58 protein-coding genes (1 of these 58 running past the window's edge) are annotated in these 57671 nt (G+C 34.4%); 32 read left to right on the forward strand and 26 right to left on the reverse strand.

What is annotated here, in order from left to right; translation table 11 throughout:
• From ACN0QX_RS10135 to ACN0QX_RS10175, 9 genes are all read left to right on the forward strand, one after another.
• Positions 1-330: aldehyde dehydrogenase family protein (locus ACN0QX_RS10135; RefSeq protein WP_417196790.1), on the forward strand; the 330-nt coding region annotated here is incomplete at its 5' end.
• A 2-nt stretch (positions 331-332) separates the two neighbouring features.
• Positions 333-995: a hypothetical protein gene (locus tag ACN0QX_RS10140; protein WP_376861811.1), complete on the forward strand. Its 663-nt coding sequence runs from the start codon at positions 333-335 to the stop codon at positions 993-995.
• Positions 992-1774, forward strand: a complete 783-nt coding sequence (locus ACN0QX_RS10145; RefSeq protein ID WP_376861813.1) for an SDR family oxidoreductase — start codon at positions 992-994, stop codon at positions 1772-1774. The genes ACN0QX_RS10140 and ACN0QX_RS10145 overlap by 4 nt, the downstream gene beginning before the upstream one ends.
• A gap of 3 nt (positions 1775-1777) precedes the next feature.
• Complete coding sequence (locus tag ACN0QX_RS10150; protein WP_417196793.1) at positions 1778-2233, forward strand: hypothetical protein; 456 nt, start codon at positions 1778-1780, stop codon at positions 2231-2233.
• A gap of 48 nt (positions 2234-2281) precedes the next feature.
• A complete protein-coding gene (locus ACN0QX_RS10155) occupies positions 2282-2818 on the forward strand; it encodes a 3-hydroxyanthranilate 3,4-dioxygenase (RefSeq protein ID WP_248395552.1) in 537 nt (178 codons plus the stop codon).
• Between the two features lie 3 nt (positions 2819-2821).
• Positions 2822-3904 carry an amidohydrolase family protein gene (locus tag ACN0QX_RS10160; RefSeq protein ID WP_248395553.1) on the forward strand — a complete coding sequence of 361 codons (1083 nt, stop codon included), beginning with the start codon at positions 2822-2824 and terminating at the stop codon, positions 3902-3904.
• Positions 3905-3967: 63 nt separating this feature from the next.
• Positions 3968-4612: an O-methyltransferase gene (locus ACN0QX_RS10165; protein ID WP_417196796.1), complete on the forward strand. Its 645-nt coding sequence runs from the start codon at positions 3968-3970 to the stop codon at positions 4610-4612.
• Positions 4613-4721: 109 nt separating this feature from the next.
• Positions 4722-5849, forward strand: a complete 1128-nt coding sequence (locus tag ACN0QX_RS10170) for an oxygenase MpaB family protein (protein ID WP_417196798.1) — start codon at positions 4722-4724, stop codon at positions 5847-5849.
• Positions 5850-6107: 258 nt separating this feature from the next.
• On the forward strand, positions 6108-6332 hold the full coding sequence (locus ACN0QX_RS10175; RefSeq protein ID WP_248395557.1) for a hypothetical protein: 225 nt from the start codon (positions 6108-6110) through the stop codon (positions 6330-6332).
• Between the two features lie 175 nt (positions 6333-6507).
• On the opposite strand, the gene ACN0QX_RS10180 is transcribed toward ACN0QX_RS10175, so the two are convergent.
• The 10 genes from ACN0QX_RS10180 to ACN0QX_RS10225 form a co-directional block, all read right to left on the reverse strand.
• On the reverse strand, positions 6508-6993 hold the full coding sequence (locus ACN0QX_RS10180; protein ID WP_417196800.1) for a hypothetical protein: 486 nt from the start codon (positions 6991-6993) through the stop codon (positions 6508-6510).
• Positions 6994-7004: 11 nt separating this feature from the next.
• A complete protein-coding gene (locus tag ACN0QX_RS10185; RefSeq protein WP_417196802.1) occupies positions 7005-7265 on the reverse strand; it encodes a hypothetical protein in 261 nt (86 codons plus the stop codon).
• Positions 7266-7361: 96 nt separating this feature from the next.
• Complete coding sequence (locus tag ACN0QX_RS10190; protein ID WP_417196804.1) at positions 7362-7838, reverse strand: Hsp20/alpha crystallin family protein; 477 nt, start codon at positions 7836-7838, stop codon at positions 7362-7364.
• A gap of 459 nt (positions 7839-8297) precedes the next feature.
• Positions 8298-8585: a Sec-independent protein translocase subunit TatA/TatB gene (locus ACN0QX_RS10195; protein ID WP_256476048.1), complete on the reverse strand. Its 288-nt coding sequence runs from the start codon at positions 8583-8585 to the stop codon at positions 8298-8300.
• A gap of 81 nt (positions 8586-8666) precedes the next feature.
• Positions 8667-10976 (reverse strand): M1 family metallopeptidase, encoded by a 2310-nt coding sequence (locus tag ACN0QX_RS10200; protein WP_417196807.1) that lies wholly within the window; start codon positions 10974-10976, stop codon positions 8667-8669.
• A 64-nt stretch (positions 10977-11040) separates the two neighbouring features.
• Positions 11041-11544: a DUF6702 family protein gene (locus tag ACN0QX_RS10205; RefSeq protein WP_248395563.1), complete on the reverse strand. Its 504-nt coding sequence runs from the start codon at positions 11542-11544 to the stop codon at positions 11041-11043.
• 66 nt (positions 11545-11610) lie between these two features.
• Entirely contained in the window at positions 11611-12414 is an 804-nt protein-coding gene (locus ACN0QX_RS10210) for a hypothetical protein (protein WP_417196809.1), read from the reverse strand.
• A gap of 7 nt (positions 12415-12421) precedes the next feature.
• Positions 12422-13165 (reverse strand): hypothetical protein, encoded by a 744-nt coding sequence (locus ACN0QX_RS10215; protein ID WP_417196811.1) that lies wholly within the window; start codon positions 13163-13165, stop codon positions 12422-12424.
• Entirely contained in the window at positions 13152-13931 is a 780-nt protein-coding gene (locus ACN0QX_RS10220) for a hypothetical protein (RefSeq protein ID WP_417196813.1), read from the reverse strand. The genes ACN0QX_RS10215 and ACN0QX_RS10220 overlap by 14 nt, the downstream gene beginning before the upstream one ends.
• On the reverse strand, positions 13918-14703 hold the full coding sequence (locus ACN0QX_RS10225; protein ID WP_417196815.1) for a hypothetical protein: 786 nt from the start codon (positions 14701-14703) through the stop codon (positions 13918-13920). The genes ACN0QX_RS10220 and ACN0QX_RS10225 overlap by 14 nt, the downstream gene beginning before the upstream one ends.
• Positions 14704-14816: 113 nt before the next feature.
• On the opposite strand from ACN0QX_RS10225, the gene pepE reads away from it, so the two are divergent.
• From pepE to ACN0QX_RS10245, 4 genes are all read left to right on the forward strand, one after another.
• Positions 14817-15524 carry a dipeptidase PepE gene (gene pepE, locus ACN0QX_RS10230; RefSeq protein WP_417196816.1) on the forward strand — a complete coding sequence of 236 codons (708 nt, stop codon included), beginning with the start codon at positions 14817-14819 and terminating at the stop codon, positions 15522-15524.
• 2 nt (positions 15525-15526) lie between these two features.
• Positions 15527-16006: a GNAT family N-acetyltransferase gene (locus ACN0QX_RS10235; protein ID WP_417196817.1), complete on the forward strand. Its 480-nt coding sequence runs from the start codon at positions 15527-15529 to the stop codon at positions 16004-16006.
• A gap of 130 nt (positions 16007-16136) precedes the next feature.
• A complete protein-coding gene (gene gpmI / locus ACN0QX_RS10240) occupies positions 16137-17654 on the forward strand; it encodes a 2,3-bisphosphoglycerate-independent phosphoglycerate mutase (protein ID WP_417196818.1) in 1518 nt (505 codons plus the stop codon).
• A 35-nt stretch (positions 17655-17689) separates the two neighbouring features.
• The gene (locus ACN0QX_RS10245) at positions 17690-18103 is read left to right on the forward strand and encodes a BT0820 family HAD-type phosphatase (RefSeq protein ID WP_417196819.1); all 414 of its coding nucleotides are present in this window, start codon (positions 17690-17692) and stop codon (positions 18101-18103) included.
• A 3-nt stretch (positions 18104-18106) separates the two neighbouring features.
• On the opposite strand, the gene ACN0QX_RS10250 is transcribed toward ACN0QX_RS10245, so the two are convergent.
• Positions 18107-19378: an acetyl-CoA hydrolase/transferase family protein gene (locus ACN0QX_RS10250; RefSeq protein ID WP_248395581.1), complete on the reverse strand. Its 1272-nt coding sequence runs from the start codon at positions 19376-19378 to the stop codon at positions 18107-18109.
• A 121-nt stretch (positions 19379-19499) separates the two neighbouring features.
• On the opposite strand from ACN0QX_RS10250, the gene map reads away from it, so the two are divergent.
• From map to ACN0QX_RS10265, 3 genes are all read left to right on the forward strand, one after another.
• Positions 19500-20318, forward strand: a complete 819-nt coding sequence (gene map / locus ACN0QX_RS10255) for a type I methionyl aminopeptidase (RefSeq protein WP_248395583.1) — start codon at positions 19500-19502, stop codon at positions 20316-20318.
• A 2-nt stretch (positions 20319-20320) separates the two neighbouring features.
• Positions 20321-21085, forward strand: coding sequence for a class I SAM-dependent methyltransferase (locus ACN0QX_RS10260; RefSeq protein ID WP_417196821.1), 765 nt, complete (start codon positions 20321-20323; stop codon positions 21083-21085).
• A 161-nt stretch (positions 21086-21246) separates the two neighbouring features.
• Positions 21247-21627 (forward strand): DUF423 domain-containing protein, encoded by a 381-nt coding sequence (locus tag ACN0QX_RS10265; protein WP_417196822.1) that lies wholly within the window; start codon positions 21247-21249, stop codon positions 21625-21627.
• 33 nt (positions 21628-21660) lie between these two features.
• Here ACN0QX_RS10265 and ACN0QX_RS10270 read toward each other — a convergent pair whose 3' ends face one another.
• The 9 genes from ACN0QX_RS10270 to ACN0QX_RS10310 all read right to left on the reverse strand — a co-directional run bounded on the left by ACN0QX_RS10270 (position 21661) and on the right by ACN0QX_RS10310 (position 30942).
• Positions 21661-22968, reverse strand: coding sequence for a hypothetical protein (locus ACN0QX_RS10270; RefSeq protein ID WP_417196823.1), 1308 nt, complete (start codon positions 22966-22968; stop codon positions 21661-21663).
• A gap of 199 nt (positions 22969-23167) precedes the next feature.
• Positions 23168-24145: an FAD:protein FMN transferase gene (locus ACN0QX_RS10275; protein ID WP_248395594.1), complete on the reverse strand. Its 978-nt coding sequence runs from the start codon at positions 24143-24145 to the stop codon at positions 23168-23170.
• An 80-nt stretch (positions 24146-24225) separates the two neighbouring features.
• A complete protein-coding gene (locus tag ACN0QX_RS10280; RefSeq protein WP_248395597.1) occupies positions 24226-24603 on the reverse strand; it encodes a Na(+)-translocating NADH-quinone reductase subunit F in 378 nt (125 codons plus the stop codon).
• A gap of 155 nt (positions 24604-24758) precedes the next feature.
• Positions 24759-26066, reverse strand: coding sequence for an NADH:ubiquinone reductase (Na(+)-transporting) subunit F (gene nqrF, locus ACN0QX_RS10285; protein ID WP_376861860.1), 1308 nt, complete (start codon positions 26064-26066; stop codon positions 24759-24761).
• A gap of 1 nt (position 26067) precedes the next feature.
• Positions 26068-26805, reverse strand: a complete 738-nt coding sequence (gene nqrE, locus ACN0QX_RS10290; protein WP_248395601.1) for an NADH:ubiquinone reductase (Na(+)-transporting) subunit E — start codon at positions 26803-26805, stop codon at positions 26068-26070.
• A 62-nt stretch (positions 26806-26867) separates the two neighbouring features.
• On the reverse strand, positions 26868-27527 hold the full coding sequence (locus tag ACN0QX_RS10295) for an NADH:ubiquinone reductase (Na(+)-transporting) subunit D (protein WP_248395603.1): 660 nt from the start codon (positions 27525-27527) through the stop codon (positions 26868-26870).
• Between the two features lie 2 nt (positions 27528-27529).
• Positions 27530-28339, reverse strand: coding sequence for a Na(+)-translocating NADH-quinone reductase subunit C (locus ACN0QX_RS10300; RefSeq protein WP_248395606.1), 810 nt, complete (start codon positions 28337-28339; stop codon positions 27530-27532).
• 2 nt (positions 28340-28341) lie between these two features.
• Complete coding sequence (locus tag ACN0QX_RS10305; RefSeq protein WP_417196824.1) at positions 28342-29547, reverse strand: NADH:ubiquinone reductase (Na(+)-transporting) subunit B; 1206 nt, start codon at positions 29545-29547, stop codon at positions 28342-28344.
• 39 nt (positions 29548-29586) lie between these two features.
• A complete protein-coding gene (locus tag ACN0QX_RS10310) occupies positions 29587-30942 on the reverse strand; it encodes a Na(+)-translocating NADH-quinone reductase subunit A (RefSeq protein ID WP_417196826.1) in 1356 nt (451 codons plus the stop codon).
• 195 nt (positions 30943-31137) lie between these two features.
• On the opposite strand from ACN0QX_RS10310, the gene ACN0QX_RS10315 reads away from it, so the two are divergent.
• Together ACN0QX_RS10315 and apaG are read left to right on the forward strand one after the other, a co-directional pair.
• Positions 31138-32391, forward strand: a complete 1254-nt coding sequence (locus ACN0QX_RS10315) for a DUF5103 domain-containing protein (RefSeq protein ID WP_417196828.1) — start codon at positions 31138-31140, stop codon at positions 32389-32391.
• Between the two features lie 96 nt (positions 32392-32487).
• Complete coding sequence (gene apaG / locus ACN0QX_RS10320) at positions 32488-32874, forward strand: Co2+/Mg2+ efflux protein ApaG (RefSeq protein WP_417196830.1); 387 nt, start codon at positions 32488-32490, stop codon at positions 32872-32874.
• A gap of 15 nt (positions 32875-32889) precedes the next feature.
• On the opposite strand, the gene ACN0QX_RS10325 is transcribed toward apaG, so the two are convergent.
• Positions 32890-33597, reverse strand: coding sequence for an NRDE family protein (locus ACN0QX_RS10325; RefSeq protein WP_417196832.1), 708 nt, complete (start codon positions 33595-33597; stop codon positions 32890-32892).
• Between the two features lie 148 nt (positions 33598-33745).
• Here ACN0QX_RS10325 and pruA point away from each other — a divergent pair, with 148 nt between their 5' ends.
• Together pruA and ACN0QX_RS10335 are read left to right on the forward strand one after the other, a co-directional pair.
• Positions 33746-35374, forward strand: coding sequence for an L-glutamate gamma-semialdehyde dehydrogenase (gene pruA / locus ACN0QX_RS10330; RefSeq protein WP_376861877.1), 1629 nt, complete (start codon positions 33746-33748; stop codon positions 35372-35374).
• Between the two features lie 221 nt (positions 35375-35595).
• Positions 35596-37878 carry a T9SS type A sorting domain-containing protein gene (locus ACN0QX_RS10335; RefSeq protein WP_417196834.1) on the forward strand — a complete coding sequence of 761 codons (2283 nt, stop codon included), beginning with the start codon at positions 35596-35598 and terminating at the stop codon, positions 37876-37878.
• Between the two features lie 199 nt (positions 37879-38077).
• Here the strand turns inward: ACN0QX_RS10335 and rsmG are convergent, their stop codons facing one another.
• Positions 38078-38707, reverse strand: a complete 630-nt coding sequence (gene rsmG, locus ACN0QX_RS10340; protein WP_417196836.1) for a 16S rRNA (guanine(527)-N(7))-methyltransferase RsmG — start codon at positions 38705-38707, stop codon at positions 38078-38080.
• A gap of 141 nt (positions 38708-38848) precedes the next feature.
• On the opposite strand from rsmG, the gene ACN0QX_RS10345 reads away from it, so the two are divergent.
• The 3 genes from ACN0QX_RS10345 to ACN0QX_RS10355 are packed head-to-tail and all read left to right on the forward strand — an operon-like array spanning position 38849 to position 42058.
• Positions 38849-39943: a fatty acid desaturase family protein gene (locus ACN0QX_RS10345; protein WP_417196838.1), complete on the forward strand. Its 1095-nt coding sequence runs from the start codon at positions 38849-38851 to the stop codon at positions 39941-39943.
• 30 nt (positions 39944-39973) lie between these two features.
• Positions 39974-41161: a pyridoxal phosphate-dependent aminotransferase gene (locus ACN0QX_RS10350; RefSeq protein ID WP_417196840.1), complete on the forward strand. Its 1188-nt coding sequence runs from the start codon at positions 39974-39976 to the stop codon at positions 41159-41161.
• Between the two features lie 12 nt (positions 41162-41173).
• Positions 41174-42058: a hypothetical protein gene (locus tag ACN0QX_RS10355; protein WP_417196842.1), complete on the forward strand. Its 885-nt coding sequence runs from the start codon at positions 41174-41176 to the stop codon at positions 42056-42058.
• Between the two features lie 129 nt (positions 42059-42187).
• On the opposite strand, the gene ACN0QX_RS10360 is transcribed toward ACN0QX_RS10355, so the two are convergent.
• Both ACN0QX_RS10360 and trkA read right to left on the reverse strand, forming a co-directional pair.
• Positions 42188-43681, reverse strand: a complete 1494-nt coding sequence (locus tag ACN0QX_RS10360) for a TrkH family potassium uptake protein (RefSeq protein WP_417196844.1) — start codon at positions 43679-43681, stop codon at positions 42188-42190.
• Positions 43682-43683: 2 nt separating this feature from the next.
• Entirely contained in the window at positions 43684-45033 is a 1350-nt protein-coding gene (gene trkA, locus ACN0QX_RS10365; RefSeq protein ID WP_248395632.1) for a Trk system potassium transporter TrkA, read from the reverse strand.
• Between the two features lie 240 nt (positions 45034-45273).
• On the opposite strand from trkA, the gene ubiE reads away from it, so the two are divergent.
• Both ubiE and ACN0QX_RS10375 read left to right on the forward strand, forming a co-directional pair.
• Positions 45274-45999 carry a bifunctional demethylmenaquinone methyltransferase/2-methoxy-6-polyprenyl-1,4-benzoquinol methylase UbiE gene (gene ubiE / locus ACN0QX_RS10370; RefSeq protein ID WP_376861898.1) on the forward strand — a complete coding sequence of 242 codons (726 nt, stop codon included), beginning with the start codon at positions 45274-45276 and terminating at the stop codon, positions 45997-45999.
• Positions 46000-46003: 4 nt separating this feature from the next.
• Positions 46004-46717, forward strand: a complete 714-nt coding sequence (locus tag ACN0QX_RS10375; RefSeq protein ID WP_417196847.1) for a porin family protein — start codon at positions 46004-46006, stop codon at positions 46715-46717.
• Between the two features lie 61 nt (positions 46718-46778).
• Here the strand turns inward: ACN0QX_RS10375 and ACN0QX_RS10380 are convergent, their stop codons facing one another.
• Positions 46779-47498, reverse strand: a complete 720-nt coding sequence (locus ACN0QX_RS10380; RefSeq protein ID WP_248395638.1) for a TrmH family RNA methyltransferase — start codon at positions 47496-47498, stop codon at positions 46779-46781.
• A gap of 182 nt (positions 47499-47680) precedes the next feature.
• On the opposite strand from ACN0QX_RS10380, the gene ACN0QX_RS10385 reads away from it, so the two are divergent.
• The 7 genes from ACN0QX_RS10385 to ACN0QX_RS10415 all read left to right on the forward strand — a co-directional run bounded on the left by ACN0QX_RS10385 (position 47681) and on the right by ACN0QX_RS10415 (position 56578).
• A complete protein-coding gene (locus tag ACN0QX_RS10385; RefSeq protein WP_417196849.1) occupies positions 47681-50206 on the forward strand; it encodes a BamA/TamA family outer membrane protein in 2526 nt (841 codons plus the stop codon).
• A gap of 42 nt (positions 50207-50248) precedes the next feature.
• Positions 50249-51316 (forward strand): class II fructose-bisphosphate aldolase, encoded by a 1068-nt coding sequence (fbaA, locus tag ACN0QX_RS10390; RefSeq protein ID WP_248395642.1) that lies wholly within the window; start codon positions 50249-50251, stop codon positions 51314-51316.
• Positions 51317-51441: 125 nt separating this feature from the next.
• Complete coding sequence (accD, locus tag ACN0QX_RS10395; RefSeq protein WP_376861910.1) at positions 51442-52299, forward strand: acetyl-CoA carboxylase, carboxyltransferase subunit beta; 858 nt, start codon at positions 51442-51444, stop codon at positions 52297-52299.
• Between the two features lie 147 nt (positions 52300-52446).
• Positions 52447-52716 carry a 30S ribosomal protein S15 gene (gene rpsO, locus ACN0QX_RS10400; RefSeq protein ID WP_248395647.1) on the forward strand — a complete coding sequence of 90 codons (270 nt, stop codon included), beginning with the start codon at positions 52447-52449 and terminating at the stop codon, positions 52714-52716.
• 183 nt (positions 52717-52899) lie between these two features.
• Positions 52900-55155 carry a polyribonucleotide nucleotidyltransferase gene (locus ACN0QX_RS10405; RefSeq protein WP_417196852.1) on the forward strand — a complete coding sequence of 752 codons (2256 nt, stop codon included), beginning with the start codon at positions 52900-52902 and terminating at the stop codon, positions 55153-55155.
• A gap of 249 nt (positions 55156-55404) precedes the next feature.
• Positions 55405-55809, forward strand: a complete 405-nt coding sequence (locus ACN0QX_RS10410) for a hypothetical protein (protein WP_248395653.1) — start codon at positions 55405-55407, stop codon at positions 55807-55809.
• Positions 55810-55981: 172 nt separating this feature from the next.
• The gene (locus tag ACN0QX_RS10415) at positions 55982-56578 is read left to right on the forward strand and encodes a hypothetical protein (RefSeq protein ID WP_417196854.1); all 597 of its coding nucleotides are present in this window, start codon (positions 55982-55984) and stop codon (positions 56576-56578) included.
• Between the two features lie 196 nt (positions 56579-56774).
• Here the strand turns inward: ACN0QX_RS10415 and ACN0QX_RS10420 are convergent, their stop codons facing one another.
• Positions 56775-57671, reverse strand: the 3' portion of a protein-coding gene (locus ACN0QX_RS10420; protein WP_417196856.1) for a response regulator. It continues 1293 nt past the right edge of the window; the window shows 897 of its 2190 coding nt (coding positions 1294-2190); its start codon lies beyond the right edge, outside the window; the stop codon is at positions 56775-56777.

A 57671-nucleotide genomic window follows, 5' to 3' on the forward strand; every position in this document is an offset into this window, starting at 1 on the left:
GAAGTACCAACCGACGAATGCCGCGTGAATCAAGAAGAAATTTTTGGGCCAGTTGTTACCATCATGCCTTTCCAAACGGAAGATGCCGTATTACAAATGGCTAACAAAGTTAAATACGGTTTATCTGCAACACTGTGGACAAATAATTTAAAACGTACCATGCGCATGAGCAATGAATTACAAGCTGGTATTGTTTGGGTGAATACGTGGATGATGCGTGATTTACGAACACCTTTTGGCGGTGTAAAAGCATCTGGTGTTGGTCGTGAAGGTGGTTTTGAAGCCCTACGCTTTTTTACAGAAGCCAAAAATGTTTGTATAAAATATTAAAGATGGGAATTGGCAGAAGAGAATTCACAAAATTAATTGGTTTAGCTCTGACAGGCGCAATAATCGATCCTCTTCAAGCAGTTGTGACTCATAATGAATATTATATAAATAAAAAATTAGGAATCATGTTTACCATTCCTAAATCATGGGGTTTTGTTAAAATTAAAGATTTTGGCAAAATAAAAGACAAACAAATTCTTGATGGTTTTTATGAATCGATAAAAAATGAAGTTTATGAAGATTTAGGAAGTCCTATTTGTATTGTTACAAAATATTACGAAGACCTTCCCGAACATGATGGCTTGTTTTCTCCTTCTATAATACTTAAAATAACACCTAAATCAGAGTTTGATAGTTATGGCCATAAGAATTTTGAAGAATTAATCCATATGTCAAGAAAAAATGACAACTCTGTTTTAAAAGATTATAAAATTGTTAATATTTATGTCCCTTACACATTAAATAATTGTCAATTTTTTGAAGATGACTCAGAATATTTATTTGAACATAAAGAACTCAAAAAACCAATAAAAGTAGAACAAAAGAGCATTAAATTTGAACATCAAAATTTTTATTATCAGTTTAGTTGTCATCAGTCTTTAGAAATGAACGAAAAAGCCGATATTGAATTTGAAGCCTTTAAAAAAAGTATAAAATTAATATGAATCTAAATCTAAACAACAAATACGCATTAGTTTGCGGTAGCACAGCAGGAATAGGAAAAGCAACAGCCATGGCACTTGCCAATGAAGGTGTTCAAGTTACCTTAATAGCTAGAAACGAAGACAAGCTAAAAGCTACTTTAGCAGACTTATCAGATCATAGAAACCACGATTATATTGTTGCCGATTTTTCAAACCCAGACGAATTGAAGTCAAAAGTTTCTGACTATATTTCAAAAAATCACGGATTCCATATATTGGTAAATAACACAGGTGGACCAGCCGGAGGCCCCGTTTTTATGGCAGATTTGGACGAATTTCAAAAAGCATTCACACAACATTTAAAATGTAATCATGTGCTAGCCCAAACGGTTGTTCCTTTTATGAAAGAAGCTGGTTATGGTAGAATTATAAATGTTATTTCTACATCCGTTAAGCAACCTCTTGATGGGTTAGGTGTTAGTAACACCATTCGTGGCGCTGTTGCCAATTGGAGTAAAACCCTTGCCAATGAGTTAGGACAATTTGGAATTACGGTGAATAACGTGCTTCCTGGTGCGACTGGAACGGAAAGATTGACAGAGATTATTAAAAACAAATCAGCTAAATCCGGAAATAGCGAAGAAGAAGCTGCCAACGCAATGAAACAAGCCGTTCCAGCTAAACGTTTTGCCAAACCTGAAGAGTTAGCTGATGCTATTACCTTCTTGGCCAGCGAGCGCGCTAGTTATATTAATGGCATTAATCTTCCTGTTGATGGCGGACGAACTAAAAGTCTTTAAAAAATGATTAAGACCTTTTATATCACAATAGTTTTCATGCTTTTTTCAGGAATAGGTCATGCCCAATATACGCTGAAAAACTATTCCAATGCAGAAATTGATAAACTGCCAATAGTTAAAGAAATTGCTAATTGGATTCAGTATAATCAAATTGATAATGTGATACCTTTATTAGCCAATAAAAATATTATTGATCAGACGTATTTAGATTCAGAAACCACATTTTTATCCCTCGAGTATACTAGAGATCGAATTGATTCCAATACACATACCACTGTAGACGATGATCGTAACATTGTTTGGTATGAACGCAACTTTTATAAAAACAGTAAATCGAAATTAAAACCACGCTATCAAATTTACTTTACCGTAGAATTTAGTAACGATTCTTATAGGATAATTGATCTTCGATTTGGCAAGAAGAAAAAAATAAACACGAGTGAATATGATACAAATTGATGCCAAAGTTTGTAACTTTATATCATTCATTTCTTAAAAAAACACAAAATGAGCACCATATTTCCACCTATTAATTTTAAAGCATGGATAGAAGAAAACAGACATCTTTTAAAACCACCAGTTGGCAATAAAGTTGTTTGGAAAGATGGCGACTTTATTGTGATGGTCGTGGGCGGCCCAAACAACCGAAAGGACTACCATTATAACGAAACACCTGAATTCTTTTACCAAATAGAAGGTGACATGGTTTTAAAGGTTATAGAAAATGGCAAACCAAAAGATATTCATATAAACGAAGGAGACATTTTCCTACTACCGCCAAAAGTGCCGCATTCTCCACAACGAGGTGCCAACACCGTGGGATTAGTAATTGAATATCCTCGAGAAAAAGGTGTCCAAGATGCCTTACTTTGGTTCTGTGAAAACTGCACCACTAAATTATACGAAGAGGATTTTACCGTTGAAAATATTGAAACGGATATGCCTGTAATTTTTGATAAATACTACGGCGATCAAGCCAAACGAACATGTCCTAATTGTGGCGAAACCATGGAGCCACCAAAAAAAGTACAGATAGAAGACTAAATTATGAAACGAAAACTTCGAATTAACGGCCACTCACACCTACTTCCCTATCCAGAGGAAATTCCCCAGTTTATGCAAGACAAGGGTATTTTCTGGGTAGATAAAGACCGGAAATTTATGCTTCAGAAGGATTGGAACAGACCCATTACGGATTCTAGTTTCTTTTTAGATGAAAAGTTAGCATGGATGGAGCGTTTTAAAATAGACCACGCCGTAGTTTTAAATTTATCGCAGTTATACGGAAATGGTTTACGTGTGGAAGAAATGCGAAAAGCCTTGCGTTTTCAAAATGATTTTAATGCGAAAGCACAACGCGAAAACCCAAGTAAATTTACCTGTGGTTTTGTTGTTCACCCTGGTTTTGTAGAAGGTGCCTGTTGGGAAATTGAACGTTGTGTGGAAGAACTAGGCATGCAATTGCTCTGCTTACCAACGCACTATATGGATACCATTGGTACGTGGCGTTGTATTTTTGATGAAGAAAATGAGCCCATTTTTGAATTGGCCAACAAATATAATTTAGCTGTAGAAATTCACCCTTATGATGGTGAAAAGTTCATTAAGTTAGAAAACACCTCTTGGCGTTTTCACTTAATTTGGATGTTGGCGCAATGCGCGGATGCCTATCATTTTTTAACCTTAAATGGGTACCAAGATAAGTTCCCAAATATGCGAACCTGTTTTGCACATGGTGGCCAACTAGCACAAATTAATTTAGGCCGCCGAATTCAAGGGTTTGATGGCAGACCAGATTTATTTGAAGGCAAAAGTCACCCGAGAAAAGCCGTTGGACATAAAAACATCTTTTTTGATACTTTGGTTCATGATACTGGTGGCCTGCAATTATTAATAAAAAATCAAGGCTCCAAACAAGTGTTAATGGGACTTGATGATCCCTATCCACTAGGCGAAATGGAAAGTGAAAAACAATCGTCCTATCCCGGAAAGATTTTAGATCTGGCAATGGAACAAAAAATAATTTCAGAAACCGAACGCGATGCCATTTGGGAAGACAACGTTATCCAGTGGTTGTGTGGTGATGATGAAATAGCGAAACAGAAATTAGTCAACCGGATTTTAGGATAAATTGCCACTATAATCAAGCAAGCAGCTCAACAACAAACAACTCGCAACAGTTAACAATAAAACATGCATTTCCTTTCAGAAGATTTAGATACCTATGTGGTAAACCATTCGGAAAACGAACCTGAATTACTACAACAGTTAACACGAGAAACCTACCAAAAAATTTTGCAACCACGCATGTTAAGTGGGCATTACCAAGGTCGCGTGTTAAGTATGATTTCTAAATTAATCAACCCAAAAACCATTTTGGAAATTGGCACTTATACCGGGTATTCCGCTTTGTGTTTAGCAGAAGGCATGCAAAAGGAAGGCGAACTTCATACCATTGATATTAACGAAGAGCTTGTTGATTTTCAGCGCAAATATTTTGATAAATCTGAATTTGGAAAGCAAATTCATCAGCATTTAGGAAACGCCTTGGATATTATTCCAACACTCAATAAAACCTACGATTTGGTTTTTATAGATGCCGATAAGGAAAACTATTCTGCGTATTTTGAACTGATTATAGAGCGTTTAAATCCTGGAGGCATCATCTTGTCAGATAATGTACTTTGGAGTGGTAAAATACTCGATACAAGCTTTAAAAAGGACGACACATCCACTCCTGCTTTAATTGCATATAACACATTGCTTAAAAACGATCTACGTGTAGAAACTGTTTTATTACCCATTCGTGATGGGTTAACGATTAGTAGAAAAAAATAATAATTCACGACATTTAAAAATGTAAAGCATTTCCCATAAAAGGAGCCTAAATTTTTTGATTAATGTCATTTCTACATACTAATATCTATTATAATCCAACAAAACAACCATGTTTGAGAATACGGAAAATAACAGCTTTTGGAAGACAGGCAACGGTAAAGATTTTCTAGTTTGGGCCAATATCCATGAAGAAAATTTAATATCTAATTATAGCACTCAATTATTTCTTCAGTACGATGATGAGCTAGAAACATTAACAAAAGTGTGGTTAGAAAATGGTGATTTTAAAACCATCATGAAATCTATACACCAGAATCATGAAAATAAGAACCTACCTTTAAACTATCTGAAATTTAAAAATAATTTGTACCATGTCCCAAATTGGGTTGATTTTGATTTAATTCAAGCAGGCTGTAAACTTTCAGAAAGAAGTGGTCTAAACGGACTCTTGGTTTTACGCAACTTTGCCCTTTTAGGTGGATATAATTTTGCAAACCTAACCAAGCCTTTAGTTGCTACTGGATCTTTAGAAAAGGGAGCCGCTAACCGCCTTTATAACACACTCAATTTTTGGGTTGAAGTTAGTAGAAGCGATAAAAATGCACATGGCAAGCGCTTAAATGCATGCATGCAAACGCGCTTAATTCATTCTGCCTCGCGCTTAATGATTCAAAAAAAACATCCAGAATGGAATAAAGATTGCTATGGCGAGCCCATTAATTATGCCGATATGATTGCTACGAACATTGCTTTCACGGTTTACTACTTATATGGATTACAAAAATTAAATTTCAACTATTCTGAAAAGGAAGAATTAGGCGTTTTCCACCTATGGAAATACGTAACCTATCTTTTAGGTGTTCCAAAGGAACTTATTCCGAACAATAAAATGGAAGCTTTAAGTTTCTTTCATTTTTGGACTAAATACCAAGGGCAACCAGACGAAGATGCTATTAAACTCTCCGAGTCGTTGTTAAATGAAAACACACCTATAGGTATGTTTAAGTTAGATATTATTAAACGAAATATGGGATATATTCATAAAAGTATTTCTAATTATTTAATTGATGGCGACATCCGGCAAAACTTAAATATACCAGAAGTCCGATTTAAGAATATCATTCCGAAAGCCGTGCAATTGAAGAATCAATTAATTATAAACACAGAACGGGAAATTCAGGAAGGAAGAGCAAATCAGAAAAGTATATTGAATGATTATAAAAATGCCATCACTTAACAGGTCATTTAAAATTCTAAATACAACATTTAGAAAATTATCCTCTCGTGGAATATTCTTAATGGCAATTCACGATGGAGTTATGAACTAGTAGCAAGGTCTATAAACCTATTTATCCTGCAAGCTATCGGAAATAAATTGCTTTATTTAATTTTACCTAACTTGGTTGCTATAATAAACAAACCAGCTCATCAATTTGCATGTAATGTGGACGTGTAGTCTGGATTCTAACTTAGCACCTTTATAAATTATTTTTTTATGAAATTAAACTTATTGTCCTGTGAAGCTCAAAAACCAGACAGACGAGCGATAGCCAAATGTATGGTTGAAATTTCAAATAACATATCTGAATCTCTAGCTAATGAACTCACCGATATCCTTTTAGAAGGCGATGCTGTTGCTATTGCCGTATCTGATAAAAACTCGGGTTCCGCTTTACGAGCGTTACGAAAATTGGATATTGATTATGAGATTATAGAGTAAGTTTATAATTCGTAATAGCTTATCATTTAACAGAATAGTTAAAGCTTGACTTTCTTAAAAAAATTAACGAACTTCGTTTTCAACTGATATAAAACATTCAAACGATTTCATATCATAACGTTGTGTGTAATGCGAGAAAAATCCAAACTAAAAAGAAAAAAAAGACGAAAACTATTTAATTTTCGTCTTCAGGTTTAATAAATTCAGACTGATATTTTTCTAAAAACTCCTTCTGTCTTGCCATCATTTGTTGCCTTAATTTATCAATGTCCATAAAATCATTACCAAAATTACTTCCAAAAAAATCATCATTAAAGAAACGTTTGCTAAAAAGTGAATCTTGAGAAAAAATAGCTTCAAAACCCTCGTTTACAAATCCTGAATAATTTGTAAAGAATCTTGATTTAAATGATTGCATCAAACTATCCTTATCAGACACTGAAAGATTGTCAAATTTGCCATTGGATGACCAAGAATAAATGCTGTCATACCGTATCAAATTACCATTTTCATCAAATTCCTTATCGACTTTCCAAGTGCCTTTAGGTTGTTCAACTAATTTACCATCACTTTCTTTTATTTCTGTTTTTTGTTCATTTTTTTGTCCGTTGCAACTAATGCTTAACAATCCAACCATAAATAACAAAATATACTTTTTCATCACTTTAGATTTTAAGTTAAAATTAATTTAGGCGTTGGCAAAAATGTTCTGAACAGTCCACCAGTTTCTATGGTTTTAATCAATTTGTTTTGGTGGAACACTTCACAATTTCTTTCACCACTATTATACCATATACATTCCAAATAAGTATCATTATCTACTAATCCAAGTATTGAATCTTTTTTTGGAACGTATTTGAGAACCTGCATTTTTGGAGCGGTAAGTTTTCCTTTAACTTTTACCCAATCCCCAGATTTAAACTTTCTTGGCATAACGATATAGTTTTAAAGAATTAAACTGATTATTAAGAGGATGCTGATTTATTCAGCATCCTTCTCAATATTTTACTTAAAAAATTAGTGAAACAATTATGAAATCTTAATACTTCTGGCAGGCTTTTGTTTAGCCTCCTCTTTTTTCGGTAAAAGAATACTCAAAATACCATTTTCATAGCTCGCATTAATCTTTTCATCATTTACACTTTCTGGTAAAGTGAAGGTTCTTTTGAACGAGGAATAACCAAACTCTCTACGAGTATAATTTTCTTCCTTGTGTTCACTTTCTTCCTTCGTTTCTGTAGAAATAGATAATACTTCATTATCGAGGTCAATATGGAAATCTGATTTCTTTAGACCTGGAACCGCCATTTCCACCATAAAGGCATCAGCAGTTTCCTTGATATTCACTTTCGGTAAAGTAATGCCAGTATTAAAATTTGAGGTAAATACTGATGGTAGGTCTCTATTAAAGATATCTTCTAACCAGTTTGACACAGTAGGGAAGTTTTGATTTGAATTTCTGTTCGCTAAACTTCCGTTTTTAGGAACAGTTGCTAAATTGCTCATAATTAAAAAATTTAATTAAACATTATTTCAAATTTGAAATCTATTGCGATTTCATTTCCATCTTAAACAAATAAAATACCAAAATCGAATAAAGGACTTTTGTTGGGAATTTTGTCCAATATTCTATGAAATTTTGTCATAATTCTGAATAATTGTCATATTTATACACAATAAAATGACATATTTACATTTGTACTTATATTAAAAAATGGAAATTAGGTATGAAAAATAAAACCTACCGAATCAAAGCTTGGGAATAAGTACTACACACAACAACGTATATAAAAAATTCCTGCAAAGTGCTTAATTCATTGGCTATTTTATATATTTATGGTCTGTGCTAATCCGAAAAATTTGTGCCTATTTACACGCAACTTTTCATATACAAGAACGTAAACGAAACTGAAAAATTAAAATAAAGAAATTGCTTATCTAACCAAGTAAAGACCCAATATTCCTTTAGAGCTTCCGCCTCACAGACCCCGTAAAATCCTCCAATTCGTCTTTTACTTTATTCAGTTCGTCTTGAACATCTTTGGTAACGCTGGTATCAATGCCATTTTTTTCGGCACTTTTGGTGATTTCAGATTTCAGGTCGTTGGACGCATCTTTAAGCATGCGCATACCTTTACCCATTCCGCGAGCTATTTCAGGAATTTTATCGGCACCAAAGACCATGACTACTATAAATAGTATAAACATGATTTCGGTAGTACCTATAAATAAGTATATGGCTTGTTGTATCACGATGCAAATATAGTAAGTAGTTTGATACGAATAAAAAAAGCCGACTGTTAAAAGTCGGCTTTTAATAAAATATTATAATAATTAATCTTTTTTCTTATCCTTGAACTGATCAAACTGGCTTTGTTTCACTTCTCGTGGCCACGAATTGTTTGATGTATCTACATCAGCTGTCTCTAAATTAGGATCGACAGTAATTTTAACAATCTCCTTATCAGACGCTACTGCTTTGCTTACTTCTTTATCATTTAAGCGCCAGATTTGTGCTGGATATTTTTCCATTTTGGTTGTACCATCGGCATAGGTATACTCCACTATAATTGGCATGACTAATCCGCCTGGCTTCTCAAACGTTACGCTGTAGAAATATTTAGGTTGTTTAATTTTAGCACGTTCTTCAGGTGTAAAATTATCCATTACATATTCCTTTAAAGTTGGTGAGTTTTCTAAAAGCGTCCTATTTTTCATGTCTTCAGTAAATTCCTCACTTCCTTCTTCAACCATATAAACTAAAGGTGGTAAATCGCTCATTTTCATGCCACGTTGTTTTACCATTTCTTTAATACGTGCATTAGGTTCCGATGAAACATAATATTTTTTCACCTCTTTAACACCCATATCTACATAATCTGTTGTATAAAACCAACCTCTCCAGAACCAATCTAAGTCGAATGCCGATGCATCTTCCATAGTTCTAAAGAAATCTTCTGGCGTTGGGTGCTTAAACATCCAACGGTTTGCATATTCCCTAAAGGCATAGTCAAACAACTCACGCCCCATAACGGTTTCTCTTAAAATGTTTAGAGCTGTAGCCGGTTTTCCATAAGCATTATTTCCAAACTGATAGGTGTTTAAACCTTTAGTCATAATAGGCGCAATATAATCTTGATCGCCACCCATATAAGGTACAATGTTAGCGGCTGGTCCACGACTTGATGGATATTTATCATGTCCTTCAGATAAAGCGGCTGGATACCACTCACCAAAATCTTGTTCAGCTACATATTGAGCAAAGGTATTTAAACCTTCATCCATCCAAGTCCACTGACGCTCATCACTATTTACAATCATTGGGAAATAGTTATGGCCTACTTCATGGATAATAACACTAATCATCCCGTATTTAGTACGATCGCTGTATTTTCCATCTTTATCTGGACGTCCGTAATTAAAACAAATCATTGGGTATTCCATTCCTTGTTGCTTGGCATGAACCGAAATAGCTTTATGGTATGGATAATCAAATGTCATACGTGAGTATGTTTTTAATGTACTTGCCACGGCATAGGTGGACCACTCTTCCCATAACGGGTTTCCTTCTTTCGGGTACATAGAAACAGCCATGACATCTCTGTCGCCAATTTTAACTGCCATCATATCCCAAATGTATTTTCTAGACGTTGCAAATGCAAAATCTCGAACATTTTCCGCCGAATATTTCCAGGTTTTACTCCCTGTTGCACGACCTTTTTCTGCCTTTTCAGCTTCTTCTTGTGTTACAATAAAAACAGGCTTATCATAGGATTTTTGCGCTTGTTCGTAACGTTTCATCATGTCTTTTGAAAACACCTCTTTACGGTTGGTTAAAACACCCGTTGCATCCATAATATGATCTGAAGGCACCGTAATATTCACTTCATAATTACCAAACGGTAAAGCAAATTCATCACGTCCCCAGAATTGGGAGTTTTGCCAACCTTCTACATCACTGTAAACAGCCATTCTTGGAAAGAACTGTGCAATAATATAGTTTCTATTACCATCTTCTGGGAAAAATTCATATCCAGAGCGTCCACCCATATTTACATAATCATTAATATTGTACCACCATTTGATAGAGAATACAAACTTATCACCTGTACCCATTGCTTTTGGCAATTCAACACGCATCATGGTACGATTTATCATGTGTGGCAATGCTTTTCCGCTAGCATCTGTAACGGCTTCTATTTTAAAACCACCATCAAAACCGTCTGTCATATATTCTGAAGCAAAGCTACCAGCTTGTTGTGCTCCACGTACACCACTACCTTCAATTAAAGGCGACTGTGAATCTTTAGCACGCATATTTTGATCTAGCTGCACCCATAAATACTTTAAAGGATCCGGTGAATTATTAGTGTATGTAATAGTTTCAAAACCGGATATTGTGGCTTTGTCATCATCCAACGTTAAATCCATTTTATAATCTGCTTGCTGCTGATAATAAGCTGGACCTGGTGCTCCCGATGCTGTACGGAACATATTTGGTGTTGAAAATTCATCATACAATTGTTTGAATTTATTATTGTTTGTATGACCTGGTTTGCGTTCTGGTTTCTGTTCCTCATCTTGAGCAAATGCTCCAAGGGAAACAAATAAAGCAGATAGAAAAAGATACTTTAGTTTTCTCATAGTTGGTTTGTATTACTATATAATTGATTGGAAAATTAACACTTTTTTAAGGTAATGAATTAATTTAATTAAAGTTTAACATTCCTTTATCATTTTGTTTTATCAGTATAAAGCTATTATTCTCATCATTAATATTGGTTCTTACAATATTTTTCTGGTCAGGAAACAAATCGAATAATACTTGATTACTAACTTCAAATGATTGGATTGAAGGCACATTTGTAATTTCTAAATAACAATACACAATGTCATTTTCATATTCTTTACCTAAAAACACCATATTAGCGTGCTTGCCATTGATGGTTATCGCCATTTTTTCAACAAGATATTTTCCAATATATTGGTTTACATTTTTAGACTCACTTTTGGCTGCTAATGTTACAGTTTCGTCATATCTTGTGCGAATTAAACGCTCGAAATCATCTACAAATATTCGGGTTATAATTTGAACGGATTGTTTTTCTTTTACATATTCAATTTGCGTAATACTCACATAATATTTGTGTGCTGACGAAAAAGCTAGAAGTGGAATAATGGCTAAAATGAATAGGTATTTAAGTAATTTCATTTATTTGTGATTTTTAAAATGCTAATGTAGTTATTCATTGGGTTCAAAAATTATTCCATCTTAAAATTACGGATACTTTATGTTTTTATTATCATAATAAATAAACAGCTTTTCCTTAAGATACTCATAGTGATTAACCGCTGATTTGTTTTTACAACGTTGTAGAAAGTCTGGTTGTTCTGAAACAAAAAAGAGAAATTCCATAATATATACATCCTCCAAAGGGTAATCGGCAAAAACAGTTTCCGAAATATGGGTTTTTAAATGATACATAAGCGCTTCTTTTTCTTCTAATTGCACATACGTTTTCATTTCTTTGGTTCTACCGGTGATAGCATTAATAACCGGAACCAACCTAATTGAAGCTCCTAAACCTCCTAAAGAGCCACCGAGTTTTGGGTCTAAATCGCCAGCATCTTTTAAATGTCGTTGTGTCTGTGTTAATGGTTTGCCTTGATAACTGAGAATACCCGCTTTTTTAGATGTCATGGGTTCGCCTCTCACATTAGCCACATCAGAATTCATATTTCCGGTTAAAACTTTTCCAACGGTTACCTCATCTAGTTTATTTACGTGTTCCAATAAGGTAATAACTACCGTTCCGTTTTTATAAGTTTCTTGATCCACCATAAGCATTTGCAATTCATGCTGAAGGGACGAAAAAATTAAGGTATCCTGTAACTTGACTTCAATTTCAAACAGTCCAAAACTATTAGTAATAGTGTTCTTTTTTGATGATTTATTAATAACATGAACATTCTCGGCATCTTGAGATGTTAGTACTTTTCCCCGAAGCATTTTAGTTTGCGCAACCACATGGTGCTGCGTAAAACCACAAACCAAAATCAGGATGCATAGGAATTTACCCATAACACGTTCACCTTTTTATATTTTGTTTATAGCGTTCCAATTTTTCAACTAAAAACTGCAAAACATCAATTCCATTTATACTTTTACAACGCTCTAAAAATTTCGTATCTTCAGAACAAAAGTAAAAATAATCCATACGCAAAGCTGGTTCTAATGGATAATTAGTAAACAAATCAGCTTCATGAGCCACGCGAATTTTGTGCAAAAGCTCATCTTTCTCTTCGAGTTCTGCTTGCCTTTTATAGCGTTTAATGTTGCCATTAATGGTGTTTACCAGCATGCCAATCATACCACTTTTAGCATAACTTAAACGCCTTTCGGTTTGGGTGGGCATTTTTCCTTGAAAACTAGGAATACCTGCTTTTTTAGCTGTCATGGGTTCGCTTGCTATGGATTGAACATCTTGCAATAAATTACCTGAAAGCACTTTTCCTACCACGACTTCATCCAGCATATTTACTAAAGGTTCCAAAAACACCTGAATTTGTTTCTCCTGAAGCATTTCAGCGTCTACAACCAAAGAAATTAATTGATGTTGAATAGATGAAATTATAATGACATCATTCAGCTTTCCCGGAATTTCAAACGCGCCAGAAGCATTGGTAATGGTGAATTTTTTTGATGTTTTATTAATGACATGAATATTTTCAGCATCTAAATTTGTGATAACCTGACCTTCCAAATCTATAGTTTGAGAAAACATATTTGCGGTGAAAATAAATAGTAAGAATCCAAATCTAATCGCTTTCATGAGTATGAGCGATTTTTAGATTTTGTTTGAAAACGCGTAATTTTTCAATTAGATAATTCAAAATTTCAATAGATGATTTGTTTTTGCAACGCGCTAAAAAATCTGGTTGTTCGGAAGCAAAGTAAAAATACTCCATAACATATTCTTCTGGTAACGGATTTTCAGTGAACAAATCGTTAGAAAGCTCGTTCTTTATTCTAAACATTAAATCGTCCTTCTCCTCTAATTTAACCTGTTTTTTCAACTTTTTGGTTCTACCCGAAATGGCATTTAAAATAGGATTGAGCGGAATGATCCCGCCTCCCGTAGTCGCTTCGTTTAATTTACGTTCGCTTTGGGTTTTAAGCGGTCCTTGATAACTGGGAATGCCTGCTTTCTGAGATGTCATCGGTTCCTCTTCAACACTAGAAACATCTAACACCATGTTCCCTGTTAATATTTTTCCAACGACTACTTGATCCAATTCATTTAATTGCTCTTCTAAAGTAACCACCAAGGTTTTATTTTGTATAATTTCAGCATCTATTAAAACAGATGTAATTTTATGTTGAATAGATGTAAAAATCAACGTATCATTTAAAGTTGCAGAAATCTGAAACGCCCCATCAACATTAGTAATCGTGAATTTTTGTGCCGTTTTATTAATAACGTGAATGTTCTCTACGTCTGTTGTACTTTGCACTTTCCCCGATAGCACTATAGTTTGCGCGTAACTTTGTTGAATGGTAACCAACAGCAATAAAAGAAATAATTTAATTCTGCCCATTAGTTTGTTTTAAAAACAATTCGCTTTGTTCCTGCAAGAACTCCATACGATTCAATTCGTTTTTCTCTCCTAACATGCTGACTTCAAATCCGTTTTCCAAACAAAATGCAAAAAATGGTTCAACCTGTTTTAAAGGAATATTGTACGTTTCATTAATGTATTGTGGTGAATAAATATCGGCTAAATCCAATGGTCTTTTATCACGAAGTAATTGAACAGATTCTTTTTTTAAAGATGCATTTAATAATTTATTGATTCCAAAAATATTTGCAAAATTCAACCCATTATAAAAAACACCAGGATCGGCAGCTATATTTTGTGGTTTTGTAAACTCATCTTCACCAAATTCCAAATTGCTCAAATCGCCAAAACTCATAAGAATTGCTTTTTGAGTTTCGGCATTTTTAATATCAACTAATAAATCGCCTGTTAACTTGGATGGCAACAAAATTACTTCGCTTAAGGTATTAATAGCTTCCACTAAAAATAAGCGCAGTTTTTTAGAATCAATAACATCTTGAGTTATCACAACTGTTCGTGCTTCATATTGTAAAGCCGAAACCTCCAACACATCTTTAATAGCCACTTCCATGATAAAATCACCATCAATATCCGCAATGGTTCCTTTGTTAGATGAAATATTAAAAATGGTAACACCTTCCACATCGCTATTCGCTATAATTTTCCCTTCCACTTCAACACGTGTTGTACTTTGAGAAAAAACAGTTCCAATTGTAAATAAGAAGAGAAATCCGAGTAATTGATGTTTCATAGTGGTAGGTTTAGTTGTGATAAAGAAACTATTTCAAATCTTAATTAAAATGCAAATAGTAGATAAACTTTTGTTAAATCCAATGTTTACTTAAATTTACAAAAATTTGGCTTATGAAACAATTACTTATTGCAAGCACATCAACTATTCATGGTAGTGGATATTTAGATTATTTATTGGAAGAATTGCAGGTGTTTTTTAAAAATTGCCAAACTATTTTATTTATTCCTTATGCACGACCAGGCGGTATGTCGCATGATGAGTACACCCAAAAAGCACGTGAGGCTTTTCAAAAAATTAATAAAAACGTGATTGGGATTCATGAGTTTGAATCGGCTACAGAAGCAATAAATCAAACTGAAGGTATTTTTACAGGTGGAGGTAATACCTTTGTTTTGCTTTCTCAATTGTATAAAAACAACTGTATGGAAGCTTTAAAAAATGCCATTCATGCCGGCACACCATATTTAGGAACTAGCGCTGGCAGTAATATTTGCGGTTTAACTATTAATACCACCAATGATATGCCTATTGTATATCCGCCAACGTTTAAGGCACTAGCCTTTGTACCATTTAATATTAATCCTCATTATCTAGATCCCATCCCGAATACCAAACACATGGGTGAAACCCGCGAAACACGAATTAAAGAATTTCATGCATACAACACATTTCCTGTTGTTGGATTACGTGAAGGTAGTTGGTTAGAAGTAAAAGGTAAATCCATCACCTTGAAAGGAACTTTAGATGCTCGAATATTTGAATATGAAAAGGAACCTTATGAAATTAAAACGGATACTAGCTTACAGCATTTAACATAAGTATGACAACTAATTCCCATAATATAGACCAATTTAACTATTGTGTTAAGCCTATTTCTGCTGAAGAAACCTATGCTGTTAGACAACCGGTTTTAAGAGCCGGTAGACCTATTGAAGATTGTGTTTTTGAAGGTGACAAGTTAGCATCAACATGCCATTTAGGATTATTTTATAAGGAAACTATTATTGGCGTTGCCACGTATATAAAAAATAAAAACGCAGTTTTTCCTGAAGAACTACAGTATCAATTACGAGGTATGGCTATTTTAAAAAATCATCAACAAAAAGGCTTGGGAGCACTTTTAATTCAGGCAGGTGAAGCGAAATTATTAAAAATGAAGGTTGACAGATTATGGTTTAATGCGCGCGAAGTGGCCACCAAATTCTATACAAATCATGGCTATCAAATTGAAGGAGAAAGCTTTAATATTGAAAGTATTGGTATTCATTTTTTGATGACTAAAAAACTATTTTACCTGTGAAAAACAATTTAAAGCAACCTGCTGTTTTTAAACCTCAATTATAAACTCACGAGCATTTTCAAGCTTAATTTTGAAACCAAAGAAATAATAAACGCCTATCTTTGTGCTTTAAATTATTAGCATTTTTACCATGGATAAAAAAGTGATATTAATGATTTTAGACGGTTGGGGGAAATCTCCCGACCCTAAAGTTTCCGCTATAGATCATGCCAACACACCATTTATAGATTCTCTATATTCTAAATATCCACATGCAAGTTTACGAACCGATGGCTTGCATGTTGGACTCCCTGAAGGTCAAATGGGAAATAGCGAAGTGGGTCACATGAATCTTGGCGCTGGACGCATTGTATATCAAGATTTGGTGAAAATTAATTTGGCCGTAAAGAATAATACCCTCAAAGACGAGCACACCTTAATGGATGCCTTTAACTACGCAAACATTCATAACAAACCTGTTCATTTTGTAGGTTTGGTAAGTGATGGTGGTGTGCATTCTCATATTAATCATTTATACGGATTAATTGATGCGGCCAATCAAGCCGGTGTTACCAATTCGTATGTTCATGCCTTTACAGATGGTCGTGATGTAGACCCAAAGTCAGGTTTTGATTTTATTTCAAAATTAGAAAATTTTATAATTAATTCACCAACCGAATTAGCCAGTATTACGGGTAGATATTATGCCATGGATCGGGATCAACGTTGGGAGCGTATTAAGTTAGCGTATGATGTTTTGGTGAATGGCATAGGAACTCCAGCAAAAAATGCCACGGACGCCATTCAACAAAGTTATGATGCCGGTATTACAGATGAGTTTATAAAACCTATAGTTATGGTTGATGGGCAAAATCAACCAAAAGCAACCATCAAGGATGGCGACGTAGTAATCTTTTTCAATTTTAGAACAGATAGAGGTCGTGAGTTAACGGAAGCACTTTCGCAAGTGGATTTTCATGAGCAAAATATGCATAAGCTTAATTTGTATTTTGTAACCATGACGAGTTATGATGACACTTATAATAACGTTCACGTCGTGTATCATAAAGACAATCTAAATAATACGCTTGGCGAAGTTTTAGAAAAGCACAATAAGAAACAGATTCGGATTGCCGAAACTGAAAAATATCCACACGTAACATTTTTCTTTTCTGGTGGTCGTGAAACACCGTTTACAGGTGAAACTCGAATTTTAAGAAACTCCCCAAAAGTAGCTACCTACGATTTAAAACCCGAAATGAGTGCTTACGAATTGCGTGATGCTTTAATTCCAGAATTGCAGAAAGGCGATGTAGATTTCGTCTGTTTAAATTTTGCAAATGGAGATATGGTTGGTCATACAGGTGTTATGGCTGCAGCAATAAAAGCTTGTGAAGTGGTGGATACGTGCGTTAGAGATGTTATAACAACAGCGCTTGAAAATAACTATACCACATTACTAATTGCCGACCATGGTAATTGCGAGACCATGATAAATCCAGATGGCTCACCAAATACAGCACATACCACAAATCCAGTTCCAATAATTTTAATTGACAAGGATTTAAAATCTATTAAAGATGGGGTTTTGGGCGATTTAGCACCAACAATTTTAAAACTCATGGGAGTTCCACAACCGGAAGCCATGACGCAACATCCTCTTATATAAGCTTAATTTTGTATTTTAGGAATTAGATGTAATCTATGAATTTCACCGATAAACTTATTATAGCCGTCGATTTTGATGGAACCATTGTAGAAGATGCCTATCCAAAAATTGGAAAGCCTAAACTATTTGCTTTTGAAACACTTGAACGCTTGCAAAAAGAAGGTCACAGAATAATTTTATGGACATATAGAAGCGATATTCGTTTAGCAGAAGCTGTTGCGTTTTGTAAAGAAAATGGCTTGGAATTTTATGCTGTAAATAAAAGTTTTCCGGAAGAGCAATTCGATTATACGAAAAGTCGAAAAATCCATGCGGACATTTTTGTAGATGACAGAAATATAGGTGGTCTTTTGGGTTGGGGTGAAATTTATCAATTGCTTGCCAACCCAAAGTACCACCCTCATAACCTTCCAAAAAAGAAAGGATTATTTTCCTTCTTTAGAAGATAAAATTTATCCTCTTATTAATTCAAAGTAACTTTTATCAACAGTCTCTTGATGATCAGGATGTGCTATATTTACTAATGCTTTCACGCGTTCTTTAATAGTTTTCCCGTACAAATTGGCAATACCATATTCCGTTACCACATAATGCACATGCGATCGGGTTGTTACCACACCAGCTCCAGGTTTTAAACTTGGAACAATTCTACTAATTCCAGATTTTGTTGTAGATGGCAAAGCAATAATTGCTTTTCCGCCTTCACTTAAGGAAGCGCCACGAATAAAATCCATTTGCCCACCAACACCGGAGTACATGTGTGCTCCAATAGAATCTGCACAAACTTGTCCCGTAACATCCACCTCTATAGCAGAGTTTATAGCCACCATTTTAGGATTTCGTTTTATAATAGACACATCATTTGTGTAATTAGAAGCCCGCATTTCTACAAATGGATTATCATCTACATAGTCATAAAGTCGCTTGGAACCCATTAAAAAGGTTGTTAAAGCGCGACCACGATTAATGCCTTTATAGTTTCCGTTAATGACATCGTTCAAAATTAAATCAATAACACCATCGGAAAACATTTCCGTATGCAGGCCTAAATCTTTATGATTCGTTAAGCGTGTTAAAACGGCATTTGGAATATTACCAATTCCCATTTGAAGTGTACTTCTATCTTCAATTAAACCCGCTACATGGGTTCCAATTTTACTTTCAATTTCGGAAGGCGTTACCATGTCATGCGTTGGTAAAGCTTCATCACAATCTACAAAAACATCAATTTCAGAATGGTGAATAATTCCCGCGCCATGGGTTCTTGGCATTTGTACATTTACTTGTGCTATAACAACATCTGCATTATCAATAGCGGCTAACGTTGCTTCAACAGAAACACCTAAAGAGCAATAACCATGTTTATCAGGTACGGACACATGAATAAAAGCATATTGTAAATCCACAATATTACGTTTAAAAAGCAAAGGTAATTCACTTAAAAAAACAGGCGTATATGAACCGTTTCCTGCTTTCAAGGTGTGCCGCACATTTTTTCCTATAAAAAAGGAATTCACATGAAAACTATCCCGATATTCTGGGTTCGCATAAGGGGCATCACCTTCGGTGTGTAGCTGACAAATTTCTACATTGCGTAATTCTTCATGTCTTTCTGTTAAAGCACGAAGTAAAACTTGCGGTGCTGCGGCAGCTGCTTGAATATAAATTTTACTATTTGATTTTACGATTTTTACGGCCTCTTGCGCCGAAACTGACTTATACATAGGTTCCAATTTTAAAGTGCAAAGTTCGAGAAAAAGAATGAACTAAAAGCTGCCAAAAGTCATATTCCTAAAGATTACATAGCTTGTTTAAATTAAGTATCTTTGCCCATATTTTTGAATTATGATTATAGTAAAAACAAGAGAAGAGATAGAATTAATGCGTGAAAGTGCTTTAATTGTATCTAAAACTTTAGGAATGCTTGCCAAAGAGGTAAAGCCGGGTGTTACCACATTACAATTAGATAAATTGGCCGAAGATTTTATTAGGGAGCAAGGTGCTATACCTGGATTTTTAGGCTTGTATGATTTTCCAAATACGCTTTGTATGAGTCCAAACTCACAAGTTGTCCATGGGTTCCCAACAAATGAACCTTTGCAAGAAGGCGATATTATTTCTATAGACTGTGGTGCTATAAAAAACAACTTTTATGGTGATCACGCCTATACATTTGCTGTTGGCGAAATAGCTCCTGAAATTCAAACGCTTTTAGATGTTACCAAGCAATCTTTATATGAAGGGATTCGTGAATTTAAAGTTGGTAATCGTGTTGGAGATGTTGGTTATGCTATTCAAAAATACTGTGAAGACAGAGGTTATGGTGTGGTTCGTGAATTAGTAGGACACGGCATAGGCCGTAAAATGCATGAAGATCCCGAAATGCCAAACTATGGTAAACGAGGTCGTGGCAAAAAGTTTGTGGAAGGCCAAGTAGTTGCTATTGAACCTATGATAAACATGGGAACTCATAGAATAAAACAACATCGTGATGGTTGGACCATTACTACTTTAGACAATAAACCGTCGGCTCATTTTGAACATGATGTAGCTATTGTTGATGGAAAACCTGAATTGCTTTCTACGTTTGGATATATTTATGAGGCTTTAGGGATTGTGAGTGATGAGGAGGATGCGTTTAGACAGAAGGCGTTAGTGCTTTAATAATGAAGCAACTTTTTAAAACAATTCTTAACGTTATTCCTAGACCTATATTAATTAGGTTAAGCTATTTAGCACGTCCTATTTTAGCTTTTTTCATGAAAGGCAATACCTATACAGACCCTATTGATGGCAAAAGTTTTAAAGCGTTTCTACCATACGGTTACGGGAACCAGCGTGATAATGTGCTATCACCTTCTACCCTTTCTTTAGAACGCCATAGATTACTTTGGCTTTATTTACAAAATGATACCGATTTTTTTACCGCTAAAAAAAGTGTGCTTCATTTTGCACCAGAACAATGTTTTTTAAAACGCTTTCAAAAACTTAATAACCTCAACTATACAACAACAGATTTAGAGTCGCCAATTGCAGATGTGAAAGCAGATATTTGCAATCTTCCCTTTGAAGACAATAGTTATGATATTATTTTATGCAATCATGTTTTGGAGCATATTCCAGATGATACTAAAGCCATGCAAGAATTGTTCAGAGTTATGAAACCTGGTGGTTATGGCATATTTCAAATTCCGCAAGATTTAAATCGCGATAGTACTTTTGAAGATGATAGCATTACCGATAAAAAAGAACGTGCTGCCATTTTTGGGCAATATGATCATGTTAGAATTTATGGTCGTGATTATTTTGATAAACTCCGAAACGTGGGATTTAAAGTTGAAGAATTGGATTATACGTCTACACTTTCTGATGCTGAAATAGAACGCTATTGTTTGGCCAAAGGCGAAATTATTCCGGTTGTTTATAAATAAAGATTGAATGGCAACTTATCATAGGATAAAAGCCGAAAGGTTCGCAGAATTTTACAGAGAAATCTTGCTTTTTTTTTAATAACTAATACTGATTTTATAGTTAAAAAATTTTAACTATTAACTTAAATAGTACTTAAACTGAACTTCTAAAACCAACTAAAATGATACATCAAATTATAATTGCAACAGCTGCAATTTTTGGAATGTTAGCCGTAATTTTTGGTGCCTTTGGCGCACATGCTTTAAAGAAAACATTATCTACAGATCAATTACAAAGTTTTGAAGTTGGCGTGAAATACCAAATGTATCATGCCATTGTATTATTAGCATTAGGTTTTAGCCCTTACACCGTAACCGCCACAACCTACTGGTGCTTTACTATTGGTATTATTTTATTTTCTTTCAGTATTTATGGATTGGTATTATCTGATGCTATAGGAAAAAAGCTTCGGGTTTTAGGACCAATCACACCTATTGGCGGCTTGCTTTTAGTTGCTGGCTGGTTTTTGATACTGGTTAATGCGTTTTTATTGGTAATTTAAAACGGAATGATAAATAAATGCTGTTTAAGCTATTTATTTTTGAGCACCTGAATTTCCAACATTATTTTTAATTAAAAAATCTTCCAAAACTACCAAGGACTTATCTTTAAAAATTAAATGGTCCTTTCCGTCCACTTCCTTAAGAATTTGAAAAGTGCCATTCGTGTTTTTGACAAATTTCGAATTCCCAGAATATGTACCACTTTTATTTTCTAAAGTTTCAAATTTAACACCTTCAGTATCGATCCATAAACTATTACCGTCCTCAATAATTTGATATTTCCCAGAACAAAAAGGCCCTACAAATTTGTAATACGAGGCATCAAACATTTTTCCATTGTAAGTGTTTAAAAACCCATGAAGATCCTTTTTACTATTATAAATAGGATGTAAACCTCCACCAAGCGCATTTCCTATGGTGTACCAATTTTTATCCATTCTAATTTCCAAATCACCATTGAATCTATCAATAATATCATTTTTCTTCATGGTCTTTAATTGATCTTCCATATTGGGATTGGCCATATATTTTTTCGTGTTTAAATCGTAAATAAACACATTGTTGGCATTACTTGGGTAGGTTACTAGCATACCATTTGAGCGCGGTAACATAACATGTCCAAAATCATAAGCTTGCGGTAAAAATTGGGTAACGCTTGGTAATTGGTAACCGTCTTTAGAAGCTGCGTTATATGCATATATTCGTGTAGGACGCTCCACATTATCTAATAAAAGAACAAAGCCATCATATTCTATAGCTTCTTTATACGTATTTGCCTCTACCAAAACCTGACCTAAATGATCCATAATTCCAACGTTTCCACCCTTAAAATAAACAGCTATATTATATGAATTAAAGGCACTAATACTATCCATATTAATTAAAAAGGTTTCGTATTCTGCGGTCCAAAAGGCTGTTAAAGAATCTAACCGTCGTTGTTGTCTTTCCTGCTCCAATTTTTCAAGTCGCAATTTTTCATCTTCAATAGCGATGGCTTCCATAGCTTCTTCAATATTTACATACATTAATAACATATCCTGATATTCGGAGGTTTTGTTATCTGGATTCAAATCAAAATAGAGTTGGGTTAGAATTTTAGCTTTTGTGTAATCGCGAACCTCATTACTAACCATAGCGCCAACTCGGGCTACATTACTATCTTCAATTTCCTTAATATAGCGTCTAGCTTTACTAAAGTATTCCAATGCGCTATCCAAATCGCCTTCCAATAAACTTGCTTCGGACTTCTCGACATAAATAGCACCAATTTCGGCATCAGATTGTGAAAAACCAGGCAATGCTAAAAACAACAGGAATACAGGAGTAAATAAAAATTTCATACAAACGATTTAATTAGAAAATATACGGGATACGTATCGGAGCAGATGTGTATCAACATGTTATAATCTAAAATAACAAGAAGTTTACAAAGAAAAAATGTGTAACCAGAAGTTTTCGTTAATATGTTAAATTATTACTATAAAAAACACGTTATATAACTATAAACTTAATTTTCAGAAGGTTGAAGGTGTTAAAACACTAATTTTCAGGAAAACCATTTATAGAAACCGTTTCGAATTCGTTTAGGTCATTCTCAAAAATTAAAAACACTTTTAATTCGGGATGTGCTTTTAAAAATTCCTCAACTTTTTCTATTCCCATGGCTTTAAAAGCGGTAGCATACGCATCAGCAATCATACAATTTTCTGCAATGACTGAAATACTCAGCAAATTGGTTTTACTAGGATATCCTGTTTTGGTATCGATAATATGAGAGTAGCGATTTCCTTGGTCATCAATTTTAAACTTCCGGTAAGTTCCTGATGTTGCCATAGACTCATTTTTTAAGCTTATGGCGTTTAAAATGGATTGTTCACCATCAAAATGTGGCATTTCTACACCCACTTTCCAACTGCTTTGTTTTTCTATATTGGTACCACGCGTTCGGATTTCACCACCAATTTCAACTAAATAATTTTTAACGTTTTTTGATTCTAAAAATAAACCAATTACATCCACGCCATACCCTTTGGCTATGGCATTAAAATCTATAAAAGTACTAGCGGGTTTGGTAATAGTATTATTTTTAATGGAAACCTTATTAAAACCAACACCAAGCATTAGGCTATCAATTTTAAGACTATCTAAAGCCATTATTTTTCCTTCAGGACCAAAATCCCAGGCGTTTACAACTGCTCCAATTGTAGGATCGAAAGCACCATTAGTTGCGTGATATATTGTTTTTGCGTTGTTGAAAACATTCAGAAAATGATCATCTACTGAAACGGTTTCATTACGGTTTAATTTTGAAATATCTGAATCTGAGATGTAGGTAGACATAGATGAATTGATAACCGCAAACAGACTATCAAATTGTGGCTGATAATTGACTTCCGAATCGTAAATAACCGAATACATGGTTCCAAAAACTGGTCCTGATAACTTGGTATTTGTGGGTTCTTGTTTACAGGAAACCAATATAATAAGCATTAAAAATAGAAACCCTAATTTTTTCATATTGAAATTTATTTTTTCATTTTTTGAAGTTGCCACGGCCTAGATTCCTGTTTGCCAACAACTAGGATCGCCATGACCGTTTAATTTAAGTTGGTTTCAATTACTTGAATTCCGTTGTATTCAATAAGGTACTCTTCGTTTAAATAGATAGGTAAATCTTCGCCATTTGGATTGCCTAACCCAACGCCAGCGTAGAGAACTTTAGCATCTTTTTCAGCTGCGTGTTTTTTAAAGGTTTCCATCCAAACTATGTCATAATTATTCGGGTTATCAGGCAATAAAACCGCCCGAATTATCACAAAAAAATATTGATTATTTTTATCAATACATACAAATTGCGGATGCCTTTTTAACTTACTATTAATGGCTACAAATTCAAAACCACGTTGCTCCAAATCTTTACCAACATGGTTCATGGCTAAATTATGACGCTCTTGTTCTGTGAGTTCTTTTTTCATAGTGCAAAATTACAAATTATTAAAAAACCAAAGAGAATAATTGCATTGAAACTTAAATCTCTATTGGATTTCTATGCTGACAGTTATTCCAAATAAAAAACCCAACATGACGATGTTGGGTTTTTAAATTTATATACGTTTTAATTTTACGGATATTATCCTCCAAAATCATCAAAACGAATGTTTTCATCTGGAATACCAAAATCCTCACCCATTTTTTGAACCGCTTGGTTCATTAATGGAGGTCCACAGAAATATAATTCAATATCTTCTGGTGCCTCATGATGATTTAAGTAATTATCAATTACACAGTTGTGAATGAACCCTACGAAACCATCACCAGGGGCATCAATATTTTCTTTTACTTTCCAATTATCTTCTTCCATTGGTTCCGATAACGCTAAATAGAACTTAAAGTTAGGGAAATCTCTTTCCAACTCATTAAAGTGCTCTAAATAAAATAGCTCACGTTTAGAACGTCCCCCATACCAATAGGTTACTTTTCTACCTGTTTTTAAGGTTTTGAATAAGTGATATAAATGAGAACGCATTGGCGCCATTCCTGCTCCACCACCAACATACAGCATTTCTGCTTCAGATTCGTTGATAAAGAATTCACCATAAGGGCCTGAAATAATTACTTTATCGCCTGGTTTTTGAGCAAATATATATGACGACGCAATACCTGGATTTACATCCATCCAACCGTTTTTGGCTCGGTCAAAAGGTGGTGTTGCAATACGTACGTTTAGCATAATTTCGCGTCCTTCAGCTGGATAAGAAGCCATAGAATAGGCACGCTCTACGGTTTCTGTGTTTTTCATCACTAATGGCCATAATGCAAATTTATCCCATTCGGCTTGAAACTTATCTGGTGTATCATGTTCTTCTGGATGCGCTGTGATATCCATATCTGAAAATTTAATTTCACAGCTAGGAATTTCAATCTGGATATAGCCACCCGCTTTATAGCCCATATCTTCAGGAATTTCAACAACAAACTCCTTGATAAATGATGCCACGTTATAATTACGAACAACGGTAGCTTCCCATTTCTTTATTCCAAATACTTCTTCTGGAATTGAAATTTCCATGTCTTGTTTCACTTTTACCTGACAAGATAAACGTGCTCCTTCAGCCAATTCTTTTCTAGAGAAATGTGGGGTTTCTGTTGGTAATGCTTCACCACCACCTTCTAATACATGGCACTCACATTGAATACATGTTCCACCACCACCACATGCAGATGGTAAGAATATTTTGTTAGCTCCTAAAGTAGATAATAAGGTATCTCCAGAAGCTACTTCAATTTCTCGTTCTCCATTAATTAAGATCTTTACGGGACCTGAAGGAGATAATTTTTGTTTGACAACTAATAGTAAAGTTACCAGTAGTAAGGTTATGATTAAAAACGCTATTACTGTCGTTATTACTGTTCCTAATGTTCCTGTTGCTAAAATCATATTACTCTATTACTTTAGTGTTTTCAGCTAATTCTTTAGCGTCTTCAGTTTGTATTTCTTGTACTTGTGCTGTTGGCTCTGTTGATGGTTCCCCTTCTTCATCTCCACCGGTTAACATACCACCAAAACTTAAAAATCCAATGCCCATTAAACCTGTAATTATAAACGTAATTCCTAGGCCTCTTAATGGCGCTGGCACATTAGAATATCTAATTTTTTCACGAATGGCTGCAATGGCTAAAATAGCCAAGAACCAACCAATTCCAGAAGATATTCCATAGTTAAGTGCTAAACCAAACGTTTCAATTTCACGAGACTGCATAAATAATGAACCACCTAAAATAGCACAGTTTACTGCAATTAATGGTAAAAATATACCTAGTGAATTATATAAAGATGGTGAAAACTTTTCGACAATAATTTCTACCAATTGTACCATTGTTGCAATGGTTGCAATAAACATTATAAAGGAAAGAAAGCCTAAATCCATTCCAGAGAAACCTTCTCCGTTGGCACTTCCATCTATCCAAGCTAATGCTCCTGGTTGTAATAAATACTGATCTAATAACCAGTTTAAAGGTACGGTTATAGCTAATACAAATATTACAGCTGCTCCAAGACCTACGGCCGTTGCAACTTTTTTAGATACTGCTAAGTATGAACACATACCTAAGAATACCGCAAAGACCATGTTATCTATAAAAATGGACTTGAAAAATAATTCTAAATGCTCTATCATTTTTTTATTCTTTTAAATTTTCTACTGTAGTTTTTTAAGGTCTTTTAAAACGACTAATTAATTTAGTCTTCTATTAAATCTTTATTTCTACTACGTTGTACCCAGATAATAAGTCCCACAATAATTAACGCCATTGGTGGCATTAGCATAAAACCATTATTTTCATATCCAAATGCATATACCCCTGTTGGTCCCGTTTCTGGACTTCCAATGGGATCTCCTAAGACTGGAATGCCAAACAGTGTCCCTGAACCTAAAAGCTCTCTAAAGAAACCAACTATAACCAAAATTACAGCGTAACCTAATGCGTTTCCAACACCATCTAAAAAGGATCTCCATGGCTTGTTTGCTAAAGCGAATGCTTCAAAACGTCCCATAATGATACAGTTAGTAATAATTAAACCAATAAATACGGATAGTGTTTTACTTAATTCGTATTGAAAAGCCTTTAAAACCTGATCTACAATAATAACTAAAGATGCAACAACAACTAGTTGTACAATAATTCTAATTTTAGACGGAATGATATTTCGCATTAATGAAATAACAACGTTACCAACACCCATAACAAAAAGTACAGCAATACTCATTACTATAGATGGTTTAAGCTCTGCTGTAATTGCTAATGCAGAACAAATACCTAATACTTGAATGGTAATTGGGTTATTATCTGATAACGGATCCGTAATTAACTTTAGGTCTTTTTTTGTAAGTAGTGCCATAATTAATTGTTGTTATTTTTTAAGTTCGTAAAGTATGGTAAGTACAATTTCAAATCCTTCTTAATCATTGCAGTTACACCATCTCCTGTAATTGTAGATCCTGCAATAGCATCAACTGCGTGATCATTTTTATCAGCATTTACAGGGTCATTATTTCCTTTGGCAACGGTAATTCCTTTAAATACCCCTGCATCCGTCAATAATCTTTCGCCATAGAAATCATCCATGAAATAACGTTGTTTAATGTTTGCACCTAAACCAGGTGTTTCACCAGCGTGATCAAAAAACACACCTCTAACAACCATTTCTTCATCTAGAGCTACAAAACCCCAAATGGCATCCCAAAGTCCTTTACCTCTAATTGGCACAACATAAACCGTTTTACCGTCCTGCTGACCTTTAAATAGCGGCAAGTATCTTGATTCACCATTTTTAGCTTTAGATTGCTCTTTTTTAATGTCTATTAAATAAGGTTCTTTTCCAGCACCTTGTTCTTTAGAACTCATGAATTCCTCACGATTCATTTCTTTTAAGATTTTGCCATCTTTTACTTCTAAAACAATTTGTTCAGAAATATTAGCTTCAAATGCTTCTGCAACTTTACTAGTAGATACAAAAGCGATATCTCCTGTACCTTCATTTTCATTTACTCCTAAAGCATACAATATATTCTGCTGCTTTTCTTTTCTTTCATTTTCTTCAATATTAGGTCTTAAAGACGATGCTGTAAACGCTAATAATGAACCTACAACGACTACCATTGCAATTGCAAAAAATATCGTGTATGAATTTTTATCTGTATTAACTGCCATAATTATGCTGTTTTAACTTTTAAACGCTTCATTCTACGTTTCACATTACCTTGTACCACATAATGGTCAATAGTAGGAGCAAAAACGTTCATTAATAAAATTGCTAAGAATACACCTTCTGGGTAAGCTGGATTAAATACACGAATCATAATAGATATAAATCCTATTAAGAAACCATAAATCCATTTTCCTTTATTGGTTTGTGAAGCTGTTACTGGATCGGTTGCCATATAAACGGCTCCAAAGAGTATACTACCTATGATTAAATGTTGCCAGAATGGAACACTCATTAACCCGTAGAATTTACTTGATTCTGATATCCAACCAGCATCTACAACACCGTTGAATATTAAGCCCATAACTAAAGCACCAATAAGCGTACTTACTATAATTCTCCAGCTTCCTACTTTTGTGAAGATTAAGAATAAGGCACCAATAATTATTAAGACTTTGGAGGTTTCACCAACCGAGCCTGGAATAATTCCCCAAAACATATCCCAATAGTCATACATTACTGAATTATTTTGAGCATATGAACCCAAAATGGTTTCACCTGAAATAGCGTCTGGTGTCCCTTCTAAAGCTTTTGCTCCATGAACCCAAACCTTATCTCCCGACATCCAAGTAGGATAGGCAAAAAACAAAAAGGCACGAATAGTTAATGCTGGGTTCAGGATATTCATTCCTGTACCACCAAAAACTTCTTTACCAATTACAACACCAAAAACAACGGCTGTTGCTAACATCCATAATGGAATATCCACTGGAACAATTAAAGGCACTAACATACCTGTTACTAAATAGCCTTCTTCTACTTCGTGACCTTTAATTACAGCAAATAAGAATTCTACTGCAAGACCTACACCGTAGGAAACGATTACCAATGGTAATACCGTCCAGGCTCCGATAATCAAGTTATCTAAAGTCCAAAACGATGCTCCTAAAAACCCTTTAGCCGATTCAATTTCTCCTAAAGCTAAATAATGCTGATAACCGGCATTAAAAATTCCAAATATTAAACATGGCACCAAAGCCATAATTACAATATTCATGGTTCTTTTTAAATCATCGGCTGCTTTAATATGAGTCCCATTTTGCGTGGTCTCATTCGGCAAATACAAAAAAGTATGAAGTGCGTTAAACGCAGGCGCCATTTTGGTTCCTTTGTACTTCTCCTTTAAGTTATGTAAACTACTTTTTAAACTCATCTTTATATATATTTTTCATTTTACAGTGAAAATGAATCATTATCCAATTTCTTTTATCATCACGTCCAATCCTTTTCTGATAATGGCTTGGTGTGGTTGTTTAGACACGCAAACAAATTCAGTTAAAGCAAAATCTTCTGGAGCAACTTCGTACATACCTAAAGCTTCCATTTCGTCTAAATCCTCATACATACAAGATTTTAAAATCTGCAGTGGGTAAATATCTAATGGAAAAACTTTTTCATACGTACCTGTTAGCACAAAATTCCTATGTTCTCCATTTGTATTGGTATTTAAATCGTATTTTTTGTTTGGTGTTAACCATGAGAATGTTAACGCTCTAGATGTTGATATTTTATTGAAAACGGGCTTATTCCATCCAAAAAACTCATAATCATCACCTTCTGGAATTACGGTAATAGTATTACTGTAATAATCCAAGCTTCCGTCTGGTTTCACCTGTTTTCCAGATAATACGTTTCCAGAAATAATACGATCGTTTCCATCTTTATCAACGCCATTATCATAAACCATCGTGGCAACTTCACTACCAATTTTAGTTTTAAAATAACGAGGCTTTTTAACAGACGAGCCAACTAATGCTACTAAACGTTCTGCATTGAATTTACCTGTTAAAAGTAACTCACCAATAATGACTAAATCCTGCGGATTAATAGTCCAAACGGTTTCACCTTTATTTACAGGATCAATTTTATTGATTTGTGTTCCCACGTTTCCTACTGGATGTGGACCAGAAACCTTATGAATTGTAACACCTTTTAAACCTGCTAATGGCGAAGCTCCATTTTTAGCAACTGAAACGTGTACTTGCCCTTCCGTTAATTTTCCTAAAGCATTAACCGCCGCTTGCAGTTCCGCTTCTTTTCCTTGAAGTACGTAATCATAATCTGCAACTAAAGGCGCAGAAGCATATCCTGAAATAAAAATAGCTTTTGGCAATCTTTCTGGATTTGCAATAATATCATACGGTCTTTGCTTAATAAAAGGCCAACATCCTGATGCTAGTAAATGTGCTTTAATAGCCTCTGCGGTTGCAGATTCTACATTAAACACACCGTGATCAAGATAAACTTGCTCTTTATCGGCTTGGATTTTTAATGCTAAAATGCGACGTTTATCACCTCTTGGAATGTCCACTATTTCCCCTGATACAGGCGAAACAAACATAACAGCGTCTTGAGCTTTATTATAAAAAATAGGCTCTCCTGCTTTTACTTTGGTTCCAACTTTAGCAATTAATTTTGGCGTAACACCGTGGAAGTCTTCTGGTCTAACAGTGCAAAAATTACTAATAATAGCATTTTCAGTCACCTTTTCAGCAGCACCTTTAAGCTTGATGTCTAGACCTTTTTTAATGGTAATGTCGTTTGACATATTTATAAATCTATTTGTTAATAGTAAAAAATATCATTCTGATTTTAATTGAGGTAAAAATCGGTGCAAATTTACGAAATTATACATCATTTTATACCAGACTTCCATGAAGTTTGTTATTTATACCTATTCTAAATAAGTAAAATTATTTAGGCATAAAAATTGTTTATCTTTATCCCTTAAAACAATTATTGCATGTTTAAATCTTTTCTATCGGTATTCCTTATAATTTGTGGTCAATCCGTTTTTTCTCAAATAGCACAGGAAGTGAACCCTCCGGGTTATATTAAATCCATCACCTTTCAAGGTCAAACACGCGAAAGTCAACTTCCTATTTTAGAATTAGGCCAACAATTAATCTTGGAGTTTGATGCTCTAAATGGTGATGAGGATGATTTCTATTATAAAATTGAACATTTTGATTATGATTGGACACCTTCGCAGCTCATGCAAACCGAATATTTAAACGGTATTGACAATCAACGTATTCGTAATTACGAAAATTCGTTTAACACCTATCAAATATATTCACATTACACCTTACGGCTTCCAAATCAGCAAACTCGCGGCTTAAAAGTTTCGGGTAATTACATGATTAAGGTTTACAATGATTTAGATGAACTGGTTTTCTCTAGAAAATTTATGGTTCAGGAAAATTTAGCAAACGTTGGTGTTTCCATTAAACGCTCCCGCGATGTTAGGCAAGTGGAGCGTATGCAAAGTGTAGATATTGTTATTAACTCTGGGAATTTGCAATTTAACAATCCGCTGCAAACGGTAAAAACCTTAATTATTCAGAATAATAATTTAAATTCCGCCATTAGCAATGTTCCACCACAATACACATTAGGTAACGAATTAATTTACAAATACACCAAAGAAACCTTATTTGAAGGTGGCAACGAGTATTTTTACTTTGAAAATAAAGATATTCGCGGTGCCAATGCTGCCATTCAATATATAGAGTTATTTGAATTGTACAGCAATTATTTATTTACCAATGTGCCGCGTTTTAATAAGCCCTATACGTACAATCCAGACATTAATGGCAACTTTTTAATTACGGCTATTGATGCCGAAAAACCAACCATAGAAGCAGATTATGCATGGATGCACTTTTCATTACTATTGGACGAATTACCACCAAATCAATCCGTTCATGTTTATGGTAATTTTAATAATTATGCCGTTGATGAGTTTACTAAAATGACTTTTAATCCTACAAAAGGTATTTATGAAGTGCCTATTATATTGAAACAAGGGTTTTACAACTACAAATATGTAATTGTAGACAATCAAACCGGTAAAATAAATGAAAGTGCCATAAGTGGTAGTTTTTGGCAAACGGAAAATGACTATAAGGTATTGGTTTATTATCGCGATTTAGGCGCCAGATACGACCGTATAATAGGTATAGGTGAAGGAAATTCCGTAAATATATCCAATTAAGCCGTCTGTTAATCGACTTTAAACTAATTTTTTTTATTCTCGAGTAATATTTATTACATTAGCAAACATCTAAACCCTTGAAAACCCATTAATAGCATGGTTCAACAAGTTACAAAAGGCATCAAAATTTCTGTAGAAACCCATTTTGAAGGCACCTTTTATAAAGATTATAAAATTCAGTTTGCTTTTGGTTATAAAGTGACTATTGAAAATCAAAGCAAAAACACCGTTCAATTATACGCTAGAGAATGGACTATTTTAGACGCACTAAATAATGTTGAAATGGTTTCAGGCGAAGGTGTTATCGGTAAAAAACCAATTTTAAAACCCGGCGAATTGCATACCTATACCTCTGGCTGCCTACTTACATCGCCATTTGGAGCTATGCAAGGATTCTATGATATGATTAATTTAGAAACGGAGAAGAAATTTAAAGTGGCTATTCCTACTTTCAGATTAAGCGCGCCTTTCGCATTAAATTAGTTTTAAATTATTAATTCAAAAAAGCATTTCCTTTTCAACAACCTTTTCAGCTTGTAAGTTTGTGTATCGCATATTAACACGTGAGTACCGTTTTTCAACTTGGGTAATACTAGTAGTTTTAACAAATCCTCGGTCCATAATCAATCCAAATTCAGCATGCTGATAACCTCCTGTTTTATGAAACCGCATGATAGATTCTCCCTGATAATTAGTTTGCTTTTTAAAAATATCAAACCATTCTAATCGCAATTTTTTCATGGACTCATCGTACAACGAGGAGGAAGACCAAATTCGCGGTTCATTTGGTAATTTCTCTAGATGTTTTTGATTCCCATCCCAAACCAATTGATACAGATTTAAGGTTCTTTTCCAATCCACAATAAGCATGGTAAAAGGCTCAATATTCGTAAAACTATAGGTCTCAATTGTCTTTAAAAAATTGGGAGCTACTAAAACATCTTTAACCACAACGCCTCTACTCAATCTGTAATAATCTTCTTGTTTATGAGCTGTAAAACCACCATTCAATAAACAAACTAATCGGCTTTTTTCGCTGACACCAATCCAGGTACCTCCAGCTTTTTTATCTTTCGGATAAAGTAGGGTTACATCATGCTCCAAATAGAAATCAGGCGCTAGCGTTTCACGTGTTGGCGATTCATCCCGATTTGAAGTAAATATAAAATCCGTATTGTTTTTAGGAATAAAGGTTACTGTACACATAATTAAACGGTCTCTAAATAAAAATGAAACTTACAAAAATAGACAAACTTTTAACGTGTTTTTAAGAGCCTTTCTATCAAAAAAATAGTTAAAAAATCGTACATTTGCAGCTCGAAAACAACATAAACAATTAAATACCAATATATTCATGGGAAAAGGATTCTTTAACGTACCACTAGCAGTAAATGAGCCTGTAAAAACTTATGCTCCAGGATCGCCAGAGCGCGATGAAGTTTTAAAAGCTTATAAAGACATGTACAACAGTAAAGTTGATGTAGGCATGTACATCAATGGGAAAGAGGTGAAAACTGGAAACACGAGAACAATGTCTCCTCCACATGATCATCAACATATTGTTGGAACCTATCATTTAGCCGAAAAATCTCATATTGAAGAAGCCATTTCTACAGCTTTAGAAGCTAGAAAAGAATGGTCTCAAATGCCATGGGAACAACGCGCAGGAATATTTTTAAAAGCTGCCGAATTAATTGCAGGTCCTTACAGAGCTAAAATTAATGCTGCAACCATGATTGCACAATCTAAAAATATTTACCAAGCTGAAATTGATGCAGCTTGTGAGTTAATTGACTTTTTACGTTTCAACGTACAATTCATGTCAGATATTTACATGGACCAACCAGAAAGCACAAGCGATGCTTGGAATCGTGTAGAATATCGTCCACTAGAGGGTTTCACCTATGCCGTAACACCTTTTAACTTTACTGCTATTGCTGGAAACTTGCCGTCTTGTATGGCATTAATGGGGAATGTTGTTGTTTGGAAACCAAGTAACAACCAGATTTTCTCTGCTAAAGTTATTATGGATGTCTTTCAAGAAGCTGGTGTTCCAGATGGCGTAATAAACGTTGTTTTTGGTAATCCAGGTATGATTACAGATACAGTTATGGCTAGTCCAGATTTTTCTGGTTTACATTATACAGGTTCAACACCAGTGTTTCAAGATTTATGGAAACAAATTGGGAATAATATAACAAATTATAAAACGTACCCAAGAATAGTTGGTGAAACGGGTGGGAAAGATTTTGTTGTAGCGCACAAATCTGCAAACGCTAAACAAGTAGCAACAGCTATTTCTAGAGGCGCTTTTGAATTCCAAGGTCAGAAATGTAGTGCAGCTTCTAGAGGTTATATTCCAAGCAACCTTTGGGAAGATGTTAAAAAATATATAATTGAAGACGTGAAGTCCTTTAAGATGGGATCTCCAGAAGATATGGGGAATTTTATTACAGCGGTTATTAACGAAGGTTCATTTGATAAATTAGCGAAGTATATTGACAACGCAAAATCAGATAAAGATGCTGAAATTATTGTTGGTGGAAATTATGATAAATCGAAAGGATACTTTATTGAGCCTACGGTTATTGTAACAACCAACCCACAATATACAACGATGGTAGAGGAGCTATTTGGTCCAGTTATGACCATTTATGTATATGATGAAAACGACTTTTCAGAAACATTAAAACTAGTAGACCAAACTAGCGAATACGCTTTAACAGGCGCTATTTTAGCTACATGTCGTTATGCAGTTCAAGAAGCTACCAACGCGCTTCAAAATAGTGCTGGTAACTTTTATATTAATGATAAACCAACAGGAGCTGTTGTTGGTCAGCAACCATTTGGAGGTGCCAGAGCATCTGGAACAAATGATAAAGCTGGATCAGCACAAAACTTGTTACGTTGGGTATCACCTAGGTTAATTAAAGAAACATTTGTAACACCAGTTGATTACAGATATCCATTTTTAGGAGAATAAATATTTAAATATAAGTTTCCAAAAACCCTTAACAGTACCTGTTAGGGGTTTTTTTATGTCGTTTATCCAAAGTTTTAGTACTAATTCATTTCAGGCAGTATATTTAAACAATCAATACATATATACATATGAAAATAAACTACTTTTTATTAGTCGCGCTGCTTACCATATCAGCGTTTTCGCAAAACAATAAAACTTTCGAAAAATTTGATACAAAGGGAATGGAAACAAGCATTTTGGTTCCACAATCTCCCATTGTTAATATTACAGATTACAATAACAAAACGATAAACACCTATAGTTTTTACCAGGCGTATAAAACCATAGCACAAAACGATTTCCAAGACCATTTTAAGCCACTTTCTAGTTTAAAAGAAGACAGCAAACAAAGCCATTTCACGAATTATATTCCATTGGCAATTTTGCTTTCAGATTTTGAATCTATTACCGAACAAGCTTTCCGAAATCAAGTAGTAACAAGAGATGCGCAAGGCTTCATTATTCGTAGAAACACAAGTGAGGCTATTTTTGAAAAAAGAAACCTGTCTATTGCCGCGCCGCTTAGAGCAAAGCACAAAGGATTAGAAACGACGTTTTCAATAGCGTCAAAACATATTTTTAATGCAACAGAAAATGCCATTGAAGCCATTGCCATTAATTTTGATGATGGTCAAGATTTCAGGCCAATACCAACTAATCAAAATATACAAGTTTCCTATTTAGAGGCTGGAGATAAAACACTAACATTTCAAATAACATTAGCTAATGGATCCGTTATTTACCGTCAAGCAACTATAGAGATAGCTTATTCTAATGCCGATTTAGAACGAAATTTTAATCGTGTAATATCAACATTTAATTCAACTATTACACCAGACCTTTCGCCTTACGGAGAAACCACATCTTATCCGGGAACAGGTGAATACGAACTATTTTTAAGCGCTGATAATATTTTAGACAAACCTATTATTTTAGTCGACGGTTTTGATCCTGCTGATGGACGTGACATTGCTGGAATTTATGAACTACTAGATTTTGAAGAAAATGGAACCACCTCTAATTTAGGGGATTTGGTAAGGGACGAAGGTTTTGATGTGGTCATTCTGAATTTCCCAGTGTATACGCGCGCAGCTGATAATAAAGTTATTGATGGTGGCGTTGATTTTATTGAACGAAACGCCATGCTTTTAGTAGAATTAATTAATAGCATAAACGCACAAAAAATTGGCGTGGAAGACAATGTCATTATTGGGCCAAGTATGGGTGGTCTAATTTCAAGATATGCCATAAATTATATGGAGAATAATAATTTAGATCATGAAACTAGGTTATGGATTTCTTTTGATTCACCTCACCATGGTGCCAATGTGCCCATCGGGTTTCAACACCAGTTTAATTTTTTAGCTTTTGGACTTGATGATTTTGCTGTTTTAGGCGATCAAAATGTGGAAGAATTGCAACCTATTATCGATGGTATGTTACGCTCTTCTGCTGCTAGACAAATGTTGGTAGATCAGTTTGAACCGCATATTACAAATAGCGATGGTGTTACTTTTAATAGCGCTTTAAATTTACCGCAACAACATCCTTACAAAGCCATTTTGGACACGAGAATGAATAGTTTAACCGCATCTGGATTTCCAGAGTTAACACGAAATATTTCAATTATTAATGGAAGTGGTATAAATTCTAGATACCAAGATAATACAGCAGCTGCAAATAATTTAAATCCTGGCAGTCGTATTCTTAATGCAAATATTGATGTAATAACAGGTGCCGAATTAAAAGCCGAAACACGTTTTACACCTAATGCGGGTTCACAAGTTTATAGTAGTAAAGTACATTTGGATTTTGCTTGGTGGTTTCCGTTAGCCAACGACCGTATTAACAATGCCACATCCCGAGCCCCAAGCTTTTCTAATGGAGTGGACGCTGCTTCTGGTGGATTATTTGATATTTTGAGCTTGACTGAAGATTTATCCACAGATGGTTTGGTGGGCGATTTTCTAAACGCGCTCTCCACAGATTATTTTAATTTTATTCCAAGCGTCAGTTCTATGGCTTTTGAAATTACTAATAATGAAATCGATTGGTTTCATACGCCAAGTAATGTTACAACCGCTCGTGCAACAACCAGCACCACACCTTTTGATGCTTGGTATATGCCAAATGAAAATGAACCACACGTAACATTAACACCTCAAAATGTTGATTTTGCTATAAACGAAATTATTCTAGAAACATTACATACAGATTCATTTTCTGAAAACTTTATGAAACTGGAACAAAATCCGGTTTCACAAAGTTTTACAATTTTAAGTTCACAAACCTATAACAATGCCAATATATCCATAGTAGATATTACTGGGAAAACAGTTTTACAATTAACTTTAAATGTAACCCAACGTACTACCGTTCCGTTCCAAATGGCTTCGGGATTGTACATTTTAAATGTAGAAAGCGACGGCAATCAAATTTTAAAAACAAAATTATTAGTTAAGTAAACAATATTGAATTTTAATTAAAAGAGGCTGTTTTAATAATAGCAACTCGATGTCCAACTTAGCGCAGTAGAAGTTTTCATGTTTTTACAACACAAACATTTCCACTGTACTCAATGTGACATTTAGAGTGAAAATTTACTTTTCAGACAGCCTCTTTTATATTTTTGTGAAATTTTATTCCGATTCAAAATTAAACATATTACCCTTTAAACTTAATGGGTAAATGCACCACCTTTTTAGTCTCGAAAAATGCTTCCGAATAAAAATCGGAAATATTATAAATCGTTGCTGATTTATAGTCTTGGAGTTCTTCCGATAAATCGCCTCCTTTTAAATACAAAATCCCATTTTTAAGTTCATGGTTTTGTTTCTTGGCAACTTTACCTTTTATCCAGTGCACAAAAGTTGGCATGGCAGCCACGGCTCTGCTAATAATGAAATCGTAGGTATCTTTGATTTCCTCAACTCGGGAATGCGTAGTTTTTACGTTAATCAGCTCTAATCCAGCAACAACCTCATCCACCACTTTCAATTTTTTAGCAATACTATCTACCAAATGAAATGTGCATTCTGGATATAAAATAGCTAGTGGAATACCTGGAAAACCACCTCCAGTTCCAACATCCATTAATTTAGTTCCTGGTTTAAAATCAATCACTTTTGCAATGGCCAAAGCGTGCAAAACATGGCGTAAATACAACTCATCAATATCCTTTCTCGACACAACATTTATCTTCAAATTCCAGTCTTGATATAAGGCTTCTAATTGCGTAAATTTAGCAATCTGATCTTCCGTTAGGTCGGGAAAATACTTTAAAATGAGTTCCATATTCTTCGATTTTCGACAAAAATAGGTAATTTTTTGTGCATATTTTTATGAAAACTTTGTGTTCATAACGGCTCATTATAATTATATTTGCATAAATATGTGTTACAACTTGGTTTGTAAGTACATTTTAAATAACACAGTATGACAAATAAAACCCTTTCTTTCTCAAGAAATGATTCTGCAAAATTCTTCAGAACATTGAATAAGCGCGTGAATGATTACTTCAAAGAAAATAATATAAAAAAAACAGGTAATTGGACTTTATACATTAAAGCCATAATCATGTTTACCCTACTTTTAGGGCCTTTAGTCCTTTTATTAACCGTAAGCATGCCTGGCTGGTTGCAAATAATTTGTATGGTAGTCATAGGAATTGGAATTGCTGGTGTTGGAATGAACGTGATGCATGATGCTAATCACGGATCTTTTTCTAGTAAAAAATGGGTAAATACCTTAATGGGAAGTAGTATCCATATTTTAGCTGGAAACGACTACAATTGGAAAGTTCAACATAATGTTTTACACCATACCTACACAAATATTCAAGGTCATGATGAGGATATTGATGCAGGACGAATTATCCGATTCTCAAAACATTCTAAATGGATGAAAATCCACCAATACCAAAAGTATTATGCATTTTTACTTTATGGACTATTAACAGTAAACTGGGCAATTACAACCGATTTTAAACAGACCTATGTTTACCTGAAAAAAAAATTATCTTATGGTGATTTTCCTAATCCAGCAACACAATGGACGAAATTAATTATTGGTAAAATATTATATTATTCACTTTGGGTAGTTTTACCATTAGCTTTAGGCTTTGCCTGGTGGAAAGTGTTAATCGGATTCTTAATTATGCATTATACAGCTGGTGTAATTTTAAGTGTTATTTTCCAATTAGCGCATGTCATGCCAAATACGGAAATGCCTTTACCTGATGAAGAAGGAAACATGAAAAACACATGGGCTATTCATCAATTATTTACCACCTCTAATTTTTCACCAAAAAGTTGGATTGTAGAGTTTTACACAGGCGGTTTAAACAGACAGGTAGAGCACCATTTATTTGCTCATATTAGTCATGTTCACTATAAAAACATTGCTAAAATAGTGAAAGAAACGGCGCATGAATTTAGCTTACCTTATAATGAATACAATTCTATTTGGACAGCTATAGCAGAACACTACAACCAATTAAAAACACTTGGTGCAAAACCGAGTATGGCTTAATTTTCATTTACTTTTAAAAAGATATTTCTAATGAATGTACTTTCAGATAGAGTTTTAAACATGTCCACGTCTGCCACATTAGCTATGGCAGCTAAAACGCGCGAATTACGTGCGGAAGGCAAAGATATTATTGGTTTGAGTTTGGGTGAACCAGATTTCAATACACCAGATTATATTAAAGAAGCGGCTGTTCAAGCCATTCATGATAATTACAGTTCCTACACACCAGTTGATGGTTATGTAGAACTAAAACAAGCCATTATCACCAAATTTAAGCGTGATAACAATTTAACCTATACCTTACCACAAATTGTGGTGTCTACAGGTGCTAAACAAGCACTTTACAATGTGGCACAAGTAATGATTAATAAAGGTGACGAAGTTATTTTACCATGTCCATATTGGGTAAGTTATGCAGATATTGTTGAGCTTGCCGAGGGCGTTCCTGTAGAAGTACAAACCAGTATTGCCACCGATTTCAAAATGACACCTGCACAATTGGAAGCAGCTATTACACCAAGAACAAAAATGATTTGGTATAGCTCTCCTTGTAATCCAAGTGGCTCGCTTTACAGCAAAGAAGAATTACGTGCTTTAGCCGATGTGCTTCAAAAACACCCAAATATTTATGTGGTTTCTGATGAAATTTACGAGCATATTAACTTTACAGAAAACGGTCATGCTAGTATGGCCCAATTTCCAGATATGTTTGATAGAACCATAACTATAAATGGTGTTTCTAAAGCGTTTGCTATGACAGGCTGGCGAATTGGGTATTTAGGTGCGTCAGAAAACATAGCACGTGCTTGCAACAAAATGCAAGGTCAAGTAACTAGTGGTGCTAATAGTATTGCACAGCGTGCGGTAATTACAGCTTTAAATGAATCGCCAACGCGCGTTAAGTTCATGATAGATGAATTTCATATTCGTCGCGATTTGGTTTTAACCTTATTGGATGATGTGCCTGGGTTTATAAATAACACCCCAGAAGGTGCTTTTTATGTATTCCCTAATATTTCGGCTTTCTTCGGAAAAACCCTAAAAGGAACCACCATTAACAATGCAACCGATTTCTCATTATTCTTATTAGAACACGCCTTGGTAGCAACGGTTACAGGTGATGCGTTTGGCGCACCAGATTGCATTCGCTTATCTTATGCAGCTAGTCAAGCACAAATTATTGAAGCTATTAAGCGTATTAAGGAGGCTGTTTCATAAAAATTTTTTATTATGAAATTTATACTCTCATTTATATGCATAACGACATTTTTGCTTTTTGGTTGCACACCAGACAATAACCCCAATATTAAAACTGATGAGCTTGCTGTTGATGATTTTTATATTGAAAGTTATAATTATGGGTTTTCAGTTCCTGACTCAAATTTACTTTATTGGACTGATGATAGCGATAAGCGTTTAGTAAAATTTCAATATCATAACAATAAAATTATAAAGGCTTCAGGTGGAATTTTGGGAGCTGCTTTTCATCATGAAAATTTTTTCTATAATTTAACGTATGATGAAAACCGGATATATTTAGTGCATGATATTATATCCGATCAAACTATCCCTCCAGACAATGAGACTATTATAACATTGGATAATACAGGCAGAATTATTAAGAAAACAATATATGAAAACTACGATTGGTTTGCTAATCCAATTAAGGATACATTATCTTATTTTTATAATTCGTCTGGAAAACTAGATAGCTACATTCGCTCTAGTGTTGGTCGTTATAATATGGTTCCTACTGATGGTGAAATTATTCGCAATTTAGAAAGATCTAACTTATACTATAACAGAGGTAATTTAGACAGTATCGTAACTGTTGTATCCTCCAAATATAACCAATTCCCAGAGCGCATAATTGGTAAATATGTTGAAACTTTTGGTGGTTATGATTTGGCTTCAAATCCTTTCAGAAAATTAATAATTTTTAATAACACATTTACAAGGTCGCTCTCCAAAAATAATTACACGGAATACCATAAAAATTATTACCCATATGATCCAAATAGTAACGCGTATGCGGAAAACCCTACACAATCTCAATTTGCTATCTGGTCTTTAAATTATGATGATGAAGGTGAATGGATTTATGATGAGCTATAAGATTGATCTAACCTCATAAAGCATTATCAATAAAGGGATTTTATATTTTAGCAAACACTATGAAATTCTGATATAAATTCAGAATGAATCCATTTCAAAAACTAAACATTTTTAAATAAACGTTCTATCTTATCTATTCCTCCAAAAGAAAGGTGTTAATAAAATCAAAACTGTAAACAATTCCAAACGCCCAATTAGCATTAAAAAAGCGGCCCACCATTTACCCAAAGCTGGTAAGGCAGCGTAATTATTAACTGGACCAAAATCGCCAAAAGCTGGACCCACGTTTCCTAAACTAGAAGCTGCAATTCCTATGGAAGACATGAAGTCTAATCCAAACATTGAGAACACTAAAGAACCTACAATAAAGGACAGCATATATAAGATAAAGAAGGCAAGAATATTAAAAACAATATCTCCTGAAACCGCTCTAGAATTATAACGAACAGGCAAAATAGCATTGGGATGCAAAGCACGCTTAAATTCTAAAAAACCATTGCGGATTAAAATTAAATGGCGCACTACTTTTACCCCACCCGATGTGCTTCCTGCTGAACCACCTAAAAACATCAACCCAAAAAAGAATACCACTAAAAATGGTGACCATAAGGTATAATCGGCTGTAATAAAACCTGTGGTTGTTACAACACTTAAAACTTGAAACATGCCATGTCGTAGGGCACTTTCTGCTTCACCCCAAACCATGGGATGTGCAATGGATGATATTGTTGGATCTGCTTTAAAATAAATAATGGTACTCGCAATGATGGTAAAAATCACAATAAAAGACAGGTAGAGCTTAAACTCGTCATCTTTTAGTATTTTCTGAACCTTCCCTTTAAAGGCAAAATAGCTTAAAACAAAATTAGTTCCAGCTAAAAACATAAAAAGGATAATGATATACTGAATAACCGGTTGATCATTCCAATAAGCAACACTCGCATTTTTGGTTGAAAACCCACCAGTAGATAAGGTACTCATAGCATGATTCATGGCGTCAAACAAATTCATTCCGGCCACTTTTAACAAAATAGTTTCTGCTACGGTATACCCAAAATAAATGAGCCATAACCGTTTGGCTGTATCGGTAATTCTTGGATGTAACTTATCGGCATTAGGTCCTGGCGCTTCAGCCGCAAACAACTGCATACCTCCTATTCCTAACAAGGGCAAGATAGCTATGGCTAAAACAATTATTCCCATCCCGCCTATCCAATGTGTCATACTACGCCAAAAAAGAACCCCTTTTGGAATAATTTCAATGTCATTCAAAATGGTGGCACCTGTTGTAGTATAGCCAGACATAGTTTCTAGAAAGGCGCTGGTAAAATCCGGAATAGCACCTGTAAAAACATAAGGCAAACAACCTGAAAGCGCCATGATTAGCCAGCCAAACGTAACGACCACATAGCCTTCACGCTTATCCATGATTTTTTTATGATCACGCGTGGCATACATCAACGAAACGCCTAATAAAAGCGTACTAATACCCGCCAAAAATAATGGAAATGTAACGCCATCTTTATAAACATAGCTGATGAGTGTAGACACGAGCATAAAGCCACCATTAAATAAAAGCAGCAAACCTAAAAAGTGAAAAATGATTTTATAGTTCAGTTTCATACTTACAAGAACAGTTTTTCAACTTCTTTAATAGAACGTGGTAATCCGCAAATCACGACCAAATCTCCTTCCTGGATCTTAAAATCTCCTAATGCAATATTTCCAATCCCATCTCTTATAACGCCCGCAATAATAGCAGATCTTGGAAAGCCTGCATCTTTAATTAATTTATTGCAAATTTTTGAACGCGCTTTCACTTTAAATTCTAAAAGCTCGGCATCCATATTATTTAATTTGGTCATAGCTAATACTTCACCACGTCTCACGTATCTAAAAATGGTATTAGCAGCTAATAATTTTTTATTTATTAGAGTATCAATACCTATGGATTGTGACAACTCAAAATAATCCATGTTTTCAACCAAGGAAATAGTTTTTTTAACACCTTTTGATTTGGCTACTAAACTCGACATAATATTAATTTCGCTATTCCCTGTTACGGCAATAAAGGCATCCATTGCACCCATGTTTTCTTCATTCAATAAATCAACATTCCGGCCATCACCATTTATAACTAGTACATTTGGCAATTCATCCGCAATATCAAACGCGCGGTTTTTGTCTTTTTCAATCAGTTTCACGTTAAAACCATTAGCCGATAAATCACGAGCTGTTTTATAACCAATTTTACTACCACCAAGAATCATGACATTCTTAATTTCTGTATTGGTTTTACCTGTAATTTTACATAATTCTTCAGCACCACCTTCCGATGTTATAAACACCACGTGATCGCCTTCCTTTAATTGGGTATCACCTCTTGGAATAATAGTATATTGTGTTCCAAAGCGTTGAATTGCGATTGGCACAAAATGTATATCTGGAAATATTTCGGCTGCTTCCTGAACCGTTTTCCCTGCAAAAGGCATGGTTCTAGATAGATCTAACCCCACCATAGTTAGTGCACCATCTTCAAAAGCATAGGTATCACTAAATGCAGACTGGGATAGTAATAATCTAATTTCAGCCGCGGCTAAAGCTTCTGGTGAAATTAGTTCATCAATACCAAATTTAGTAAAACCTACTTCATCTTTATGTTGTATAAATTCGGTGTTGGAAATCCTAGCAATGGTTCGTTTGGCTCCTAACTGTTTTGCCAATACACAAACCGTAATGTTTGTTGTTTCTGAAGATGTTACGGCAATTACCAAATCACTTTGGGCAACACGTGCATCTTTTAAAATAGAAATGGAAGTTGCATCGCCTTTCATAACCTTTATATCCAAATGATTATCTGCATTAAGCAAACTTTCTTTGTTGGTATCTATCAGCGTAATTTCTTGCGATTCAAAGGATAATAGTTTTGCTAAATGAAATCCAACTTCACCAGCACCCGCAATAATAATTTTCATCTGTTTACGTTTATTGTTTTTTCAATGGTCAGATGGAACCTTAAATAATTAAACCTAGTATTACCTCGCATCTTAATGCAAAAATTTAATCAATTTCAGTTTCACGTAGTTTTTTTCTAAAAAGTAGTACAAAGATAAAGCAAAAAATAGGACTTCTATAAATTTCCATGGGTTATAATAAATTACCATGTAGTTGTTTAATGGTTATGTAATAGTTTATATTTGCAAAAAAAATAAAAGTTGTCAAAAGTAAATCCATATAAAGATAGTAACCTAGGAAAGAAAGAACAGGTTACAAAAATGTTTGATACTATTTCTGGAAATTACGATGGTTTAAATCGTGTTATTTCCTTTGGTATTGATGTGTCTTGGCGAAAAAAAGTACTCGCTATTATAAAAGCAAGTAATCCTGAAACCATTTTAGATATTGCAACGGGAACTGGCGATTTGGCTATTATGCTTGCTCAAACCAATGCCAAAAAAATTGTTGGTTTTGATATTAGTAGCGGTATGCTAGAAATAGGCAAACAAAAAGTAGCTCATAAAAATCTAGATAATAAGATAGACATGGTTTTAGGCGATTCTGAAAACATGCCGTTTGAAAATAATTCTTTTGACGCCATTACGGTTGCCTTTGGTATTCGAAATTTTGAAACCCTAGAAAAAGGCTTATCTGAAATTCATCGTGTGCTAAAACCTGGAGGCACTTTTGTGATTCTTGAAACCTCCATGCCAACCAAAACACCTTACAAACAAGGTTATAAATTTTACACTAAAAATATTTTACCAGTTATTGGTAAATTGTTTTCAAAAGACAAAACAGCCTATGCTTATTTATGCGAATCTGCTTCTGTTTTTCCTTTTGGTGAGGAATTAAACAATATTTTGCGTAAAATTGGGTTTACTAATGTGAATGACTTGCCACAAACATTTGGTGTGGCTACTATTTATACATTATCAAAATAGTTTTATGAGAAAACACCTTGTCCTTTTTGGGTTTATTTTACTATCGCAAGTAGCTTCGGCACAATTATTTTCAAAAGAAAAAATCAGGAATCTGGAAACTGAAGATAAAAGGCTTTTAAGTTATGGTTTCTTTTTAGGGTACAACAGTTATGATTTTAATTTTGATTATAATTCGGATCAGGCTGATATTTTAGTAGAAAAAACAGGAGGCTTTAGTGTTGGTTTAATTGGAAATCTGCGTATTATGGAATACATGGATCTACGTTTTGAGCCTGGTTTATATATTACAACACGGAATTTAGTTTACGATGAAAGTTATTTTCAAGGTATGGAATTTACGGATACGGATTTAAAGCGCGAAGTAAAATCTACCTACATCCATTTTCCGTTGTTAATGAAATTTTCTACCAAACGTATCAATAATTTTAAGCCGTTTGTGGTTGCGGGATTATCTACAGCTTTAAATTTATCGAGTAACGAAAATAATCCAGACGATAATAGCAGCGGACAATTTAGAACTAAAAAGAATATGTTCTTTTACGAAGTTGGCTTTGGGGTGGACTTTTATCTTTACTTCTTTAAATTTACACCATCTATCCGCGGCGTTTTTGCACTTAATGACGAAATTATTCAAGATAAGGACCCTAACAGTCCTTGGACAAGCAATGTAAATACTATGAAAACGCGTGGTGTGTTTTTAAACTTTACGTTTCAGTAATTGTTAGTTGTTAAAAAATGGCATAGTTCCCGTTTCAACTCAATAACTAACATCTTAACAATTAACCCCTTTTAAATTCACTCAACAAAACAGCCGTTGCAGTAGCTACATTTAAGCTTTCAGTAGCTTGAATTGCGCCAAAGCGTGGAATACTAATGCGTTTTGTGATATGTTTTTCAATAGGTTCAGAAATGCCATTAGCTTCATTTCCCATAACTAAAACGCCTTCTGGGATTAATGCTTCATTATACACATTGTCACCATCCATAAAAGCACCATAAATTGGGGATGTAGTCGCGCTCAAATACGCATTCAAATCTGTATAGCTAACTTGCACGCGCGTAATAGAACCCATGGTTGCTTGAATAACCTTTGGGTTATAACAATCTACGGTTTGTTCACTACAAACTAAATTTTGAATTCCAAACCAATCGCATAACCTGATAATTGTTCCTAAATTTCCTGGATCGCGAATATCATCCAGGGCTAAAATAAAACCGCTTTTTGGTAGCCTTTCAACTTGAGGAATTTTAAAAATAGCCAAAGCTTGGTTGGGTGTTTTTAAGAAACTGATTTTCTTTAAATCCGTCTCTGAAATAAGCGTTTCCAAATCAGCATCCAAATTACATGTTGAAACGGTATATACGTGATGTAACTCCAAATTAGAATTTAAAAGCTCCGCTATAGTTTTTATTCCTTCAGCCACAAACAATCCATGTTGCTGTCTGTACTTTTTTTGTTTTAAACTCGTTATTAGTTTTATTTGGTTTTTTGATAACATGAAACCCATTTTTATTGGTGCAAACAAAATTAGAAATAATAAAACACAAACCTTTCAAAATGTGTCATTATATATATGCTTTATTTCCGTTGAAATAATGTATTTTTGAGGCAATTATTATATTATTTGTCAGTCCAAATTACATACCAAAAGCATCACTAAATTTTTATAAATCAGTATCCTTGAGAATACATTCTTCAAAAATAGCCTTTTATATTACGTTCGCTCTGTTTTTTGTGTCTTGTAATACCATAAAACATGTTGGAGAAGATCAGCAACTACTAACTAGCAACACCGTTACGGTGAATGATAAGGTAAATAATACGGAAACCATTAACAATTTACTTTACCAGAAACCAAACCGAAAACTATTAACAATTCCCATTCGGTTACATATTTACAATTTAGCACGGCCAAATATCGATTCTATTTTAAAAGCGAATATTGCTAAAAAACCCAATCGTGAGGAAAACTTGGAGCGCTTTCTGTCCAAAAAACAACTAGATCAATACATAGAATCTAGAAAAGGTATTAACACCTGGTTAAAAACCACCGGCGAAGCGCCCGTTATTTTAAATGATGAAAAAACCAAACGTTCTATAAATCGGTTGGAAGCTTACTATTTTCATAACGGTTGGTTTACAGCCAAAGCAACATCAGAAACCACAAAAATAGATTCCAGTCGTTCTAAAGTGGATTATTATGTAACCACAGGCGATCCTTATATAGTTGATTCTTTAAGCGTGAAAATAGCATCACCAGCAATAGACACCTTATATAATGAATCTAAAAAACAATCCCATATTCAATTAAACAAACAGTATAAAACGTCAACGTTTGAACAAGAAAAGGATCGATTAACAGATTACTTTAGAAATCATGGTGTCTATCATTTTAGTGAAGATTATATATACTTTGAAATGGACACCATTGACACAGATAAAAAAGTAAAAGTTGAATTACAAATTCAAGATCGACTCATAAAAAATGATGATTCCTCCAGGCGTGAACCGTTCACTATTTACAAAATAAAAGACGTTAACATTTATACAGACTATTCCTATCAAGATCGGAATAAGATGCAAAAAGACTCTACGAAATTTAAAGGTTACAACTTGTTTAGTAATGACAAATTACGCTTCAAGCCAAAAGCTTTAACAGATGTGGTTTTCATTACGCCCGATTCCACCTTTAGAGATAGCGACAGGACTTTATCTTACAGGCATATTTCAGAATTACGAACCTTTAAATACCCAAACATTGAATATGTTGAGAATCCCGATACCACTCTAACCGCCAATGTCTACTTAACACCTTTAAAGAAATTTGGTTTAGAATTTAGTGCTGAAGTATCTCAAAGTAACATTCAAACTATTGGACTGTCCTTTAATCCTTCTGTGCTTATGCGAAATGTTTTTGGTGGTGCCGAAACCTTACAACTAACAGCCTTCGGATCCATAGGAGCTTCAAAAGATGGCGCCAATGATGATGATAAGTTTTTTGATATTAACGAATGGGGTGCCGATTTAAAATTAACGGTTCCGCGTTTATTGCTTCCATTTAATACCCAGAAACTCATTCCAAAAAGCATGTCACCCAGCACACGAATGAGTATTTCCACTTCCAGCCAAACCAATATTGGATTGGATAAACAAACGCTTTCTGGAACACTTAATTACCGTTGGAAACCGAATTTTAAAGTCACCAACCGATTCGATTTATTTAGTGTTCAATATGTAAAAAACTTAAATCCAGATAATTATTTCAATGTATATAGCACATCCTATAATACTTTGAATGACATAGCTCAAGATATTAATTATATTGGGCCTAATGATGAGTTAGGCATACCAGATCAAGCCAATGAATTTATTCAAGAATCTATAGGCGACAACCCGCCAAATGGCTTGACTTCAGACAATATTCAGAATATTAACTACATTAATGAACGTCAGGAACGTTTAACAGAAAACAACTTAATCATTGCTTCTAGTTATAATTATGTAAGGGATAATAGAACAAGTTTATTCGACGAGAATTTCTCCATTTTTAGAGGAAAAATAGAATCGGCAGGAAATTTACTTTCTCTGGCGTCCAATGCTTTTGGAAGTCCAAAAAACGCGAATGATAATTACGAGATTTTTGATGTTGCCTATTCACAATATATTAAAACCGAATTCGATTATATTAAACATTGGGATTTAGGCAAAAAACAAGTTTTAGCACTTCGAAGCTTTTTTGGAATTGCCATTCCTTATGGTAATTCAAACAGTATTCCCTTTTCAAAAAGTTTCTTTGCAGGAGGTACTAATGACAATCGCGCATGGACTGCCTACAGTTTAGGCCCTGGAAGCTCAGACAGTAATGATGAATTTAATGAAGCCAACCTGAAGTTAGCCTTCAATTTAGAATACCGGTTTAATGTATTTGGCGATTTTTATGCCGCCTTTTTTGCCGATGCCGGAAATATCTGGAACGTTTTGGATAATATTGAAGACCCACAAGCAACCTTTACCAGTTTTCATTCTTTAGAAGATATTGCCTTAGGAACAGGATTTGGATTGCGTTACGATTTTGGCTTTATTATTTTCCGTTTTGACACGGGCTTTAAAACCTACGATCCGTCTTACGAAATGGGCAACCGCTGGCTAAATGATTATAATTTCACCAATGCTGTTTATAACATTGGTATCAATTACCCGTTTTAAGCTATTAATTTTATTATTTTTGTTTCTTTAAAACCACAAATTATGTCACATTCTATTAAACCAGGCGTTGCTACTGGACACGAAGTTCAAGCCATTTTTAAGTTAGCTAAAGAAAAAGGCTTTGCCTTACCAGCTGTAAATGTTGTTGGTTCCAACTCAATAAATGGTGTTCTGGAAACGGCTAGAGATTTAAATGCGCCCGTAATTATTCAATTTTCAAATGGTGGTGGTGTTTTTAATGCTGGAAAAGGCTTAAGTAATGAAAATCAAAAAGCCGCTATTGCTGGTTGCATTGCAGGTGCTAAACATGTGCATCTAATGGCAGAAGCCTACGGTGTTCCGGTTATTTTACATACCGATCATTGTGCTAAAAAACTATTGCCTTGGATAGATGGTTTATTGGATGCTAGTGAAGTGCATTTTAAAGAAACTGGTAAACCACTTTACAGCTCGCACATGATTGATTTAAGTGAAGAGCCAATTGAGGAAAACATAGAAATTTGCAAACGCTATTTAGAGCGCATGAGCAAAATGGGCATGACCCTTGAAATTGAATTAGGTATTACAGGTGGTGAAGAAGATGGTGTAGATAATACGGATGTGGACGATTCTAAATTATACACACAACCCGATGAAGTTGCTTACGCCTATGAAGAATTAAGTAAAGTAAGCGATCAATTTACAATTGCAGCAGCCTTCGGAAATGTACATGGTGTTTACAAACCTGGGAATGTAAAATTAACGCCAAAAATTCTTAAAAATTCGCAAGCACATATTTCAGAAAAATTTAATGTAGAACATAACCATATTGATTTTGTTTTTCATGGAGGATCTGGAAGTACAGTTGAAGAAATTCGCGAAGCCATTGGTTATGGTGTTATTAAAATGAATATTGACACGGATATGCAATATGCCTTTACATCTGGCGTTCGTGATTACATTATAGAAAAACAAGCTTATTTACAAACACAAATAGGAAATCCAGATGGCGATGATGTGCCAAATAAAAAATATTACGATCCGCGCGTTTGGCTACGTAAAGGTGAAGAAACATTTGTTGCACGTTTAAAGAAGGCTTTTGAAGACTTGAACAACGTGAACACTTTATAAAATAAAAGCGCAAAAAACACGCATTTCAAATTAAACGTGTAATTTTGCTTGTCTAACTAACGCGAATACTAACGGCTTTTAATAGTGAAAACCGTTACTCGCATAACTTAAAATCGTTAAGCACTATGTCTTGGTTTAAACGAAAAGAAAAAGGAATTCAAACCTCTACGGAGCAAAAGAAAGACACACCCAAAGGGTTGTGGTATAAATCGCCAACAGGAAAAATTGTTGATGCTAAAGAATTAGAGCAAAACTTTTACGTGAGTCCTGAAGACGGTTATCACGTAAGAATTGGGAGTAACGAATACTTCAAAATCTTATTTGACGATAATAAATTCAAGGAATTAGATGCTAAATTAGAATCTAAAGATCCTTTGAAATTTGAAGACACTAAAAAGTATCCAGACCGTTTAAAAGCGGCTCAAGAAAAAACCAAACTTCAAGACGCTGTTCGTACAGCCGTTGGAAAATCTAAAGGAAACGATTTAGTCGTTGCCTGTATGGATTTCTCATTTATAGGCGGTTCTATGGGGTCTGTGGTTGGCGAAAAAATAGCACGAGCTGGACAATATGCTTTAAAGAAAAAAATACCGTTCATGATTATCTCCAAATCTGGAGGTGCACGTATGATGGAAGCCGCTTTATCCTTAATGCAATTGGCAAAAACCTCGGTTGTTTTGGCACAATTAGCAGATGCTGGCATACCGTATATATCTTTATGTACAGATCCAACAACCGGCGGAACAACCGCCTCTTTTGCCATGTTAGGCGATATTAATATTGCAGAACCAGGTGCTTTAATTGGATTTGCTGGACCACGCGTAGTTCGTGATACCACAGGACAAGATTTACCAGAAGATTTCCAAACATCGGAATTTTTATTAGAACACGGTTTCTTGGATTTTATTTCACACCGTAAAAATTTAAAAAACAAAGTGAACTTATATATTGATTTAATTACCAATCAGCCATTAAGAGCATAATTAGGGTTACTAATTAGTAGCTAATGCCCTAAAAAACAGCGTGGGACTTTTTCAAACAAAAAACGGCTGAATAATTAAAATTTACTATATTTGCAGCTTGAAAGAAAAACTTTCATATACATAACAATCATTTACAATAATATTAGAATGTATTTATCAAAAGAAGAAAAGCAAGAGCTTTTCGCAAAACACGGTAACGGAAAAACCGATACTGGAAGCGCAGAAGGCCAAATTGCATTATTTACACAACGCATCGAGCATTTAACACAGCACTTAAAAACGAATCGTAAAGATTACAATACGGAGCGTTCATTAGTAATGTTAGTTGGTAAGCGTCGTGCATTACTAGATTACTTAATTAAGAAAGATATCTTAAGATATCGTGCTATTATTAAGGAATTAGGATTAAGAAAATAATCACATTTAAGAGGCTTCGCGCCTCTTTTTTGTTTTAAACATAACGCAATCGTAAGCGTATAAAATTCGTAAATAAGAAGCTAGATCCCGAAATAAGTTTGGGACTAAAGGTTTTTCATTGGTCACATACACACAACAACTACAACAACACAACGACCATTGTTTAATTAGAATTAAAAATTTATGATTCCAAAAGTATTTAGAGAGGTCATTGACCTTGGTGATGGCAGAGAAATTTCCATCGAAACAGGAAAATTAGCAAAACAAGCTCACGGTAGCGTTGTTGTGCAGTCAGGAAAATGTATGTTATTATGTACAGTTGTTTCCAACTACGAACAAAAAGACCTTAATTTTTTACCCTTAACGGTAGATTATCGTGAAAAATTTGCTGCTGCAGGTCGTTACCCAGGAGGTTTCTTTAAAAGAGAAGCAAGACCTAGTGATGGCGAAGTATTAACCATGCGTTTAGTAGATCGTGTTTTACGTCCATTATTCCCAAAAGATTATCATTCTGAAACACAGGTGATGATTCAGTTAATGTCTCATGACGAAAATGTTATGCCAGACGCTATGGCTGGATTAGCTGCTTCTGCTGCTATTCAATTATCCGATTTACCTTTTGAATGTCCAATCTCTGAAGCACGAGTTGGCCGTATTAATGGTGAATTCATTATTAACCCAACATTGGCGCAATTAGCAGAATCTGATATTGACATGATGATTGGTGCTTCTGCTGACTCTGTAATGATGGTGGAAGGTGAAATGGATGAAATTTCTGAAGAAGAAATGGCAGATGCTATTAAATTTGCCCATGAAGCTATTAAAATTCAATGTGACGCTCAAGTAAGGTTAGCTGAAGCATTTGGAAAAAAAGCCGTTCGTGAATATGAACCAGAAAGAACCGATGAAGATTTAGAGAAAAAAGTGTATGACATGGCTTACGATAAAGTGTATGCTATTGCAAAAGCTGGATCGGCTAAACATGAACGAAGTGATGCATTTCAACAAATAAAAGAAGATATTAAAGCCACATTTTCTGAAGAAGAATTAGAAGATTACGGCGGATTAGTATCTGAATATTACCGCAAAGCTGAAAAAGCAGCTATTCGTGATTTAACCTTAAATGAAGGATTGCGTTTAGATGGTAGAAAAACGGATGAAATTAGACCAATTTGGTGTGAAGTAGATTACTTACCATCTACACACGGTTCTGCTCTTTTTACACGTGGAGAAACACAAGCTTTAGCTACAGTAACTTTAGGAACATCTAGAGATGCTAATCAAATAGATATGCCATCGCAAGAAGGTGAAGAGCGTTTCTATTTACATTATAACTTCCCACCATTTTGTACAGGTGAAGCAAGACCAATTCGTGGAACTTCTCGTAGAGAGGTAGGTCATGGTAACTTAGCGCAACGTGCTTTAAAAGGAATGGTACCAGATGAAAGTCCGTATACAGTGCGTATAGTTTCAGAAGTATTGGAATCTAACGGCTCCTCTTCTATGGCAACTGTTTGTGCAGGAACTATGGCACTAATGGATGCTGGTGTACAAATGATTAAGCCTGTATCTGGTATTGCTATGGGATTAATTTCTGATGCTGCTTCTGGTAAATATGCTGTATTATCTGATATTTTAGGTGATGAAGATCATTTAGGAGATATGGATTTTAAAGTAACAGGAACTGCAGATGGTATTACTGCTTGCCAAATGGATATTAAAGTAAAAGGTCTTTCTTATGAGATTTTAGTAAATGCATTAAAACAAGCTCGTGAAGGCCGTTTACATATTTTAGAAAAACTAGTTGAAACAATTGCTAAACCAAATGCAGAAGTTAAGGAACATGCTCCAACTATGGTAACCAGACGTATTCCTAACGAATTCATTGGGGCTTTAATTGGACCTGGTGGAAAAGTGATTCAGGAAATGCAAAAAGAAACCGATACAACCATAGTTATTAACGAAGATCCTGTAACGGAAGAAGGTATTGTTGAAATATTAGGCGTTGGTAAAAAAGGTATTGATGCGGTTATGGCAAAAATTGATGCTATTCTATTCAAACCTACAGTTGGCAGCATATATGAAGTAAAAGTCATTAAAATGTTAGATTTTGGTGCCGTTGTGGAGTATACAGATGCACCTGGAAACGAAGTGTTATTACACGTAAGCGAATTAGCTTGGGAACGTACAGAAAATGTATCTGATGTGGTAAACATGGGCGATGTTTTTGATGTGAAGTATTTCGGGATAGATTCTAGAACACGTAAAGAAAAAGTATCGCGTAAGGCTATTTTACCAAAACCAGAAGGGTTTGTAGAAAGACCACCAAGAGACGACAAACGTTCAGGTGGACGTGATAACAGAGGTTCTCGTGACAACAGCAGAGGTCGTGATAATCGTCGTGATGACAGAAAACCAAGAGACGACAAGAAGGACTAATAATTCTTTTTATAATCTATATATAAAAGCCTATTCAAATTAATGAATAGGCTTTTTTTATTTAAAATGTTTACCAAAAGCCAATTGGAGAATGCCATAAATAAAATTATCTTTACGTTGTAACACCTTTAACCGAACCAAGAAAATAAACAATTTGAAAGTTATATTTGAGAATGTAGCTTCTATTTTTACAAATTAAAAAATAATTTGAAATACCAAAAGTATATTAATCCATTTAAAATACACATTATGAGAAAAAGCATATTATTTATCGTTTTAGCGTTAGTTAGTAATGTCTTCTTTGCACAAGAATCGAATTCTAGTAATTCTTTCTATATTAATATCTTTATAAATCAGAACAAAGATGTTAGAGTAGAATCTAACCTCGTAACAATGAATGACATTGGAGATGAAGTAAAAAATCTTATATATAATCATCGGTTCAAAGTAGATGAGAAAATAACTTATAGGATTTATGCCGACAAAGACTTGGATTTAAGTTACATAATGGATACTGAACAAAAAATATTAGAAGCATACAGTTATAACGTAAAAAGAGAAAGATATCTTTTAGAAACCGTAAAAATGAATATAGATGGTCCGAATTGGTTAGAAAAATTAGATGGTTTTGATATTAAACCCAAAAAAGGCTAATTGAGAAATAAAAAACGTGTTACAACACTATGTATATTAAATGCTTGTTTTAATATTTAATTAATAGGAAGTGCATGTTTGCTTTAATCCGATTTTCGGAACGAAAATCCTCTGATACAAATTCGCATTATTCTTAAACATAAACATTGTAGTTGATGCGAAAAACCTGCATATGAAAATAATATTTATAGTTATTGCAATTATTATTCTGTTTATACTTTACAGATATTTTGCATTCAAAAAAGAAAGCGCAAAAACTCACAAGTTGAGATTTGCTAGAATTAAACCACTTGTCGAAAAATTAGAAAACAAAGAAAAAATAAAAGAAGAAGATGTTTTGAATTATGCCAAAGATAATAAGACTCGTGAATTGACTTACCAAATACTATCTAAACATAATAAAACGGAGCTGTTCCCTAAAGAATATTTGACAATTGAAAGTGGTGCAGAAAGCAAAATGGTCAATTGGCTTGAATTTCCAACTGAATTAGACAAAGTATCTGATGACATAAAACATCTTGAAAAAGTAAAAATAGATTTTGATGGGAATAACGTATATTATCACGTATTTAGGTATATGACAAATAAACCACATTGGGCTGCGGAAAATGGATGGATGCTCGGTGTCGTTGGACCATATTTTGACGATAGTAATCCTTATGATTTTCCAGCAGCAACCTTTAGCAGATGTAGCAGTAAAGTTGGGGAAATTGACCCGAAAGATGAAGTTAAATGGGTTCACGAAAATATTGCGATGAAAAGAAAATAAAGCACTTCTTACAACCACACACATATCTTATTGCAAGTTATAACCTAGTAACTTAAATCCTCTCGGATTTTCACTCAACGAAATCATAGCCTAATCCAATTGGAACCTCATATAAGTTATAGCAATACAAACCCCTTAAACCATGCAGTTTATAAGCCTATTTCCGATTTGGAAGTAAAACCAATGTGGAATTAAACTAGATTTTAGATGAATACTTTTGGATCATCTGCAATAGTTTTCGCGTATCAAAAGGTTTGGCAATAATATCATCTATTCCGGATGCTATTGCCGTATCATAGACTTCTTCTCTTTCAAAAGCTGTTAGAGCAATTATTGGAATTTCAATCCCTTGTTCTCTAATAAGCTTTGTGGTTTCATAACCGTTAATTTTTGGCATATTGATGTCCATTAATATAGCATCATAAGTGGTGTTCTTTAACAGTTCCAAAGCCATAAAACCATCATCGGCAATTTCACATGTATAATTATTATTTTCCAAAAGCTTTTTAGTAACCATTTGGTTTATCTTATTATCTTCCACCAAAAGTACTTTTAAACCAAACTCATCCAATAAGGGATTATCCGTTTTATTTATGGGCTTTTCTTGGCTGTCCTTTTCATACGCCAACGGAATTGTAAATTCAACCGACGTACCAACGTTTTCTTCACTTTGTAATGAAATGGTTCCTTTAAATAATGTTACCAAATTTTTAACGATACTTAAACCTATTCCTGTACCTTGATAATCATCCTCTTTTCTATTAATCTGGACAAATTTCTCGAAAATTTTATCTTGATATTCTAATGGAATTCCAACACCAGTATCTGAAATTGTAAAGCAAATATAAACTAAATGTGCCTCTTGGCTTTCCAACTTTGCTGTAATGGTAACCGTACCATCGGTAGTAAACTTTAAAGAATTACTTACTAAATTGATAATAATTTGAGATAATCGGATAGAATCTCCTAAAACAAATTGTGGTATTTTAGAGTCCACCTCGACCACAATTTTATTGCGGTGTTTTTTGGCAATTACCATAAGTGAATCCTTAATGGTGTATAGCTTTTCTTCAATATCAAACAGGTTATTATC

The organism is Bizionia sp., from assembly GCF_048259285.1.
GTDB lineage: Bacteria > Bacteroidota > Bacteroidia > Flavobacteriales > Flavobacteriaceae > Algorimicrobium > Algorimicrobium hallyeonense.

Excerpts from the sequence above, each read along its gene's own strand:
- ACN0QX_RS10140 (WP_376861811.1), top strand. The coding sequence starts at position 333 with ATGGGAATTGGCAGAAGAGAATTCACAAAATTAATTGGTTTAGCTCTG.
- ACN0QX_RS10145 (WP_376861813.1), top strand. The coding sequence starts at position 992 with ATGAATCTAAATCTAAACAACAAATACGCATTAGTTTGCGGTAGCACA.
- ACN0QX_RS10150 (WP_417196793.1), top strand. The coding sequence starts at position 1,778 with ATGATTAAGACCTTTTATATCACAATAGTTTTCATGCTTTTTTCAGGA.
- ACN0QX_RS10155 (WP_248395552.1), top strand. The coding sequence starts at position 2,282 with ATGAGCACCATATTTCCACCTATTAATTTTAAAGCATGGATAGAAGAA.
- ACN0QX_RS10160 (WP_248395553.1), top strand. The coding sequence starts at position 2,822 with ATGAAACGAAAACTTCGAATTAACGGCCACTCACACCTACTTCCCTAT.
- ACN0QX_RS10165 (WP_417196796.1), top strand. The coding sequence starts at position 3,968 with ATGCATTTCCTTTCAGAAGATTTAGATACCTATGTGGTAAACCATTCG.
- ACN0QX_RS10170 (WP_417196798.1), top strand. The coding sequence starts at position 4,722 with ATGTTTGAGAATACGGAAAATAACAGCTTTTGGAAGACAGGCAACGGT.
- ACN0QX_RS10175 (WP_248395557.1), top strand. The coding sequence starts at position 6,108 with ATGAAATTAAACTTATTGTCCTGTGAAGCTCAAAAACCAGACAGACGA.
- ACN0QX_RS10180 (WP_417196800.1), bottom strand. The coding sequence starts at position 6,993 with ATGAAAAAGTATATTTTGTTATTTATGGTTGGATTGTTAAGCATTAGT.
- ACN0QX_RS10185 (WP_417196802.1), bottom strand. The coding sequence starts at position 7,265 with ATGCCAAGAAAGTTTAAATCTGGGGATTGGGTAAAAGTTAAAGGAAAA.
- ACN0QX_RS10190 (WP_417196804.1), bottom strand. The coding sequence starts at position 7,838 with ATGAGCAATTTAGCAACTGTTCCTAAAAACGGAAGTTTAGCGAACAGA.
- ACN0QX_RS10200 (WP_417196807.1), bottom strand. The coding sequence starts at position 10,976 with ATGAGAAAACTAAAGTATCTTTTTCTATCTGCTTTATTTGTTTCCCTT.
- ACN0QX_RS10205 (WP_248395563.1), bottom strand. The coding sequence starts at position 11,544 with ATGAAATTACTTAAATACCTATTCATTTTAGCCATTATTCCACTTCTA.
- ACN0QX_RS10210 (WP_417196809.1), bottom strand. The coding sequence starts at position 12,414 with ATGGGTAAATTCCTATGCATCCTGATTTTGGTTTGTGGTTTTACGCAG.
- ACN0QX_RS10215 (WP_417196811.1), bottom strand. The coding sequence starts at position 13,165 with ATGAAAGCGATTAGATTTGGATTCTTACTATTTATTTTCACCGCAAAT.
- ACN0QX_RS10220 (WP_417196813.1), bottom strand. The coding sequence starts at position 13,931 with ATGGGCAGAATTAAATTATTTCTTTTATTGCTGTTGGTTACCATTCAA.
- ACN0QX_RS10225 (WP_417196815.1), bottom strand. The coding sequence starts at position 14,703 with ATGAAACATCAATTACTCGGATTTCTCTTCTTATTTACAATTGGAACT.
- pepE (WP_417196816.1), top strand. The coding sequence starts at position 14,817 with ATGAAACAATTACTTATTGCAAGCACATCAACTATTCATGGTAGTGGA.
- ACN0QX_RS10235 (WP_417196817.1), top strand. The coding sequence starts at position 15,527 with ATGACAACTAATTCCCATAATATAGACCAATTTAACTATTGTGTTAAG.
- gpmI (WP_417196818.1), top strand. The coding sequence starts at position 16,137 with ATGGATAAAAAAGTGATATTAATGATTTTAGACGGTTGGGGGAAATCT.
- ACN0QX_RS10245 (WP_417196819.1), top strand. The coding sequence starts at position 17,690 with ATGAATTTCACCGATAAACTTATTATAGCCGTCGATTTTGATGGAACC.
- ACN0QX_RS10250 (WP_248395581.1), bottom strand. The coding sequence starts at position 19,378 with ATGTATAAGTCAGTTTCGGCGCAAGAGGCCGTAAAAATCGTAAAATCA.
- map (WP_248395583.1), top strand. The coding sequence starts at position 19,500 with ATGATTATAGTAAAAACAAGAGAAGAGATAGAATTAATGCGTGAAAGT.
- ACN0QX_RS10260 (WP_417196821.1), top strand. The coding sequence starts at position 20,321 with ATGAAGCAACTTTTTAAAACAATTCTTAACGTTATTCCTAGACCTATA.
- ACN0QX_RS10265 (WP_417196822.1), top strand. The coding sequence starts at position 21,247 with ATGATACATCAAATTATAATTGCAACAGCTGCAATTTTTGGAATGTTA.
- ACN0QX_RS10270 (WP_417196823.1), bottom strand. The coding sequence starts at position 22,968 with ATGAAATTTTTATTTACTCCTGTATTCCTGTTGTTTTTAGCATTGCCT.
- ACN0QX_RS10275 (WP_248395594.1), bottom strand. The coding sequence starts at position 24,145 with ATGAAAAAATTAGGGTTTCTATTTTTAATGCTTATTATATTGGTTTCC.
- ACN0QX_RS10280 (WP_248395597.1), bottom strand. The coding sequence starts at position 24,603 with ATGAAAAAAGAACTCACAGAACAAGAGCGTCATAATTTAGCCATGAAC.
- nqrF (WP_376861860.1), bottom strand. The coding sequence starts at position 26,066 with ATGATTTTAGCAACAGGAACATTAGGAACAGTAATAACGACAGTAATA.
- nqrE (WP_248395601.1), bottom strand. The coding sequence starts at position 26,805 with ATGATAGAGCATTTAGAATTATTTTTCAAGTCCATTTTTATAGATAAC.
- ACN0QX_RS10295 (WP_248395603.1), bottom strand. The coding sequence starts at position 27,527 with ATGGCACTACTTACAAAAAAAGACCTAAAGTTAATTACGGATCCGTTA.
- ACN0QX_RS10300 (WP_248395606.1), bottom strand. The coding sequence starts at position 28,339 with ATGGCAGTTAATACAGATAAAAATTCATACACGATATTTTTTGCAATT.
- ACN0QX_RS10305 (WP_417196824.1), bottom strand. The coding sequence starts at position 29,547 with ATGAGTTTAAAAAGTAGTTTACATAACTTAAAGGAGAAGTACAAAGGA.
- ACN0QX_RS10310 (WP_417196826.1), bottom strand. The coding sequence starts at position 30,942 with ATGTCAAACGACATTACCATTAAAAAAGGTCTAGACATCAAGCTTAAA.
- ACN0QX_RS10315 (WP_417196828.1), top strand. The coding sequence starts at position 31,138 with ATGTTTAAATCTTTTCTATCGGTATTCCTTATAATTTGTGGTCAATCC.
- apaG (WP_417196830.1), top strand. The coding sequence starts at position 32,488 with ATGGTTCAACAAGTTACAAAAGGCATCAAAATTTCTGTAGAAACCCAT.
- ACN0QX_RS10325 (WP_417196832.1), bottom strand. The coding sequence starts at position 33,597 with ATGTGTACAGTAACCTTTATTCCTAAAAACAATACGGATTTTATATTT.
- pruA (WP_376861877.1), top strand. The coding sequence starts at position 33,746 with ATGGGAAAAGGATTCTTTAACGTACCACTAGCAGTAAATGAGCCTGTA.
- ACN0QX_RS10335 (WP_417196834.1), top strand. The coding sequence starts at position 35,596 with ATGGAAACAAGCATTTTGGTTCCACAATCTCCCATTGTTAATATTACA.
- rsmG (WP_417196836.1), bottom strand. The coding sequence starts at position 38,707 with ATGGAACTCATTTTAAAGTATTTTCCCGACCTAACGGAAGATCAGATT.
- ACN0QX_RS10345 (WP_417196838.1), top strand. The coding sequence starts at position 38,849 with ATGACAAATAAAACCCTTTCTTTCTCAAGAAATGATTCTGCAAAATTC.
- ACN0QX_RS10350 (WP_417196840.1), top strand. The coding sequence starts at position 39,974 with ATGAATGTACTTTCAGATAGAGTTTTAAACATGTCCACGTCTGCCACA.
- ACN0QX_RS10355 (WP_417196842.1), top strand. The coding sequence starts at position 41,174 with ATGAAATTTATACTCTCATTTATATGCATAACGACATTTTTGCTTTTT.
- ACN0QX_RS10360 (WP_417196844.1), bottom strand. The coding sequence starts at position 43,681 with ATGAAACTGAACTATAAAATCATTTTTCACTTTTTAGGTTTGCTGCTT.
- trkA (WP_248395632.1), bottom strand. The coding sequence starts at position 45,033 with ATGAAAATTATTATTGCGGGTGCTGGTGAAGTTGGATTTCATTTAGCA.
- ACN0QX_RS10375 (WP_417196847.1), top strand. The coding sequence starts at position 46,004 with ATGAGAAAACACCTTGTCCTTTTTGGGTTTATTTTACTATCGCAAGTA.
- ACN0QX_RS10380 (WP_248395638.1), bottom strand. The coding sequence starts at position 47,498 with ATGTTATCAAAAAACCAAATAAAACTAATAACGAGTTTAAAACAAAAA.
- fbaA (WP_248395642.1), top strand. The coding sequence starts at position 50,249 with ATGTCACATTCTATTAAACCAGGCGTTGCTACTGGACACGAAGTTCAA.
- accD (WP_376861910.1), top strand. The coding sequence starts at position 51,442 with ATGTCTTGGTTTAAACGAAAAGAAAAAGGAATTCAAACCTCTACGGAG.
- rpsO (WP_248395647.1), top strand. The coding sequence starts at position 52,447 with ATGTATTTATCAAAAGAAGAAAAGCAAGAGCTTTTCGCAAAACACGGT.
- ACN0QX_RS10405 (WP_417196852.1), top strand. The coding sequence starts at position 52,900 with ATGATTCCAAAAGTATTTAGAGAGGTCATTGACCTTGGTGATGGCAGA.
- ACN0QX_RS10410 (WP_248395653.1), top strand. The coding sequence starts at position 55,405 with ATGAGAAAAAGCATATTATTTATCGTTTTAGCGTTAGTTAGTAATGTC.
- ACN0QX_RS10415 (WP_417196854.1), top strand. The coding sequence starts at position 55,982 with ATGAAAATAATATTTATAGTTATTGCAATTATTATTCTGTTTATACTT.